This is a genomic window from Streptomyces sp. NPDC036822, from assembly GCF_055609145.1.
Window position 1 is genome coordinate 610,159 of sequence record NZ_JBVJPY010000002.1, and the last position, 57,671, is coordinate 667,829.

The 57,671-nt window shown below is 72.7% G+C and carries 43 protein-coding genes and 1 pseudogene (1 of these 44 running past the window's edge); 31 read left to right on the top strand and 13 right to left on the bottom strand.

Annotated elements, in window-relative coordinates:
• The first annotated feature begins 153 nt into the window (after positions 1-153).
• The 6 genes from ACZ68P_RS07150 to ACZ68P_RS07175 all read left to right on the top strand — a co-directional run bounded on the left by ACZ68P_RS07150 (position 154) and on the right by ACZ68P_RS07175 (position 7,364).
• On the top strand, positions 154-1,668 hold the full coding sequence (locus ACZ68P_RS07150; protein ID WP_471003736.1) for a gamma-aminobutyraldehyde dehydrogenase: 1,515 nt from the start codon (positions 154-156) through the stop codon (positions 1,666-1,668).
• A 75-nt stretch (positions 1,669-1,743) separates the two neighbouring features.
• Positions 1,744-2,991: an ABC transporter substrate-binding protein gene (locus tag ACZ68P_RS07155; RefSeq protein WP_471003738.1), complete on the top strand. Its 1,248-nt coding sequence runs from the start codon at positions 1,744-1,746 to the stop codon at positions 2,989-2,991.
• Between the two features lie 42 nt (positions 2,992-3,033).
• Entirely contained in the window at positions 3,034-4,185 is a 1,152-nt protein-coding gene (locus ACZ68P_RS07160; protein ID WP_471003741.1) for an ABC transporter ATP-binding protein, read from the top strand.
• Entirely contained in the window at positions 4,182-5,117 is a 936-nt protein-coding gene (locus ACZ68P_RS07165; protein WP_471003744.1) for an ABC transporter permease, read from the top strand. Before ACZ68P_RS07160 ends, ACZ68P_RS07165 begins: the two co-directional genes overlap by 4 nt.
• Entirely contained in the window at positions 5,117-5,911 is a 795-nt protein-coding gene (locus ACZ68P_RS07170) for an ABC transporter permease (protein ID WP_471003747.1), read from the top strand. The genes ACZ68P_RS07165 and ACZ68P_RS07170 overlap by 1 nt, the downstream gene beginning before the upstream one ends.
• Before the next feature lie 34 nt (positions 5,912-5,945).
• A complete protein-coding gene (locus ACZ68P_RS07175) occupies positions 5,946-7,364 on the top strand; it encodes an NAD(P)/FAD-dependent oxidoreductase (protein ID WP_471003750.1) in 1,419 nt (472 codons plus the stop codon).
• Positions 7,365-7,382: 18 nt separating this feature from the next.
• Here ACZ68P_RS07175 and ACZ68P_RS07180 read toward each other — a convergent pair.
• A pseudogene (locus ACZ68P_RS07180) lies at positions 7,383-9,813 on the bottom strand (MMPL family transporter).
• Positions 9,814-10,214: 401 nt separating this feature from the next.
• Between ACZ68P_RS07180 and ACZ68P_RS07185 the strand changes: the two are divergent.
• Both ACZ68P_RS07185 and ACZ68P_RS07190 read left to right on the top strand, forming a co-directional pair.
• Entirely contained in the window at positions 10,215-10,685 is a 471-nt protein-coding gene (locus ACZ68P_RS07185) for a hypothetical protein (RefSeq protein WP_471003753.1), read from the top strand.
• Positions 10,686-10,783: 98 nt separating this feature from the next.
• The gene (locus tag ACZ68P_RS07190; RefSeq protein ID WP_471003756.1) at positions 10,784-12,601 is read left to right on the top strand and encodes a chitinase; all 1,818 of its coding nucleotides are present in this window, start codon (positions 10,784-10,786) and stop codon (positions 12,599-12,601) included.
• A gap of 74 nt (positions 12,602-12,675) precedes the next feature.
• Here ACZ68P_RS07190 and ACZ68P_RS07195 read toward each other — a convergent pair whose 3' ends face one another.
• The gene (locus ACZ68P_RS07195) at positions 12,676-13,443 is read right to left on the bottom strand and encodes a phosphatase PAP2 family protein (RefSeq protein ID WP_471003758.1); all 768 of its coding nucleotides are present in this window, start codon (positions 13,441-13,443) and stop codon (positions 12,676-12,678) included.
• Positions 13,444-13,540: 97 nt separating this feature from the next.
• On the bottom strand, positions 13,541-14,875 hold the full coding sequence (gene gabT / locus ACZ68P_RS07200) for a 4-aminobutyrate--2-oxoglutarate transaminase (RefSeq protein WP_471003760.1): 1,335 nt from the start codon (positions 14,873-14,875) through the stop codon (positions 13,541-13,543).
• A gap of 301 nt (positions 14,876-15,176) precedes the next feature.
• On the opposite strand from gabT, the gene ACZ68P_RS07205 reads away from it, so the two are divergent.
• The 12 genes from ACZ68P_RS07205 to ACZ68P_RS07260 all read left to right on the top strand — a co-directional run bounded on the left by ACZ68P_RS07205 (position 15,177) and on the right by ACZ68P_RS07260 (position 33,084).
• The gene (locus tag ACZ68P_RS07205) at positions 15,177-17,504 is read left to right on the top strand and encodes a type IV secretory system conjugative DNA transfer family protein (RefSeq protein WP_471003762.1); all 2,328 of its coding nucleotides are present in this window, start codon (positions 15,177-15,179) and stop codon (positions 17,502-17,504) included.
• Between the two features lie 262 nt (positions 17,505-17,766).
• Positions 17,767-19,329 (top strand): PucR family transcriptional regulator, encoded by a 1,563-nt coding sequence (locus ACZ68P_RS07210; protein ID WP_471003764.1) that lies wholly within the window; start codon positions 17,767-17,769, stop codon positions 19,327-19,329.
• Between the two features lie 208 nt (positions 19,330-19,537).
• Complete coding sequence (locus ACZ68P_RS07215; protein WP_471003766.1) at positions 19,538-20,509, top strand: EamA family transporter; 972 nt, start codon at positions 19,538-19,540, stop codon at positions 20,507-20,509.
• A gap of 229 nt (positions 20,510-20,738) precedes the next feature.
• Positions 20,739-22,184, top strand: a complete 1,446-nt coding sequence (locus ACZ68P_RS07220) for an aldehyde dehydrogenase family protein (RefSeq protein WP_471003768.1) — start codon at positions 20,739-20,741, stop codon at positions 22,182-22,184.
• 155 nt (positions 22,185-22,339) lie between these two features.
• Positions 22,340-24,265 (top strand): acyl-CoA dehydrogenase family protein, encoded by a 1,926-nt coding sequence (locus ACZ68P_RS07225; protein WP_471003770.1) that lies wholly within the window; start codon positions 22,340-22,342, stop codon positions 24,263-24,265.
• A 240-nt stretch (positions 24,266-24,505) separates the two neighbouring features.
• Positions 24,506-25,753, top strand: a complete 1,248-nt coding sequence (gene aroA, locus ACZ68P_RS07230) for a 3-phosphoshikimate 1-carboxyvinyltransferase (RefSeq protein WP_471003772.1) — start codon at positions 24,506-24,508, stop codon at positions 25,751-25,753.
• Positions 25,754-25,787: 34 nt separating this feature from the next.
• Positions 25,788-27,038, top strand: coding sequence for a 1-deoxy-D-xylulose-5-phosphate reductoisomerase (gene dxr / locus ACZ68P_RS07235; protein ID WP_471003774.1), 1,251 nt, complete (start codon positions 25,788-25,790; stop codon positions 27,036-27,038).
• Positions 27,035-28,339 carry a M50 family metallopeptidase gene (locus ACZ68P_RS07240; protein WP_471003776.1) on the top strand — a complete coding sequence of 435 codons (1,305 nt, stop codon included), beginning with the start codon at positions 27,035-27,037 and terminating at the stop codon, positions 28,337-28,339. The genes dxr and ACZ68P_RS07240 overlap by 4 nt, the downstream gene beginning before the upstream one ends.
• A gap of 128 nt (positions 28,340-28,467) precedes the next feature.
• A complete protein-coding gene (gene ispG / locus ACZ68P_RS07245) occupies positions 28,468-29,625 on the top strand; it encodes a flavodoxin-dependent (E)-4-hydroxy-3-methylbut-2-enyl-diphosphate synthase (RefSeq protein ID WP_365722645.1) in 1,158 nt (385 codons plus the stop codon).
• A gap of 272 nt (positions 29,626-29,897) precedes the next feature.
• A complete protein-coding gene (locus ACZ68P_RS07250) occupies positions 29,898-30,743 on the top strand; it encodes a GNAT family N-acetyltransferase (RefSeq protein WP_471003778.1) in 846 nt (281 codons plus the stop codon).
• 20 nt (positions 30,744-30,763) lie between these two features.
• Positions 30,764-31,321, top strand: a complete 558-nt coding sequence (locus ACZ68P_RS07255; protein ID WP_471003780.1) for a GNAT family N-acetyltransferase — start codon at positions 30,764-30,766, stop codon at positions 31,319-31,321.
• 68 nt (positions 31,322-31,389) lie between these two features.
• Positions 31,390-33,084 (top strand): proline--tRNA ligase, encoded by a 1,695-nt coding sequence (locus tag ACZ68P_RS07260; RefSeq protein ID WP_471003782.1) that lies wholly within the window; start codon positions 31,390-31,392, stop codon positions 33,082-33,084.
• 115 nt (positions 33,085-33,199) lie between these two features.
• Here the strand turns inward: ACZ68P_RS07260 and ACZ68P_RS07265 are convergent, their stop codons facing one another.
• From ACZ68P_RS07265 to ACZ68P_RS07280, 4 genes are all read right to left on the bottom strand, one after another.
• Positions 33,200-34,165 carry a slipin family protein gene (locus tag ACZ68P_RS07265; protein ID WP_471003784.1) on the bottom strand — a complete coding sequence of 322 codons (966 nt, stop codon included), beginning with the start codon at positions 34,163-34,165 and terminating at the stop codon, positions 33,200-33,202.
• A 63-nt stretch (positions 34,166-34,228) separates the two neighbouring features.
• Positions 34,229-35,128: an aminoglycoside phosphotransferase family protein gene (locus ACZ68P_RS07270; RefSeq protein WP_471003786.1), complete on the bottom strand. Its 900-nt coding sequence runs from the start codon at positions 35,126-35,128 to the stop codon at positions 34,229-34,231.
• A gap of 34 nt (positions 35,129-35,162) precedes the next feature.
• Positions 35,163-35,591 carry a ferritin-like domain-containing protein gene (locus ACZ68P_RS07275; protein ID WP_471003788.1) on the bottom strand — a complete coding sequence of 143 codons (429 nt, stop codon included), beginning with the start codon at positions 35,589-35,591 and terminating at the stop codon, positions 35,163-35,165.
• On the bottom strand, positions 35,588-36,139 hold the full coding sequence (locus tag ACZ68P_RS07280) for a hypothetical protein (RefSeq protein ID WP_471003905.1): 552 nt from the start codon (positions 36,137-36,139) through the stop codon (positions 35,588-35,590). The genes ACZ68P_RS07275 and ACZ68P_RS07280 overlap by 4 nt, the downstream gene beginning before the upstream one ends.
• Positions 36,140-36,356: 217 nt before the next feature.
• Here ACZ68P_RS07280 and rimP point away from each other — a divergent pair, with 217 nt between their 5' ends.
• From rimP to ACZ68P_RS07325, 9 genes are all read left to right on the top strand, one after another.
• Positions 36,357-36,854: a ribosome maturation factor RimP gene (gene rimP / locus ACZ68P_RS07285; RefSeq protein ID WP_365722629.1), complete on the top strand. Its 498-nt coding sequence runs from the start codon at positions 36,357-36,359 to the stop codon at positions 36,852-36,854.
• 2 nt (positions 36,855-36,856) lie between these two features.
• Positions 36,857-37,864, top strand: coding sequence for a transcription termination factor NusA (gene nusA, locus ACZ68P_RS07290; protein ID WP_471003791.1), 1,008 nt, complete (start codon positions 36,857-36,859; stop codon positions 37,862-37,864).
• 143 nt (positions 37,865-38,007) lie between these two features.
• A complete protein-coding gene (locus ACZ68P_RS07295) occupies positions 38,008-38,286 on the top strand; it encodes a YlxR family protein (protein ID WP_365722625.1) in 279 nt (92 codons plus the stop codon).
• A 147-nt stretch (positions 38,287-38,433) separates the two neighbouring features.
• Complete coding sequence (gene infB / locus ACZ68P_RS07300; protein ID WP_471003793.1) at positions 38,434-41,526, top strand: translation initiation factor IF-2; 3,093 nt, start codon at positions 38,434-38,436, stop codon at positions 41,524-41,526.
• 140 nt (positions 41,527-41,666) lie between these two features.
• Positions 41,667-41,960 (top strand): DUF503 domain-containing protein, encoded by a 294-nt coding sequence (locus ACZ68P_RS07305; protein ID WP_365722621.1) that lies wholly within the window; start codon positions 41,667-41,669, stop codon positions 41,958-41,960.
• A gap of 29 nt (positions 41,961-41,989) precedes the next feature.
• Positions 41,990-42,439, top strand: a complete 450-nt coding sequence (gene rbfA / locus ACZ68P_RS07310) for a 30S ribosome-binding factor RbfA (RefSeq protein WP_471003796.1) — start codon at positions 41,990-41,992, stop codon at positions 42,437-42,439.
• On the top strand, positions 42,439-43,338 hold the full coding sequence (truB, locus tag ACZ68P_RS07315; RefSeq protein WP_471003798.1) for a tRNA pseudouridine(55) synthase TruB: 900 nt from the start codon (positions 42,439-42,441) through the stop codon (positions 43,336-43,338). Before rbfA ends, truB begins: the two co-directional genes overlap by 1 nt.
• 235 nt (positions 43,339-43,573) lie before the next feature.
• Entirely contained in the window at positions 43,574-47,629 is a 4,056-nt protein-coding gene (locus tag ACZ68P_RS07320; protein ID WP_471003800.1) for a trypsin-like peptidase domain-containing protein, read from the top strand.
• Positions 47,630-47,660: 31 nt separating this feature from the next.
• Positions 47,661-48,626, top strand: a complete 966-nt coding sequence (locus ACZ68P_RS07325) for a bifunctional riboflavin kinase/FAD synthetase (RefSeq protein ID WP_471003802.1) — start codon at positions 47,661-47,663, stop codon at positions 48,624-48,626.
• Between the two features lie 190 nt (positions 48,627-48,816).
• Here the strand turns inward: ACZ68P_RS07325 and ACZ68P_RS07330 are convergent, their stop codons facing one another.
• Positions 48,817-50,037 (bottom strand): cytochrome P450, encoded by a 1,221-nt coding sequence (locus ACZ68P_RS07330; RefSeq protein ID WP_471003804.1) that lies wholly within the window; start codon positions 50,035-50,037, stop codon positions 48,817-48,819.
• Between the two features lie 162 nt (positions 50,038-50,199).
• On the opposite strand from ACZ68P_RS07330, the gene ACZ68P_RS07335 reads away from it, so the two are divergent.
• Both ACZ68P_RS07335 and ACZ68P_RS07340 read left to right on the top strand, forming a co-directional pair.
• The gene (locus ACZ68P_RS07335) at positions 50,200-51,381 is read left to right on the top strand and encodes a type III polyketide synthase (RefSeq protein WP_471003806.1); all 1,182 of its coding nucleotides are present in this window, start codon (positions 50,200-50,202) and stop codon (positions 51,379-51,381) included.
• Between the two features lie 53 nt (positions 51,382-51,434).
• Positions 51,435-52,388, top strand: a complete 954-nt coding sequence (locus ACZ68P_RS07340) for a hypothetical protein (protein ID WP_471003808.1) — start codon at positions 51,435-51,437, stop codon at positions 52,386-52,388.
• A gap of 260 nt (positions 52,389-52,648) precedes the next feature.
• On the opposite strand, the gene ACZ68P_RS07345 is transcribed toward ACZ68P_RS07340, so the two are convergent.
• The 5 genes in view from ACZ68P_RS07345 to ACZ68P_RS07365 are tightly spaced (at most 26 nt apart) and all read right to left on the bottom strand, a layout consistent with a single transcriptional unit that may run on beyond the window.
• Entirely contained in the window at positions 52,649-53,758 is a 1,110-nt protein-coding gene (locus ACZ68P_RS07345) for an oligopeptide/dipeptide ABC transporter ATP-binding protein (protein WP_471003907.1), read from the bottom strand.
• Positions 53,759-53,784: 26 nt separating this feature from the next.
• Complete coding sequence (locus tag ACZ68P_RS07350; RefSeq protein WP_471003810.1) at positions 53,785-54,750, bottom strand: ABC transporter ATP-binding protein; 966 nt, start codon at positions 54,748-54,750, stop codon at positions 53,785-53,787.
• The gene (locus ACZ68P_RS07355) at positions 54,747-55,634 is read right to left on the bottom strand and encodes an ABC transporter permease (protein WP_471003812.1); all 888 of its coding nucleotides are present in this window, start codon (positions 55,632-55,634) and stop codon (positions 54,747-54,749) included. The genes ACZ68P_RS07350 and ACZ68P_RS07355 overlap by 4 nt, the downstream gene beginning before the upstream one ends.
• Positions 55,631-56,692, bottom strand: a complete 1,062-nt coding sequence (locus tag ACZ68P_RS07360) for an ABC transporter permease (protein WP_471003814.1) — start codon at positions 56,690-56,692, stop codon at positions 55,631-55,633. Before ACZ68P_RS07360 ends, ACZ68P_RS07355 begins: the two co-directional genes overlap by 4 nt.
• Positions 56,693-56,696: 4 nt before the next feature.
• A protein-coding gene (locus tag ACZ68P_RS07365; RefSeq protein ID WP_471003909.1) for an ABC transporter substrate-binding protein crosses the window boundary here: on the bottom strand, positions 56,697-57,671 show its 3' portion. 885 nt of this gene lie beyond the right edge of the window; the window shows 975 of its 1,860 coding nt (coding positions 886-1,860); the start codon falls outside the window, past its right edge; the stop codon is at positions 56,697-56,699.

Genomic DNA, 57,671 nt, shown 5'->3' on the forward strand with positions numbered 1-57,671 from the left:
ACGGACACTCCGTACGGGTATTTCCCGGGTCCCTCGACACATGGTCGACCGATTCCGTCGCGTAACCAAAAGGCAACAACGGAATCCCTTGTTGGGCAAGCGTGCCTCTGTCAGGATCGGCACTCAATTCGAGCTGGAACAACGGAGAGCGTCATGGGCAACCGCTTCCAGGTGACGGACCGCTTCGCGGCCGGCGCACAGTACATCGGCGGGCGGCTGCGGCCCGGAGACTCGGGTGAGGAGCACAGCGTCGTCGACCCGGCCACCGGCGAGAGCGTGTACACCTACGCCCTCGCCTCCACCGCCGACGTCGACGCCGCCGTCGCCGCGGCCCGGGACGCCTTCCCCGCATGGGCGGCCGCCACCCCGGGCGAGCGCTCCGACGCCCTGCACCGCTTCGCGGGCGTGCTCGCCGAGCGGGCCGAGGACTTCGCCCGGGTCGAGTCCCTCCAGTGCGGCAAGCCGATCAGGCTCTCCACCGAGTTCGACGTCCCCGGCACGATCGACAACACCGCCTTCTTCGCCGGCGCGGCCCGCCACCTCCAGGGCCAGTCCGCCGGCGAGTACAGCGGCGACCACACCTCGTACGTACGGCGCGAGCCCATCGGTGTCGTCGGCTCCATCGCCCCCTGGAACTACCCGCTCCAGATGGCCGCCTGGAAGGTCCTCCCGGCCATCGCCGCCGGCAACACCATCGTCCTCAAGCCGGCCGAACTCACCCCGCTCACCTCGCTGATGTTCGCCCAGGCGGCCACCGAGGCGGGCATCCCCGACGGCGTCGTCAACATCGTCACCGGGGCCGGGCGGACCGCCGGCGAACACCTCGTCGGCCACCCGGACGTGGCCATGACGTCCTTCACCGGATCCACCCCCGTCGGCAAGCGGGTCGCCGAGATCGCCACCTCCACCGTCAAGCGGCTCCACCTCGAACTCGGCGGCAAGGCGCCCTTCGTGGTCTTCGACGACGCCGACCTGGAGGCGGCCGCCCACGGCGCCGTCGCCGCATCCCTGATCAACACCGGCCAGGACTGCACCGCCGCCACCCGCGCGTACGTCCAGCGCCCGCTCTTCGACGCCTTCGTCGCGCGGGTCGCCGAACTCATGGAGAGCGTCCGCCTGGGCGACCCCTTCGACCCCTCCACCGACCTCGGACCGCTGATCAGCCACGCCCAGCGCGACCGGGTCGCGGGCTTCGTCGACCGTGCCCGCGGCTACGCCACCGTCGTCACCGGCGGCGAAGCCCCGGGAGGCGAGCTGAAGAACGGTGCGTACTATCGTCCGACCCTGATCACCGGCGCCGCGCAGGACAGCGAGGTCGTGCGCTCGGAGATCTTCGGACCGGTCCTGGTGGCCCTGCCCTTCGACGGCGACGACGAGGGCATCCGGCTCGCCAACGACACCCCCTACGGACTCGCCGCCTCCGCATGGAGCCGCGACGTCTACCGGGCGAACCGGGCCACCCGCGAGATCAAGGCGGGCTGCGTCTGGGTCAACGACCACATTCCGATCATCAGCGAGATGCCGCACGGCGGCTACAAGGCGTCGGGATTCGGAAAGGACATGTCGGCGTACTCCTTCGAGGAGTACACGCAGGTCAAGCATGTGATGTTCGACAACACGGCGGTCGCCGCGAAGGACTGGCACCGCACGATCTTCGGGGACCGATAACCATCCGAAATGCGGCTCACGCCGCGTGGCCTGCCGTCCGACCAGCGGCGAAACCATCCCGAAAGGGCACAGCGCATGGAGCAGTACGAGCCCGACCGCCTCTCGGCCGCCCAGCTCGCGGCGATGCGACGCAGTCTGACGAGCGGCCGCGGAGCCCTCAGCCGCCGTTCGATGCTGCGCGCCGGAGGCGTCGGCGCGCTCACGGTCGGCGGCCTCGCGTCCCTGAGCGCCTGCGGCATCCCGCCGGCCAAGCGGGAGGGCCAGGGGCCCGCGTCCACGGACTTCTCGGCCAAGGAGAAGCAGCTGAGCTTCTCCAACTGGACCGAGTACATGGACGTCAGCGAGGACGAGAAGTCCCGCCCCACCCTGGAGGCGTTCACGAAACGCACGGGGATCAAGGTCAAGTACACCGAGGACATCAACGACAACGTCGAGTTCTTCGGCAAGATCAAGCCGCAGCTAGCGGCCGGCCAGGACACCGGCCGTGACCTGATCTGCGTCACCGACTGGCTCGCCGCCCGCATCATCCGGCTGGGCTGGGCGCAGAAGCTCGACCCGTCGAACCTGCCCCACGCCTTCGCCAACCTCTCCGCGCAGTTCCGCCGCCCCGACTGGGACCCGGGCCGCGCCTACTCGTACCCGTGGACCGGTATCTCGACCGTCATCGCGTACAACGCCAAGGCGACCGGCGGCAAGAAGGTCGACTCGGTCACCCAGCTCCTGGACGACCCCTCCCTCAAGGGCCGGGTCGGCTTCCTCACCGAGATGCGCGACTCGGTCGGCATGACCCTCCTCGACATGGGCAAGGACCCGGGGGCCTTCACCGACGCCGACTACGACCAGGCGATCGGGCGGCTGCAGAAGGGCGTCGACAAGAAGCAGATCCGCCGCTTCACCGGCAACGACTACACCTCCGACCTGGACAAGGGCGACCTCGCGGCCTGCCTCGCCTGGGCCGGCGACGTCATCCAGCTGCAGGCCGACAACCCGGACATCAAGTTCGCCATCCCCTCGGCCGGCTACATCACCTCCAGCGACAACCTGCTGGTCCCGGCCAACTCCCGGCACAAGGCCAACGCAGAGAAGCTCATCGACCACTACTACGAGCTTCCGGTCGCCGCCCAGCTCGCCGCGTACATCAACTACGTCTGCCCGGTCGACGGGGTGAAGGACGAGCTCGCCAAGATCGATCCCGAGCTCGCGAACAACACGCTGATCCTTCCCGACAAGGCCATGGCCGCGAAGTCGCACGCCTTCCGCTCGTTGACGAGCCAGGAAGAGACGGCGTACGAGGAGAAGTTCGCCAAGCTCATCGGTGCGTGAGCAACCGTCGTCCACCTCTTACGAACACCGGGATCGCAACCCATGACTGACACGACCACCGGCGGCGACGTCCGTCTCACCGGCATCAGCAAGACGTACGGCTCCTTCACCGCCGTCCACCCGCTCGACCTGACCGTCCCGCAGGGCTCGTTCTTCGCCCTCCTCGGCGCCTCCGGCTGCGGGAAGACCACCACCCTGCGCATGATCGCCGGCCTGGAGGACCCCACCACCGGGTCGGTCTTCCTCGGCGACAAGGACGTCACCGACCTCCCGCCGTACAAGCGGCCGGTCAACACCGTCTTCCAGTCCTACGCGCTCTTCCCGCACCTGGACATCCACGAGAACATCGCCTTCGGTCTGCGCCGGCGCGGCATCAAGTCCGTGAAGAAGCAGGTCGGCGACATGCTCGACCTCGTCCAGCTCGGCGACAAGGCCAAGCACAAGCCGCACCAGCTCTCCGGCGGCCAGCAGCAGCGCGTCGCCGTGGCCCGCGCGCTCATCAACCACCCGCAGGTGCTGCTGCTCGACGAGCCGCTCGGCGCCCTCGACCTCAAGCTGCGCCGCCAGATGCAGCTGGAGCTCAAGCGGATACAGACCGAGGTCGGCATCACCTTCGTCCACGTCACCCACGACCAGGAGGAGGCCATGACCATGGCCGACCAGGTCGCGGTGATGAACGGCGGCCGGGTCGAGCAGCTCGGCGCGCCCGCGGACCTCTACGAGAACCCGCGCACGACGTTCGTCGCCAACTTCCTCGGCACCTCCAACCTCATCGAGGCCGACGTCGCCGAGACCGGCGCCACCGACCTGATCGTGACGGCCGGCGGCGGCAAGCTCCGGCTGCCCGCCGACCGCTGTACGGCGGCCGTCCGCGCCGGCGGCAAGGTCCTCGTCGGCGTCCGCCCCGAGAAGATCTCCCTCACGCACGCCGACGACGCGGGAAGCATCGCCGACGGCCGCAACAAGGTCACCGGCCGGATCGTCGACTCCTCCTTCATCGGCGTCTCCACGCAGTACGTGGTGAACAGCCCGGCGGGCGCGGAGCTCCAGGTGTACGAGCAGAACATCGAGCGGGACGGGCGCCTGACGCCCGGCGCCGAGGTCGTCCTGCACTGGAACCCGGCCCACACCTTCGGCCTCGACGCGGCCCAGGCCATCGACGCGGGCGTGGAGACGCTGGAGGACGCCTCATGAGCACCACCCTCGCCAAGGAGGCGCCGCCCACCCCGCCCGCGCCGGACCTCCCGGTCCGCAAGGCGGCCACCCGCAGGCGGCTCGTCCCGTACTGGCTGCTCCTGCCGGGCATCGTCTGGCTGCTCGTCTTCTTCGCGCTGCCGATGGTCTACCAGGCCTCGACCTCCGTGCAGACCGGCTCCCTGGAGAAGGGCTTCGAGGTCACCTGGCACTTCCGGACCTACTGGGACGCCTTCCAGGAGTACTGGCCCCAGTTCGTCCGCTCCCTGCTGTACGCCGGTACCGCCACCCTGCTGTGCCTGCTGCTCGGCTACCCGCTGGCCTATCTGATCGCCTTCAAGGCCGGCCGCTGGCGCAACCTCCTCCTCGTCCTGGTCATCGCGCCCTTCTTCACCAGCTTCCTCATCCGGACGCTGGCGTGGAAGACGATCCTGGCCGACGGCGGCCCGGTCGTGGACGTCCTCAACACCCTGCACGTCCTGGACGTGACCAGCTGGCTCGGCTGGACCGAGGGAGACCGGGTGCTGGCCACCCCCATGGCGGTGGTCTGCGGACTCACGTACAACTTCCTGCCGTTCATGATCCTGCCGCTCTACACCTCCCTGGAGCGCATCGACGGCCGGCTGCACGAGGCGGCCAGGGACCTCTACGCCTCGCCCGTCACCACCTTCCGGAAGGTGACCTTCCCGCTCTCCATGCCGGGCGTGGTCTCGGGCACCCTGCTCACCTTCATCCCCGCGAGCGGCGACTACGTCAACGCCGAACTCCTCGGCTCGACCGACACCAAGATGGTCGGCAACGTCATCCAGTCGCAGTTCCTCCGGGTGCTCGACTACCCGACGGCGGCCGCGCTGTCCTTCATCCTCATGGCGATCGTGCTGGCCATGGTCACCGTCTACATCCGCCGCGCCGGAACGGAGGACCTGGTCTGATGCGCTGGATTCGTCGCAACCTCGTCGTCATCGCGGGTCTGCTCACGCTCGCGTACATGATCGTGCCGAACGTCGTCGTGATGGTGTTCTCGTTCAACAAGCCGAACGGCCGCTTCAACTACGCCTGGCAGCGCTTCTCGCTGGACGCCTGGAAGGACCCCTGCGGCGTCGCCGACCTGTGCGGCTCGCTGACCCTCTCGCTCCAGATCGCCGCCTGGGCGACGCTGGGCGCCACGGTCCTCGGCACGATGATCGCCTTCGCGCTGGTCCGCTACCGCTTCCGCGCGCGGGGCGCGATCAACTCGCTGATCTTCCTGCCGATGGCGATGCCCGAGGTCGTCATGGCCGCCTCCCTGCTCACGCTCTTCCTGAACATGGGCGCCGAGCTGGGCTTCTGGACGGTCCTGATCGCCCACATCATGTTCTGCCTGTCCTTCGTCGTCACCGCCGTCAAGGCACGCGTGATGTCGATGGACCCGCGACTCGAGGAGGCCGCGCGCGACCTCTACGCGGGCCCGGTGCAGACCTTCGTACGGGTCACGCTGCCGATCGCCGCCCCCGGCATCGCCGCCGGAGCGCTGCTCGCCTTCGCCCTCTCGTTCGACGACTTCATCATCACCAACTTCAACGCGGGCTCGACCGTCACGTTCCCCATGTTCGTCTGGGGCTCGGCGCAGCGCGGTACGCCCGTCCAGATCAACGTCATCGGTACGGCGATGTTCGTCCTCGCCGTACTGGTGGTGGTGGCCGGACAGATCATCACGAACCGGCGCAGGAAAACAGCGGCAAGCTGAGTAGGAACAGAAACACCTGAAGGAGTTGGAAACCATGGCCCCCGTCGCCATGCGTCTCGCTGCACGATCTCTCTCCGACGCCCAGCCCGTCCCCTTCTGGCTGGAAGACCCCGGCAAGCCCGGCGCCCTGCCCGCCCTCACCGGCACCGAGAAGTGCGACCTTCTCGTCGTCGGCGGCGGCTACAGCGGACTGTGGACCGCGCTCCTCGCCAAGGAGCGCGACCCCTCCCGGGATGTCGTCCTGATCGAAGGCCGCGAGGTGGGCTGGGCCGCCTCGGGCCGCAACGGAGGCTTCTGCGCCGCCTCCCTCACCCACGGTTTCGGCAACGGGCTCGCCCGCTGGCCGGACGAGCTGCCGAAGCTGGAGGAGCTCGGCGAACGCAACCTCGACGCCATCGAGGCGGCGGTCGCCCGCTACGCCCTGGACTGCGACTTCGAGCGCACCGGCGAGATCGACGTCGCCACCGAGCCGCACCAGCTCGACGAGCTGCACGAGGTGTACGGCGAGATCGAGCGGCTCGGTCTCGCCGACGGCCTCGAACTCCTCGACGGCGACGCGGTCCGCGCGCAGGTCGACTCCCCGACCTTCCTCGGCGGCCTCTGGGACCGGCGCGGGGTCGCCATGCTCAACCCGGCCAAGCTGGCCTGGGGCCTCAAGCGCGCCTGCCGGGACCTGGGCGTACGGATCTACGAGAACACCCCCGGCCTCGACCTGGTCTCCGTCGGCGCCGGCATGGGCGTCCGCACCCCGTACGGCCGCGTCCTCGCCCGCCGGGTCGCGCTCGGCACCAACGTCTTCCCGTCGCTGGTCAAGCGCGTCCGGCACTACACCGTCCCGGTCTACGACTACGCCCTGACGACCGAGCCGCTCTCGGCCGAGCAGCTCGCCGCCGTCGGCTGGAAGAACCGCCAGGGCCTGGGCGACAGCGCCAACCAGTTCCACTACTTCCGGATCACCGCCGACCACCGCATCCTGTGGGGCGGCTACGACGCGATCTACCGCTTCGGCGGCAAGGTCGCCGCCGAGATGGACCACCGCCCGGAGACGTACCTCAAGCTCGCCGAGCACTTCTTCCGCTGCTTCCCGCAGCTGGAGGGGCTCCGCTTCAGCCACGCCTGGGGCGGCGCGATCGACACCTGCTCGCGCTTCTCGGCCTTCTTCGGCACGGCGTACCAGGGGAAGGTCGCGTACGCGGCCGGCTTCACCGGTCTCGGCGTGGGCGCCACCCGCTTCGGCGGCGACGTGATGCTCGACCTGCTGGCGGGGGAGCGCACCGAACGGACGGAGCTGGAGATGGTCCGCTCCAAGCCGCTGCCGTTCCCGCCGGAGCCGATCGCCTGGGCCGGCATCGGCCTCACCAAGTGGTCCCTCGCCCGCGCCGACGAGAACGGCGGCCGGCGCAACCTGTGGCTGAAGGCCATGGACCGCGTCGGCCTGGGCTTCGACAGCTAGGGCGCCGACCCGGCGGGGTCACGGAGTCTTCCGGGACCCCGCCGGGTTCCCCCGCGCCTGCGCCGTCTCGCCCTCGCCCTCGGTGTCGACGTGCGGCAGGATCCGGTCCAGCCAGCCGCGGGGTCCACCACGCCCACTTTCCGAGCAGGGTCATCACGGCGGGCACCAGCAGCAGCCGCGCGACCGTCGCGTCGATGAGGACGCTCGCGGCCAGGCCGAGCCCCATCATCTTCACCACGATGCTGTCGTTGAGGATGAAGGCCGCGAAGACGCTCACCATGATGAGCGCCGCGCAGGTGATGACACGGGCCGTGATCTCCAGGGCGTGCGCCACGCTCGCCTTCGCGTCGCCGGTGCGCAGCCACGCCTCGTGGACCCGGGACAACAGGAAGATCTCGTAGTCCATGCTCAGGCCGAAGACGATGGCGAACATCATCATCGGCACGTAGCTCTCGATGGGCACCTCGCCGGAGACACCGAGCGCCGGGCCGCCCCAGCCCCACTGGAAGACGGCGACGACGACGCCGTACGAGGCGGCGATGGACAGCAGGTTGAGCACCGCCGCCTTGGCGGCGACCAGAGGGCCGCGGAAGACGACCAGGATGACGAGGAACGCCAGGGCGACGACCACCGCGATGATGAGCAGCAGCCGGCTGGAGACGATGTCGAGGAAGTCCACCTGGCTGGCGGTGGTGCCGGTGACGTACGTGGTCGCGGTGGTGCCGGCGACCGCCCGCGGGAGGACGTCGTCGGCCAGGTGATTGGTCAGCGTCGTGGTCCGCTCGTCCTGCGGGGCGGCGGCCGAGTAGGCCGTGGCGATCAGGACGTCCCCGTCCGAGGTGGGCGTGAGCGGCGTGATCAGGACGGCGTCGGGCACCCCGGTGAGCGCCTTCTGTGCCTGGCTCGCCAGGGCGGAGCGGTCGGCCGCCGGGACCGACGTCTGGTCGATCACCAACGTCAGCGGTCCGTTGGAACCGGGCCCGAAGGCCGTGGACATCAGGTCGAACGCACGCCGGTCGGTGAAGGACTTCGGGTCCGCGCCGTCGCCGATGTGCCCGAGCTGGATGGAGAACAGGGGGATGGCGAGCACGACGAGGACGACGACGCCGGAGGTCAGGAACCACCAGGGGCGGCGCTCCACGCGCAGGGCGTAGCGGTGCCAGGTGCCGTGGGCCTCGCCGGGTGTCCCGGGGGCCGTTCTTCCGGTCGTCGCCCCGTTCGTTCCGGCGTACGTCCCGCCCTTCGTCGCTCCGCTCGCTCCGTCGTCCGTCCCGTCGGTCTCGGCGACGGGGGTGCGCAGATGCAGCCGGTCGATGTGGCGCCCGATGAGCCCGAGCATCGCCGGGACGAGCGTGAGGGCTCCGGCGACGGCCGTGACCACGGTGGAGGTCGCGGCGAGCCCGAGCAGGCCGATGAAACTCAGTCCGGAGACCCACAGGCCGCCGAGGGCGATGACCACCGTGCAGCCGGAGACGAGGACGGCCCGCCCGCTGGTCGCGGTGGCGATCCCGGCCGCCGTGACGGGATCCCGGCCGTTCATCAGCAACTGTCGGTGCCGGGTGATGAGGAAGAGGGCGTAGTCGATGCCGACGCCGATGCCGATCATCGTGGCGAGGGTGGGGGAGACGGTCGCGAAGTTCCACACCGCGGCGAGGAGGCCGAGGATCGCGAGGCCGCAGACGGCCGCCACCAGGGCGGTGACCAGGGGCAGCACGGCGGCGATCAGACTGCCGAAGCCGATGATCAGGACGATGACGGCGACGCCGAACCCGATCGCCTCGCTCAGCCTGTCGTCCGCCTCCGGCCGGGCCAGCTCACCCAGCGCGCCACCGTACTCGACCTGCACCCCGGCCGCGCGCAGGGGTTCCACGGCGCTGTCGACCCCGGTCAGGTAGTCGTCGCCGAGGGTGCCGGGCTGGACGTCGAAGCGGACGGTGATGTAGCCGGTCTTCCCGTCGGTGGACAGCGGGCCGACGTCGGGCGTGCCCGACGGCGGGGGAGTCGGCTGCGCGCCGGGCGCGGGCAGCGGGCTCGTAGCGTTCAGGACGTGCGGAAGCTTCTTCAGCGAGTCCACGGCGGACGAGACCTGGTCGCCGACGTCGGTGAGGGGCTTGGCACTGTCGTACAGCACCACCTGGGCACTGTAGCCGCCGGCGGCGGGCTCGTGCGCGCGCAGCACGTCGAGCCCTTCCTGCGACTGGGTGCCCGGCAGCGAGTAGTTGTCGGAGTACTCGCCGCCGTACGCGTGGTTCAGTCCCACCAGGGCGCCCAGGGCGACGATCCAGGCGACGAGCACGATGACGCGGTGGCGGGCCGACCACTCGCCGAGGCGGCGCAGGGCGCCCTTGCCGGAGGGGGGCTCCGGAGCAGGAGACGAGGGAGGCCTCTTCCCGCCCGGAGCGGGGCCGGGACCACCCAGCGGGGGCTCCGACGACTGCGGAAACGGCATGGGTCCTCCCGGTGCGGGGCGGCGCGCCGAGACGCCGAGGGGGACGCGACGGCGCGGGCATCACGGACATCGCGGACTATCCGCGTGGACGCCCATCCGAACACGCCGGGCACGGGCGGCGGCGCGGCTCCCGGGGAGGCCGACCCCCGTCCACCCGATCGGGCGCGTGCCGGGGGCCGGTGGCGGGCGGGGCCGTTGTCGTACGCCGTAGTCGGGGCCGTTGTCGTACGCCGGAGCCCCGCGCGCCGGGTGGGCGCCGGGGGCGTGCACCTCTTGATCGGCATGTGACCCGGATCACCACCCTCCCGGAGGGCGAACCCGCGTAATGATCGTCGCCCGCCCCGCTCTCTGTGGGTGGGCGCGCGTCCGCGGGCCCGCGTAGGGAAGGGAGGCCGTTGGTCATGAGTGGTTCGGGGGCCAGGACCGCAGTGGAGTGGCTGGCGTCGGTGGCGCCGGATCCCGACGCCTGCCGATGGGAGTGGCAGCGCAACCCCCTCGGCGTCGCGCTGCTGCCCGCGGGCCGGCAGTGGGACGTGCTGATCCTGCCCGGGGAGCTCGGATACCCCACGCTCGACGTGCTGGGGCGGCTGGTGGACCGGCCGGGGCCGGTCCTCGCCGACTTCGGGGATGCCCGGACCGGCTTCTTCGTGCCGCCGGGCACGGCCGCCCGGTGGCTCGGGACGGGAGTGCGGGGCGCCGGCCGCGGTACCTGGATCGTGGTGCCCTACCCGGGCCGGGCGACCGGTGGGGTGCGCTGGCTGGTGCCGCCGGACGGGGCGGGGACGCTCACCGACGCCGCGCTCCTGGAGCTGGCGATGCACGAGGCGGCGGGGCGGCTCGCCAAGGGGGAGAGGGGCGCGGGCGGGAGGTAGCCCCGGGCGCACGGCCGGACAGAGGTCTTGACCACTTGATTGGTCTGGACCATGCTGTGGCGCGCTCCACCTCGATTCCCCCACCCCCGGAGGCAGTTGTGGACCGCACCTCCCCACGCACCAGACCGCTCACGCTTCTGCTGGCGGGCGTGCTCGCCGCCGGCGGACTCGTCGCCCTCACCCCCGCGGCCCAGGCCGCCGACACCGACCTCGCGCGCAACGGCGGCTTCGAGTCCGGCCTGGACGGCTGGAGTTGCACGGCGGGCAGCGGCGCCGTCGTCACCTCGCCCGTGCACGGCGGCACCAAGGCGCTGCGCGCGACCCCGGCCGGCAGCGACAACGCCCGCTGCTCCCAGACCGTCACGGTGAAGCCGAATTCCGACTACACGCTGAGCGGTTGGGTCCGCGGCGGATACGTCTACCTCGGCGCGTCCGGCACCGGTACGACCGACGTCTCCACGTGGACCCCGTCCGCCACCGACTGGCAGCGTCTGACGACCACCTTCAGGACCGGCGCGTCCACCACCGCGGTGACCGTCTACACCCACGGCTGGTACGGCACCGCCGCGTACCACGCCGACGACCTGAGTCTCGTCGGCCCCGGCGGAGCACCCGTGGAACTCCCGGCCGCCCCCGCCGGTCTCACGGCGGGCAGCCCCACCTCGTCGAGCGTCCCGCTGACCTGGTCGGCGGTCCCGGGCGCCACGTCCTACCACGTCTACCGCGGCGGCACGCGGATCCTGACCGTCTCCGGCACCACCGCCACGGCGACCGGCCTGACGCCCGCCACCTCGTACAGCTTCCAGGTCTCGGCCGTGAACAGCGCCGGCGAGTCCCCGAGGTCGGCGGCGGTGACGGCGACCACGACCACCGGCGGAGGCGGGAACCCGGGCGGGCAGCTGCCCGCGCACGCCCTCGTCGGCTACCTCCACGCCAGCTTCGCCAACGGCTCCGGCTACACCCGGATGGCCGACGTCCCCGACTCCTGGGACGTCGTCAACCTCGCCTTCGGCGAACCCACCTCGGTGACCTCGGGCGACATCCGCTTCAGCCTGTGCCCGGCGACGGAATGCCCCGGCGTCGAGACACCGGCCGAGTTCAAGGCGGCGATCAAGGCCAAGCAGGCGGCGGGCAAGAAGGTCCTCATCTCCATCGGCGGCCAGAACGGCCAGGTCCAGCTCTCCACGACCGCCGCCCGTGACACCTTCGTCTCCTCCGTCTCGAAGATCATCGACGAGTACGGACTCGACGGCCTGGACATCGACTTCGAGGGCCACTCGCTGTCCCTCCAGACCGGCGACACCGACTTCCGCAACCCGACCAGCCCGGTGATCGTCAACCTCATCCAGGCGGTCAGGACCCTCAAGGCGAAGTACGGCGCCGGCTTCGTCCTGACGATGGCTCCGGAGACCTTCTTCGTCCAGCTCGGCTACCAGTACTACGGCTCCGGCCCCTGGGGCGGACAGGACCCGCGCGCCGGCGCCTACCTGCCGGTCATCCACGCCCTGCGCGACGACCTCACCCTGCTCCACGTGCAGGACTACAACTCGGGCTCGATCATGGGCCTGGACAACCAGTACCACTCCATGGGCGGCGCGGACTTCCACATCGCCATGACCGACATGCTCCTCACCGGCTTCCCGGTCGCCGGCAACACCGACCGCGTCTTCCCCGCCCTCCGCCCCGACCAGGTCGCCATCGGCCTCCCGGCCTCGACCCAGGCGGGCAACGGCCACACCACGCCCGCCGAGGTGAACAAGGCCCTGAACTGCCTGACCCGGAAGACCGACTGCGGCTCGTACCAGACCCACGGCACCTGGCCCGCCCTGCGCGGCCTGATGACCTGGTCCATCAACTGGGACCGGTTCAACGCCTGGGAGTTCAGCCGCAACTTCGACGCCTACACCTGGAGCTGACGGCCGGCCCGCCACCTCGTCGAACAGCCGGGCCGGAGCCGACACGGGCTCCGGCCCGGCCGTGCGTGCGCCGGTCACGCGGGCGGGCGGCCGTACCGTTCGGCCACCGCGGGCCAGCGGAGCAGGGGGAGGCACAGGGCGAGCGAGGCGATGACGTCCAGGGGCCAGTGGTAGCCCCGCAGGATCAGGGCGGTTCCCGTCAGTGCCGTCAGGACGGCGGCGACGGGGATCAGACGGTTCGAGACCAGGAAGGCGGCGCCGAAGTAGGCGACCATCGCCGTCGCGGTGTGGCCCGAGGGGTAGTAGCCGGCGGCCCAGGGCTCCAGCGGGCCCGGGCGGGCCGTCCATTCCTTCAGGGGGACGACCAGGGCCGGGACGAGCGCCATGGCGAGGCCCGCGGACAGCGCCCGGGCGCGGTGGCCGCGCCACCACGCGTACGCCATGGCGCAGGCGAGGACCGGCAGGGCGACGACCAGGTCGCCGAGGGCGGAGCCGAGTTCGGAGAGGCCGCGCGGGACGGTGTCCACCAGGGCGCGGGAGAGGCGTTCGTCCAGCCGGGCGGCCGGGCCGTCGACGAGGACCTGCCAGGTGACGAGGGCGAGGGCGACGAGCGCCGAGAAGACAGCCGGCCTCCCCGGAACAGGGGGGGTGGTTCCGGGGAGGCCGGCTTGACCGGGCTGCCGCTCGCCCCGGGGGGTGTGGGGCGGGCGGCCATCCGATCGGTGAGGAGTTCCGGAGCCCGAGGCTCCAGCGGTGTGCGCGAGGGCACGGTCAAGGCGGGGCTGGGGAGGCTCCGCCCTGGTGTCGCCCGCAGTCTCCTGCGAGCGGGGTGTTTCTCTCATCTGCAGAAACCGTACGCCACGGAAGAGGGGGCCGACAGCCGGATCTCCATCCCGCCATCGGCCCCCCACAGCTTCTTCACACCAGGTGTCGAACGCCTCAGATTCCGGCGAACGCGTTCTCGATGATGTCGAGTCCCTCGTTCAGCAGGTCCTCGCCGATCACCAGCGGAGGCAGGAAGCGCAGCACGTTGCCGTAGGTGCCACAGGTGAGGACCAGCAGGCCCTCGGCGTGGCAGGCCTTCGCCAGCGCGCCCGCCGCCTCGGGGTGCGGCTCCTTGGTCGCCCGGTCCTTGACCAGCTCGATGGCGATCATGGCGCCACGGCCGCGGATGTCACCGATGGCGTCGAACTTCTCGGCCATCGCCGACAGGCGGGCCTTCATGATCGACTCGATGTTCTTCGCCTTGGCGTTGAGGTCGAGCTCCTTCATCGTCTCGATGGAGCCGAGAGCACCGGCGCAGGCCACCGGGTTGCCGCCGTAGGTGCCGCCCAGACCGCCGCCGTGCACGGAGTCCATGATCTCGGCACGGCCGGTGACGGCGGCGAGCGGCAGGCCGCCCGCGATGCCCTTGGCGGTGGTGATCAGGTCCGGGACGATCCCCTCGTCCTCGCACGCGAACCACTGGCCGGTCCGGCAGAAGCCGGACTGGATCTCGTCGGCGACGAAGACGATGCCGTTGTCGTTGGCGAACTTCACGAGCGCCGGCAGGAAGCCCTTGGCCGGCTCGATGAAGCCGCCCTCGCCGAGGACCGGCTCGATGATGATCGCGGCGACGTTCTCGGCGCCGATCTGCTTGCTGATCTGGTCGATCGCCTGGGCGGCGGCCTCGGGGCCGCAGTTCTCGGCGCCGGTGGGCCAGCGGTAGCCGTAGGCGACCGGGACGCGGTAGACCTCGGGGGCGAACGGACCGAAGCCCTGCTTGTACGGCATGTTCTTCGCCGTCAGCGCCATCGTGAGGTTGGTACGGCCGTGGTAGCCGTGGTCGAAGACGACGACGGCCTGGCGCTTGGTGTACGAACGGGCGATCTTGACCGCGTTCTCGACGGCCTCGGCGCCCGAGTTGAAGAGCGCGGACTTCTTGGCGTGGTCGCCCGGGGTCAGCTCCGCCAGCGCCTCGCAGACCTCGACGTACCCCTCGTACGGCGTGACCATGAAACAGGTGTGCGTGAAGTCGGCGAGCTGCGCGGCGGCGCGGCGGACCACGGCCTCGGCGGAGGCGCCGACGGAGGTCACGGCGATGCCGGAACCGAAGTCGATCAGACGGTTGCCGTCGACGTCCTCGATGATGCCGCCGCCGGCCTTGGCCGTGAAGACGGGCAGCACGGAGCCCACGCCGCCGGCCACGGTGTCGAGGCGGCGGGCCTGCAGCTCCTGCGACTTCGGACCGGGAATGGCGGTGACGACGCGCCGCTCCTGCGGGACAGCGTTCATGCGGGGCTCCTGGGATGTTCTGGACGCACTTGTGGTTTCTTCGCAGGCTAGGCGTGGTGGAGGGGGGTGGGCATGCGCCGATAGGGAGTGTTGCGGGGTGTGTCGTTGTCCGCGGCGGACATAGGCACCCGCGCACGACACCGGCGCGAGTCGCTGAACTCACTCCCGTGGGGGCACTAGATTGACCGTGCACAGGCGGGCCTGGCTGGTCAGGGGGCAGCGGTTCATGGATTCCGAAGGCACATTCGACGCACGGGGCACACGGGCCAATCCCGTGCCACGCCCGGCGACGCCCCCGCGGATGCCGGCCGCCCCGCCGCCGGCCGGAGCCGGGGCGGACGCGGACGCGGCGCCCGTGTACGGATCCCACGCCCCGCCCGCGGACGGCGCGTCCGCGCCGCGGCCCCCGCACACGCTCGGCACGCCGCCCGCCGGTTCGCCCGCGATGCCCCGGCACGCTCCGGTCACCCGGCCCGCCGTCGCCGACTGGCTGCGTGTGCCCCGGCCCGCGGCCGCCCCCGGCGTCTGGCGGTTCGGCCACCGCGAGCGGCCCGAGGAGGAGCCGGACCTCGTGCCCGGCCGCCAGCTCCTCACCGGTGCCTTCGTCGCCTACCTCTGCGGCTGGCTGCTCTGGTCGCTGCTGTTCAACGGCTATCTGGAGGGCTGGTGGATCTTCGTCGACGACTGGTGGCTGCTGCCGATGACCCTCCTCGTCCCCGACTCCTGGCAGTCGCAGCACAGCCCCCACATCCAGTGGTTCATCGCCGCCACCTACCTGTGGGACGCCGTCGTCCTCGCCCTGCTCGCCGTCGGCTTCGGGCGGATCGGCAACTGGCGCGAGGTCTGGCTGCGCTACGGCGTCCCCCTGTGGCCGCTGTTCGTCCTCGTCCAGGGCGTCTGGAACGACATGCCCCGCGGCATCGAGACCTGGCTCACCTGGGCCTCCAACCTCTATTACGTGCTGCTCGCCGCAGCCGTCGCCGCGGCCGTCACCCGCGTCGGCACCTGGCCCGCCGTCCGCCGCCGCCTCGGCACGGCCGACCCGGTCGCCGAGACGCCGCCCCCGCCCGCCGCCGACCCCGCCGAATGGCCGGAGCTCCGCGAGGCCGGACTCACCGATGCCGCGGGCACCCTCGCCGACGCCACGCGCCGGGGCACCCTCGGCGACGTCGACTACGCCCGCATCCGCCGGGCCTGGCAGGGCGTGCGCACTCGTCCCGAGCGGCTCGCCGCCTTCGACGACGCGGTGCGCACCCGGGGCGCCGCCGCCTGCGCCCACCCCTCCGGGGTGCGCGACCTGCCCGTCCGTACCGCCACGCACGACCTCGCCACCGCGCAGGTCCTCATCGGCACCGCCGCCGACCACCCCCGCAACCCCTACGCCCGTCGCACCACCGGCGTCGCCCTGGAACCCGGCCTGCTCGGCACCTCCCTGCTCGCCGTCGGCCCCGCCGGTTCGGGAAAGACCGTGCGCCTCGTGCGGCCGGTCGTCGAGTCCCTCTGCCTGCAGGCCCTCGCCAACCGGGCGGCCGTCATCGCCGTCACCGCCCACGGCACCGCCGTCGGACCCGACGACTCCTTCGACGTCGTCGTCTCCGTCGGACGCCCCGACTCCACCCACGACCTCGACCTGTACGGCGGCGCCGACGACCCCGACGAGGCCGCCCGGATCCTCGGCGAGGCACTCGTCGGGGACCTGGCCGCCGACAGCCGCCGGGCCGCCACCGCGCTCGCCCAGCTCCTGGGCCCGTTCCACAGCGCGTACCACCGCTTCCCCGCCGTCCCCGAGCTGCGCGAACTGCTGGCCGGAGCGCCGGCGGCGATCGGCGCGCTGCGCGAGGCCGTCGCGGGCGACCCCGCCCAGCTGCGCGAACTCGACGCCCGCGCCCGCCAGGCCCAACGCGGCGACGACATCGGCGTCCTGCTCGCCGAGCGGATCGCCTTCCTCGACCGGCCCGCGTTCGCCCGCTTCTTCCGTACGGAGGGCCAGGAGCGGCAGTTCTCCCTCCGGACCGTCGAGCACCCCCTCCGGGTCCGCGTCGACCTGCCCGAACGCGGCCACGCCGAAGCCTCCCGGATCGTCTCCCGGCTGCTGCTCGCGCAGTTCGCCGAGGCCGCCCTCGCCCGCCGCGACCGGTCGCTCTTCGCCTGCCTGGTCCTGGACGACGCCTCGTACACCGTCACCGGCGAATCGGTCCGCGCGGTGCAGCGGCTGCGCTCGGCGAACGCCGGAGTCGTCCTCGCCCTGCGCAGCCTGGAGGAGGTCCCCGAGACGCTGCGCGGTGCGCTGCTCGGCGCGGTGGGCTGCCGGATGGCGTTCGCCGGGATCGCCCCCTGGGACGGCGGGCGCTTCGCGGAGACGTGGGGCACCGAATGGGTGCAGACCAGGGACGTCACCAACCGGCAGATCATCTCCGACGAGCCCCTCACCAAGGCCCTGCACTTCATGCGCCGGGTGGTGACCGGCAAGGCGGCGACGGCCGAGGCCGTGACCGTACGCGAGGTCGAGCGGGAGCGCTGGTCGGCCTCCGACCTGGCCCACGCGGTCCCGGCCGGGCACGCCGTGCTGTCCCTCGCGCATGTACGGGGCGAACACACGCCACCGCTCCTGGTGGACCTGCGGAGCTGAGGCGGGGAGTGGGGCGGTCGCCCGCGCTGGCTGGGCCGGGCGGCGGCGGGAACGGCCGCCGGGCCGAGGCGGTGGGGGAAGGGCGGGGCGCGGTGGTACGGGGCGCGGGCCCTGGCCGGGGCGCGGGGTCGTAGAGGCGCGGGGCCGGGCCGGTGTCGTCGGGGCGGTGACGAGCCCACGCGCGAGCCGGTGGGCCCTGGCACAATCGGGGGCGCCGCTCGGCTGAGCGGCGCCCCCTCGCTCAAAGGTCCGACGGTCTCCAATGCCGCCCACCCTCGCCTCCCTCGTCCACCACTCGGCGCTCAAGCTCACCGTCCGGGCCGGTGAGGACCGGCTCGACACCCCCGTGCGCTGGGCCCACGTCAGCGAGCTCGCCGACCCCGTCCCGTACATGGAGGGCGGCGAACTGCTGCTCACCACCGCGCTCACCCTCGACGCCGAGGACTCCGAGGCGATGCACCGCTACGTGCGGCGGTTGCTCGCCGCCGGGGTGGTCGGGCTCGGTTTCGCCATCGGCGTCAACTACGAGGACATCCCCGGGGCGCTCCTCGACGCGGCCCGGGCGGAGGGCCTGCCCCTCCTGGAGGTGCCGCGGCGGACCCCGTTCCTGGCGATCAGCAAGGCGGTGTCGGCGGCGATCGCGGCGGACCAGTACCGGGCCGTCACCGCCGGCTTCGAGGCGCAGCGCGAACTTACCCGGGCCGCGCTCGCCGAAGGCCCGGACGCGGTCGTGGCGCGGCTGGCGGCGCACGTGAACGGATGGGCGGCGCTGTACGACACCTCAGGAACCGTCATCGCCGCGTCCCCCGAGTGGGCGGCGCGCCGGGCCGCCCGGCTGACGCCCGACGTCGAGAGGCTGCGGGACCGGCCGGCGCCTGCGAGCGCGGTGGTCGGGGGCACCGACGACCGGGTCGAGCTGCAGTCCCTGGGCACCGGGCGGCGGGTCCGGGGCGCGCTGGCGGTCGGCACGGCGGCGCCTCTCGGGACGGCCGAACGCTACGCCGTGCACTCCGCCATCGCCCTGCTGACGCTGACGACGGAGCGGTCGCGCTCCCTCCAGGCGGCGGAGGGGCGGCTCGGCGCGGCGGTGCTGCGGATGATGCTGTCGGGGCAGCCGGACCACGCGCGGGCCGTGGCGGGAGACCTGTACGGCGGGCTGCTCGACGCGCCCTTCCGGCTGCTGATCGCGGAGCCCTCACCCGGGGAGCCGGAGGGCGAGCCGCCGCTTCCGGCGCTCGCCGAGGCGCTGGAGTCGGCGGCGGCCCGGGCGGGCGAGACGGTCCTCGCCGTGCCCGAGGGCGAGGACCGGCTGGTGGTCCTCGCGGGAGACGGCGGAGCGGTCGTGACGGTGTGCGAGGCGTACGCGGAACGTGAGGCGGAGGAGGCCGGTGTGGTCGTCGGGCTCTCGGCGCCGACGGGTCCGATCGCGGCGGCCGCCGCGTACAAGCAGGCCGAGCAGGCGCTGTCGGTGGCGCGGCGACGGGGCAGGGCGCTGGTCGAGCACGAGGACCTGGCGGCGGGCTCGGTCCTGCCGCTGCTCGCCGACGACGCGGTCCGCGCCTTCGCCGACGGCATGCTCCGTGCCCTCTACGAGCACGACGCCACGGGCCGCGGCGATCTGGTCGCGTCGCTGCGGGCCTGGCTCTCCCGCCACGGCCAGTGGGACGCGGCGGCCGCGGACATGGGCGTGCACCGCCACACCCTGCGCTACCGCATGCGCCGCGTGGAGGAGATCCTGGGCCGCTCCCTGGACGACCCGGACGTCCGGATGGAGCTGTGGCTGGCCTTGAAGGCGACGGGCGCCGACGCGTCGGGGGAGCACTGACGGTGCGGGTGCGGGGGCCCGTGCTCGTAGCGGTGCGTGTGCCCGTGCCGGTGGCGGTGCGGATGCCGGTGCGGGTGTCGGTGCCCGTGCTCGTACCCGCCGTGCCGGTGCCTGCGTCCTCTCTCCGATGCGCCTCCACCCCCCAGTTCCTGCCCGATGGCGGGCAGATTCCTGGCCTTCGAGTCGCGGATTGCCTAGTCTCCTGCTCATGACAAGCCCCGCCGTCGATCCGGCCTCCGAGGTCCAGACGTCCGCCTCCGGTACCCCCGGGGCCCCCACCCCCCGCGCTCCCCGCCGGATCTCCGGCGCCGTGTGGGCCGCGCTCGGCATCGTCTACGTCGTCTGGGGCTCCACGTACCTCGGCATCCGGATCGTCGTCGAGACCATGCCGCCGTTCCTCTCCGCCGGCGCCCGGTTCGTCACCGCCGGACTCCTCCTCGCCGGGCTCATCGCCTGGCGGCAGGGGCCCGCCGCCCTCAAGATCACGCGCAGGGAACTCGCCTCGGTGGTCGTCGTCGGCCTGCTGCTGATCCTCGGCGGCAACGGCCTCGTCGTGCTCGCCGAGACCTCCATCCCGTCCGGCCTCGCCGCGCTGCTCATCGCCGTCGTGCCCGCCTGGGTCGTCGTCCTGCGGGCCGCGTTCGGCGAGCGGCCCGGCGGCGGCGCCGTCACCGGCGTGCTCCTCGGCCTCGCCGGCCTCGCCGTCCTCACCCTCCCCGGCCTCAGCGGCGACGTGCGGATCGGCGGCGTCCTCCTGGTCATCCTCGCCACGGTCATGTGGTCCGTGGGGTCGTTCTCCTCCGCCCGGATCCCGATGCCCGCGAACCCGTTCACCGCCAGCGCGTACGAGATGATGGCCGGCGGTCTCGGCGGCCTCGCCCTCGGCCTGGTCCGCGGTGAGCAGCACGGCCTCGATCTCGCCGCCGTCTCCACCCGCTCCTGGGCCGCGCTCGCCTACCTGATCGTCTTCGGGTCGCTGATCGCGTTCACGGCGTACGCCTGGCTCCTGCAGTCCGCCCCCCTCTCGCTCGTCGCCACCTACGCGTACGTCAACCCCGTCGTCGCCGTCCTCCTCGGCGCCCTCGTCCTCGACGAGGCCCTGACCTGGCCGATCGCCCTGGGCGGCGCCATCGTCGTCGCGGGCGTCTGCCTCATCGTCACCACCGAGCGACGGTCCTGAGCGCGGCCCGAAAGGACTCGCACGGGGCGGGGCGCCCCGCCGCCACGCTCCCCCGCCGGGGCGACCGCGCCGCGCCCGTCCCGCGCCTTCCTCCAAACCGTCCGAAGGCCCACCCCCCACCACTCCACCACGGATAAACGACGCCTCGCCCCCTCGGCCCTAACGTGGCACGCAGACACGTCAGCGACACCCACTGACGGACCAACCGATACGAAAGGGCCGGGACGCAATGACTGCCACCCACGCCTTCTGGCTCGCCGGCCGCGAGGCCACCGGCGAGGCCACCTTCGACGTCACCTCCCCCTGGGACGGCCGTCTCGTCGGCACGGTGAGCGTTCCCACCGAGGCCCAGGTCGAGGAGGCCGTCGCCGCCGCGCACGCCGTCGTCGACGAGTTCGCCGCCACCCCGGCGCACGTGCGGGCCGCCGCCCTCGACCACGTATCGAAGCGTCTCGTCGAGCGCACCGAGGAGATCGCCCGGCTGATCTCCGCCGAGAACGGCAAGCCCATCAAGTGGGCCCGCGGCGAGGTCGGCCGTGCCGTCTCCGTCTTCCGCTTCGCCGCCGAGGAGGCCCGCCGCTTCAACGGCGGCGAGGCCCAACGCCTCGACACCGACGCCGGTGGCGTCGGCCGTCTCGCGATCACCCGCAGGATGCCCAAGGGAGTCGTCCTCGGCATCGCGCCGTTCAACTTCCCGCTGAACCTCAGCGCCCACAAGGTCGCCCCGGCCATCGCCGTCGGCGCCCCCATCATCCTCAAGCCGGCCCCGGCCACCCCTCTCTCGTCGCTCGTCCTGGGCGAGCTGCTGGCCGAGACCGACCTCCCGGCCGGCTCCTGGTCCGTCCTGACCGTGCCGAACGACCGGATGCCCGCCCTCGTCCAGGACGAGCGCCTCCCCGTCATCTCCTTCACCGGCTCCGACAAGGTCGGCTACGCCATCCAGGAGTCCGTGCCCCACAAGCACTGCACCCTGGAGCTCGGCGGCAACGCCGCGGCCGTCGTCCTCGGCGACTGGGCCTCCGAGGCCGACCTGGACTGGGCGGCGACCCGTATCGCCACCTTCTCCAACTACCAGGGCGGCCAGTCCTGCATCTCCGTGCAGCGCGTCATCGCCGACGCGTCGGTCTACGACCGGCTCGTCCCGAAGATCGTCGCCGCCGTCGAGGCGCAGGGCACCGGCGACCCGTCGGACGACACCACCGACGTCGGCCCGCTCGTCAGCGAGGACGCGGCCAAGCGCGTCGAGGCCTGGGTCGAGGAGGCCGTGAAGGACGGCGCGACCCTCCTCACCGGCGGCAAGCGCGACGGCGCGACCTACGCCCCGACGGTGCTCGCCGACCTGCCGGCCGGCACCACCCTGGCCTGCGAGGAGGTCTTCGGACCGGTCCTCACCCTCAAGAAGGTCGACGGCGAGGCCGAGGCCTTCGCCGAGGTCAACGACTCGAAGTTCGGCCTCCAGGCCGGCGTCTTCACCCACGACCTGCAGACCGCCTTCCGCGCCCACCGCGCCCTGGAGGTCGGCGGCGTGATCGTCGGCGACGTCCCGTCCTACCGCGCCGACCAGATGCCGTACGGCGGCGTCAAGCAGTCGGGCGTGGGCCGCGAGGGCGTCCGGTACGCCATGGACGACTACACCTACGAGCGGGTCCTGGTCCTCACCGGCCTGGCGCTCTAGTCCGTACACCTGTACGGCCCCCTACCGGCGGCCGGAGCCCACTGTGCGGGGGCTCCGGCCGTCCTCTCGTGTTTCCTCACGCTGCGAAATCGGGTACTACGGACGGGTAGCCACAAGCCCCACGAACCCCCGATGAGCGGCGAGGTGAGCTCCGCATGTCCGCACCCACCCAGCGGCCCAAGGTCACGGAACGAGAAGCGCGTCAGGTCGCCGAGGCCGCGCGCGAGCAGGACTGGCGCAAGCCCAGCTTCGCCAAGGAACTCTTCCTCGGCCGCTTCCGACTGGACCTCATCCACCCCCACCCCCTGCCCGCCCAGGAGGACGTCCGGCGCGGTGAGGCCTTCCTCGCCAAGCTGCGGGACTTCTGCGAGACCCGGATCGACGGCAGGCTGATCGAACGCGAGGCCCGCATCCCCGACGAGGTCGTCACGGGCCTCAAGGAGCTCGGCGCGCTCGGCATGAAGATCGACCCGAAGTACGGCGGGCTCGGCCTCACCCAGGTGTACTACAACCGCGCCCTCGCTCTCGTCGGCTCCGCGAGCCCCGCGATCGGAGCCCTGCTCTCCGCTCATCAGTCGATCGGCGTACCGCAGCCCCTGAAGATCTTCGGCACCCAGGAGCAGAAGGACACCTTCCTCCCGCGCCTCGCCCGCACCGACATCTCGGCCTTCCTGCTGACCGAGCCCGACGTCGGCTCCGACCCCGCGCGGCTCGCCACCACGGCGGTGCCGGACGGTGACGACGCCTACGTCCTGGACGGGGTGAAGCTCTGGACCACCAACGGCGTCGTCGCCGACCTCCTGGTCGTCATGGCCCGCGTCCCGAAGTCCGAGGGCCACAAGGGCGGCATCACCGCCTTCGTCGTCGAGGCCGACTCGCCCGGCGTCACCGTCGAGCACCGCAACGCCTTCATGGGCCTGCGCGGCCTGGAGAACGGCGTCACCCGCTTCCACGGTGTGCGGGTGCCGGCCGCGAACCGCATCGGCCCCGAGGGCGCCGGCCTCAAGATCGCCCTGACGACCCTGAACACCGGGCGCCTCTCGCTCCCCGCGATGTGCGTCGGCGCGGGGAAGTGGTCGCTGAAGATCGCCCGCGAGTGGGCGTCCGTACGGGAGCAGTGGGGGAAGCCCGTCGCCCGCCACGAGGCCGTGGGCACGAAGATCTCGTTCATCGCGGCGACCACGTTCGCCCTGGAGGCGGTCGTCGACCTCGCCTCGCAGATGGCCGACGAGGACCGCAACGACATCCGCATCGAGGCGGCGCTCGCCAAGCTGTACGGCTCCGAGATGGGCTGTCTGATGGCCGACGAGCTGGTCCAGATCCGGGGAGGACGCGGCTACGAGACGGCGGACTCGCTGGCGGCGCGCGGAGAGCGGGCCGTCCCGGCCGAACAGCTCCTGCGCGACCTGCGGATCAACCGGATCTTCGAGGGCTCGACCGAGATCATGCACCTGCTCATCGCCCGCGAGGCGGTGGACGCCCACCTCGCCGTCGCCGGCGACATCATCGACCCGGAGAAATCCCTCTCCGACAAGGCGCGGGCGGGCGCGCGGGCGGGCGGCTTCTACGCCCGCTGGCTGCCGAAGCTCGTCACCGGGCAGGGCCAGGTGCCCGGCGCCTACCGGGAGTTCGGCGAGCTGGCCACCCACCTGCGGTACGTCGAGCGGACCTCCCGCAAACTGGCCAGGTCGACGTTCTACGCGATGTCGCGGTGGCAGGGCCGGATGGAGCTGAAGCAGGCGTTCCTCGGCCGGATCGTCGACATCGGCGCGGAACTCTTCGCCATGAGCGCGGCGTGCGTACGGGCCGAGTCGCTGCGGGCGACGGGGGACCACGGCCGCGAGGCGCACCAGCTCGCCGACGTGTTCTGCCGGCAGTCGCGCCTGAGGGTGGAGGAGCTGTTCGGCCGCCTGTGGTCCAACACGGACGACGTGGACCGCAAGGTGGTGGAGAGCGTCCTGGCGGGCGCGTACGCATGGCTGGAGGACGGGATCGTCGACCCCAGCGGCGACGCCCCGTGGATCGCGGACACGCCGCCGGGCCCGTCGACGAAGGAGAACGTCCACCGCAAGATCCGCTGAGGTCTTCCCAGGGCTCCGAGGTCTTCCGGACCTCGGGAGACCCGTGGCGACCCGCTGACGTCCGGCCGCCATGGTGGCCGGACGTCCCGCCGTCCGGAACACCCCCGGCCCCCGGCGGGCACGCGGCCGGAGCCGGCCGGACGTGCCGGGCCCACGGCGGGCAGGCGGCGGAGCCGGCCGGACGTCCCGCCATGCGGAACGACCGCCCACCATCCGGCAACCGCCCGGCACCATGACCCCGTGACCGTCATCGACATCCCCGGCTCCAAGTCCGTCACCGCGCGGGCCCTCTTCCTCGCCGCCGCCGCGCGCGGGACGACCACCCTGCTCAGGCCGCTCGTCTCCGACGACACCGAGGGCTTCGCCGAAGGGCTGAAGGCCCTCGGCTACGAGGTGCGGCAGGAGCCCGGGGCCTGGCACATCGAGGGACGGCCCGAGGGCCCGGCCCGGCGGAGCGCCGAGGTGTACTGCCGCGACGGCGCCACCACCGCCCGCTTCCTGCCCACCCTCGCCGCCGCCGGCCACGGCACCTTCCGCTTCGACGCCTCCCCCCAGATGCGCCGCCGCCCGCTCGGCCCCCTCAGCACCGCCCTGCGCGCCCTCGGTGTCGACCTGCGGCACGAGGAGAACGAGGGCCACCACCCGCTCACCGTCACCGCCCGCGGCATCAGGGGCGGGGCGCTCACCCTCGACGCCGGCCAGTCCTCCCAGTACCTCACCGCGCTGCTGATGCTCGGCCCGCTCACCGCCGAGGGCCTCACCGTCACCGTCACCGACCTGGTCTCGGAGCCGTACGTCGAGATCACCCTCGCGATGATGCGCGCGTTCGGGGCGCGGGTCACCCGGGAGGGCCGTACCTACACCGTCGCCCCCACCGGCTACACGTGCGCGCCCTACCCCGTCGAGCCCGACGCCTCCACCGCGAGCTACTTCTTCGCCGCCGCCGCCCTCGAACCCGGCCGGATCGTCACCGTGCCCGGTCTCGGCACCGGAGCCCTCCAGGGCGACCTCGCCTTCGTCGACGTCCTGCGCCGGATGGGCGCCGACGTGGAGATCACCGAGGCCGCCACCACCGTCCGCGGCACCGGCACCCTGCGCGGCCTCACCGTCAACATGCGGGACATCTCCGACACCATGCCGACCCTCGCCGCGCTGGCCCCCTTCGCCGACGGGCCGGTCCGCATCGAGGACGTCGCCAACACCCGGGTCAAGGAGTGCGACCGGCTCGACGCCTGCGCCGAGAACCTCCGCCGCCTCGGCATCGCCGTCACCACCGGGCCCGACTGGATCGAGATCCGGCCCGGCACCCCGGCCGGCAGCGGCGTGGAGATCGCCACCCACGGCGACCACCGCATCGTCATGTCCTTCGCCGTCACCGGCCTGCGGACCCCCGGCATCACCTTCGACGACCCCGGCTGCGTGCGGAAGACGTTCCCCGACTTCCACCGCGCCTTCCGCGTCTTCGACGCGTTCCACCCCACCCCGTGAAGTCCGGCCGTTCTTTGCGGCAAGAATGGGGGGCATGAGCGACCGCCCCTCTCCTCTCGCCGATCCGCACATCGCCTTCGATCCAGCCGGGGGCCGCCGGGACATCGTCGTCCTCGGCTCCACCGGATCCATCGGCACCCAGGCCATCGACCTGGTCCTGCGCAATCCCGAACGCTTCCGGGTGACCGCCCTCGCCGCGTCCGGCGGCCGGGTCGGGCTGCTCGCGGAGCAGGCGTACCGGCTGCAGGCCGCGACGGTAGCCGTCGCCCGCGAGGACGTGGTCCCCGAGCTCCGGGACGCGCTGAAGCAGTGGTACGGCTCCGAGCCCCTGCCCCTGATCCTCGCGGGCCCGGACGCCGCCACCACGCTGGCCGCCTCCCCCTGCCACACCGTGCTCAACGGCATCACCGGCTCCATCGGCCTGGCGCCCACGCTCGCCGCCCTCGAAGCCGGCCGCACCCTCGCCCTGGCCAACAAGGAATCGCTGATCGTCGGCGGCCCGCTGGTCAAGGAGCGCGCGAAGCCCGGCCAGATCATCCCGGTCGACTCCGAGCACGCGGCCCTCTTCCAGGCGCTGGCCGCCGGCACTCGCGCCGACGTCCGCAAGCTGGTCGTCACCGCCTCGGGCGGCCCCTTCCGCGGCCGTACGCGCGAGGAACTGGCCCACGTCACCCGCGAGGACGCGCTCGCCCACCCCACCTGGGCCATGGGCCCGGTGATCACGGTGAACAGCGCCACCCTGGTGAACAAGGGCCTGGAGGTCATCGAGGCGCACCTCCTCTACGACATCCCCTTCGACCGCATCGAGGTCGTCGTCCACCCCCAGTCCTACGTCCACTCGATGGTCGAGTTCTCCGACGGCTCCACCCTCGCCCAGGCCACTCCGCCGGACATGCGCGGTCCGATCGCCATCGGCATCGGCTGGCCCGAGCGGGTCCCGGACGCCGCCCCCGCCTTCGACTGGTCCACGGCCTCCACCTGGGAGTTCTTCCCGCTCGACACCGTGGCCTTCCCGTCCGTCGGCCTCGCCCGGCACGTCGGCGAACTCGGCGGCACCGCCCCCGCCGTCTTCAACGCCGCGAACGAGGAGTGTGTCGAGGCTTTCCTCGCCGGAAGGCTGCCGTTCAACGGAATCATGGATACGGTCACCGCAGTCGTCACCGAACACGGGACCCCCGCCCGGGGAACCTCCCTCACGGTGCCGGACGTCCTGGAAGCGGAGGCCTGGGCCCGCGCCCGGGCCCGGGAACTGGCGGCGAAGGCAATCGCGGAGGCACGCGCATGACCGCTCTTCTGTACGTCCTCGGGATCGTGCTGTTCGCGTTGGGGCTGCTCGTCTCCATCGCCTGGCACGAGCTCGGGCACCTCTCCACGGCCAAGATGTTCGGCATCCGGGTGCCCCAGTACATGGTCGGCTTCGGGCCTACCCTCTGGTCGAGGCGGAAGGGCGAGACCGAGTACGGCATCAAGGCCATCCCGGCCGGCGGCTACATCCGCATGATCGGCATGTTTCCGCCTGGCAAGGACGGCCGCATCGAGGCCCGCTCCACCTCACCGTGGCGGTCCATGATCGAGGACGCCCGCGAGGCGTCCTTCGAGGAGCTCCAGCCCGGCGACGAGGACCGGCTCTTCTACACGCGCAGGCCGTGGAAGCGCGTGATCGTGATGTTCGCCGGACCGTTCATGAACCTCGTCCTGGCCGTCGTGCTCTTCTTCGGCAGCATGATGGTGCTCGGCATCGAGGGCCAGACCACCAAGGTCGCCGGCGTCCAGAAGTGCGTCATCGAGCAGAGCGAGAAGCGCGACACCTGCGGCGCGGGCGACCCGGAGTCCCCGGCCCACGCGGCCGGCCTCCAGGAGGGCGACAAGATCATCGCCTTCAACGGCGAGCCCGTCGGCGACTGGAACACCCTCTCCGACCACATCCGCGACACCATCGGCCCCGCCACCCTCACCGTCGAGCGCGCCGGTCAGCGCCTCGACCTGCACCCCACGCTGGTCGCCAACGAGGTGCTGAAGAAGGACGAGGACGGCCGGGTCGTCAACCCGCCCGCCTACGTCAAGGCCGGATACCTCGGCTTCGCCTCGAAGTCCGAGGTCATGCCGCTCTCCTTCGGCGAGACCACCGACCGGATGAGCGAGCTGCTGCAGAACGGCGCCGAGTCGGTGATTGCCCTGCCGAGCAAGATCCCCGCCCTGTGGGACGCCACCTTCGGCGACGGCGAGCGCGCCGCCGACTCCCCGGTCGGCGTCGTCGGCGCCGCCCGGCTCACCGGCGAACTCATGACCGTCGAGGCCCCGCCCGAGCGGATCCTCGTGATGTTCATGAACGTCCTGGTGATGTTCAACGTCTCGCTGTTCCTGTTCAACATGCTGCCGCTGCTTCCGCTCGACGGCGGGCACATCGCGGGCGCCCTCTGGGAGTCCGTACGCCGCCACACGGCGCGGATCTTCAAGCGGCCCGACCCGGGCCCGTTCGACGTGGCCAAGCTCATGCCGGCCGCCTACGTGGTCGCGGGCGTCTTCGTCTGCTTCACGCTGCTCGTCCTCGCCGCCGACATCGTCAACCCGGTGAAGCTGACGTGACGCACGGGTGGCCGGACCCCCGGGGTGTCCGGCCGCCCGCCGCCGGGGCGGTAACCTCGAAGACCTGAGCCCGCCGACGTACGGGATCTCGATCCGCATCTTGGCCACACCTTGGGGTTGCACAGCTGATGACCGCGATTTCTCTCGGTATCCCGTCCGTTCCGACCAGGCTCGCCGAGCGGCGCAAGAGCCGCCAGATCCAGGTCGGTTCCGTGGCCGTCGGCGGCGACGCGCCCGTCTCGGTGCAGTCGATGACGACGACCCGCACCTCCGACATCGGCGCCACGCTGCAGCAGATCGCCGAGCTGACCGCCTCCGGCTGTCAGATCGTGCGGGTGGCCTGCCCCACGCAGGACGACGCCGACGCCCTCGCCGTCATCGCGAAGAAGTCGCAGATCCCGGTCATCGCCGACATCCACTTCCAGCCGAAGTACGTCTTCGCGGCCATCGACGCCGGCTGCGCCGCCGTCCGCGTCAACCCCGGCAACATCAAGCAGTTCGACGACAAGGTCAAGGAGATCGCGCACGCCGCCAAGGCCGCGGGCACCCCGATCCGGATCGGCGTCAACGCCGGGTCGCTCGACGCCCGCCTCCTGAAGAAGTACGGCAAGGCCACCCCCGAGGCGCTGGTCGAGTCCGCGCTGTGGGAGGCCTCCCTCTTCGAGGAGCACGGCTTCGGCGACATCAAGATCTCGGTCAAGCACAACGACCCGGTCGTGATGGTCAACGCCTACCGTCAGCTGGCCGCCGCCTGTGACTACCCGCTGCACCTGGGCGTCACCGAGGCCGGCCCCGCCTTCCAGGGCACCATCAAGTCCGCCGTCGCCTTCGGCGCGCTGCTCTCCGAGGGCATCGGCGACACCATCCGCGTCTCGCTCTCCGCGCCGCCGGTCGAGGAGGTCAAGGTCGGCAACCAGATCCTGGAGTCGCTGAACCTCAAGCCCCGCCGCCTGGAGATCGTCTCCTGCCCGTCCTGCGGGCGTGCCCAGGTGGACGTCTACAAGCTGGCCGAGGAGGTCACCGCGGGCCTGGAGGGGATGGAGGTCCCGCTGCGCGTCGCCGTCATGGGCTGCGTCGTCAACGGCCCCGGCGAGGCCCGCGAGGCCGACCTCGGCGTCGCCTCCGGCAACGGCAAGGGCCAGATCTTCGTCAAGGGCGAGGTCATCAAGACCGTCCCCGAGTCGAAGATCGTCGAGACCCTCATCGAGGAGGCGATGAAGATCGCCGAGCAGATGGAGAAGGACGGCGTGACCTCGGGCGAGCCGACGGTCGCCATCGGCGTCTGACGGCCCGCACGGAAGACCGGCCGGCGCGTCGGACACCGCGCCCGCGCGTCGGACACCGCGCCCGCGCGTCGGACACCGCGCCCGCCCGTCGCCCGCCCGTCGCCGGGCCGGCAGCGCCCGAAGCCGCCCAAACGGCTCCCGCACACGTCGCCAAGCCCCGCCGCACCCCCTGCGGCGGGGCTTCGTCGCACCCGTCCGTCCGCTCACCCGACACCTCCCCGACGCGCCAGGTACAGTGCGGAGATCAGCAGACCGCATGGTGAGGCCCCCTCGTGTTGACGCAGACCACCACCCGGGTCCTCGAACCCGCCGACCTCGGCGCCGCGCTCGCCGTCCTGGAGAGCGCCCCTGTCGAGAACGCCTTCGTCACCGCCCGCGTCCAGGCGGCCGGACTCGACCCCTGGCGCCTCGGAGGCGAGATGTGGGGCTGGTACACGGACGGACGGCTGCGCTCCCTGTGCTACTCCGGCGCCAACCTCGTCCCCATCTGCGCCACCCCCGAGGCCGTCCGCGCCTTCGCCGACCGCGCCCGCAGGGCAGGACGCCGCTGCTCCTCGATCGTCGGCCCCGCCGAACCCACCGCGCAGCTCTGGCGGCTGCTCCAGCCCGGCTGGGGCCCCGCCCGCGACGTCCGCTCGCACCAGCCCCTGATGGTCACCGACCAGCCCTCCACGACCGTCCGGCCGGACCCCCTCGTGCGCCGCGTCCGCAAGGACGAGATGGAGGTGATCATGCCCGCGTGCGTGGCCATGTTCACCGAGGAGGTCGGCATCTCGCCCGTGGCCGGCGACGGCGGACTGCTCTACCAGGCCCGCGTCGCCGAACTCGTCGGCTCCGGACGCTCCTTCGCCCGCGTCGAGGACGGCAAGGTCGTCTTCAAGGCGGAGATCGGCGCCGCCACCCCCCAGGCCTGCCAGATCCAGGGCGTCTGGGTCGCCCCGGAGCACCGCGGCAAGGGCCTCTCCGAGACCGGCATGGCCGCCGTCCTGCGCTACGCCCTCGCCGACGTCGCCCCGGTCGCCAGCCTCTACGTCAACGACTACAACACCCCCGCCAGGGCCGCCTACCGACGGGTCGGCTTCCGCGAGGTCGGGGCCTTCATGAGCGTGCTGTTCTAGATTGTTTGTAGGGTGCGCGCATGGATGACGCCCCCGTCACGATCGGACCGGTCGACCTCGCCGCGCGCGTGGACGACGCCCTCGCCGTACAGGCGCTCGCCTTCGGGCTGAGCGAGGACGAGATCGTCGTACGACGCCATATCGTCCTGCGCCATCTGCTCAACCCCGGCGCCCGCGCCTACGGCGCCACCACCCCCGAAGGCCGCCTCGTCGGCTTCGTGTACGGGATGCCCAACGACCGCACCCACTGGTGGTCGAGCGTCGTGGAGCCGTACCTGCGCGCCACCGGCACCGTGGAGTGGCTCGACGACTCCTTCGTCATCACCGAACTCCACGTCCACCCGGCCCACCAGGGGCGCGGCGTGGGCCGGACGCTGATCACCACCATCACCGACCAGGCCGAGCAGCCCCGCTCGATCCTTTCCGCCATCGACACCGAGAGCCCGGCCCGCGCCCTGTACCGGGCCCTCGGCTACACCGACCTGGCCCGGCAGGTCCACTTCCCCAGCGCCCCCCGCCCGTACGCCGTGATGGGCGCCCCGCTGCCCCTGCTGCGGAAGGGTGCCGGGCGGAACTGATTTCCGCCCGCGAGGGCCACGGGGCTAACCTCCTAGCCATCACACTTTTCACCGCAGGAGAGTTCCTCATGGCCCAGGTCCAGCGCATGTCCCGGTTGATGGTCAAGACACTGCGCGACGACCCGGCGGACGCCGAGACGCTCAGCCACAAACTGCTCGTCCGCGCCGGTTACGTCCGCCGCAACGCCGCGGGCATCTGGTCCTGGCTGCCGCTCGGCATGAAGGTCCTGGAGAACGTCTCCCGCGTGGTGCGCGAGGAGATGGACGGGATCGGCGCGCAGGAGGTCCTGCTGCCCGCGCTGCTGCCCAAGGAGCCCTACGAGGCCTCGGGCCGCTGGGAGGAGTACGGCGCCGAGCTGTTCCGCCTCCAGGACCGCAAGGGCGGCGACTACCTCCTCGGCCCGACGCACGAGGAGATCTTCACCCAGCTGGTCAAGGACCAGTGCACGTCCTACAAGGACCTGCCGGTGATCCTCTACCAGATCCAGACGAAGTACCGCGACGAGGCGCGTCCCCGCTCGGGCATCCTGCGCGGCCGTGAGTTCCAGATGAAGGACTCGTACTCCTTCGACACCACGGACGAGGGCCTGGCCGAGTCGTACGCGCTGCACCGCGCCGCGTACATCCGGATCTTCGACCGCCTCGGCCTGAACCACAAGATCGTCTCGGCGATCTCCGGCGCGATGGGCGGATCGGCCTCGGAGGAGTTCCTGGCCCCGGCCGCGGCGGGCGAGGACACCTTCGTCTACTGCCCGAACTGCGCGTACGCCGCCAACACCGAGGCCGTCACCTTCCGCACCGAGCCCGGCGACGCGAGCGCGCACGGCCCGGCCGAGGAGATCGACACCCCCGACACCCCGACCATCGAGTCCCTCGCCGCGCACCTGGACGTTCCGGCCTCCACCACGCTGAAGAACCTCCTGGTCAAGGTCGACGGCGAGATCGTCGGCGTCGGCGTCCCGGGTGACCGCGAGGTCGACCTCGGCAAGCTGGAGGACCACCTGGCCCCGGCCGTCGTCGAGCTGGTCACGGCCGAGGACTTCGAGGGCCGCCCCGACCTGGTCAAGGGCTACGTCGGCCCGCAGGGCCTGGAGAAGGTCCGCTTCATCGCCGACCCGCGCATCGCCCCCGGCACCGCCTGGATCACCGGCGCGAACAAGCCCGGCACGCACGCGAGGAACGTCGTCGCGGGTCGTGACTTCCAGGTCGACGACTACCTCGACGTGGTCGTCGTCCAGGACGGCGACCCGTGCCCCAACTGCGGCACCGGCCTGAAGATGGACCGGGCGATCGAGATCGGCCACATCTTCCAGCTCGGCCGCAAGTACGCCGACGCCTTCCAGCTCGACGTCCTCGGTCAGAACGGCAAGCCGGTCCGCGTCACCATGGGCTCCTACGGCATCGGCGTCTCCCGCGCGGTCGCGGCCCTCGCCGAGCAGCACGCCGACGACAAGGGCCTGTGCTGGCCGGCCGAGGTCGCCCCGGCCGACGTCCACGTCGTCGCCGCAGGCAAGGCGCTCCAGACCGAGCTGGCGCTCGAGGTCTCCGAGAAGCTCAAGGACGCCGGCCTGCGGGTCCTCGTCGACGACCGCGCGGGCGTCTCCCCGGGCGTGAAGTTCACCGACGCCGAGCTGATCGGCGTCCCGAAGATCCTGGTCGCGGGCCGTCGCTCGGCCGAGGGCGTCCTGGAGCTGAAGGACCGCCGCACGGGCGAGCGCGAGGAGCTGACCGTCGACGAGGCGATCGCCCGCCTCGGCGCCTGACACCACCGGCCGGGCCCGTCCCGGCACCGACGTCCGCCACGACCGCCCGCCCCCCCGCGGGACGGCCGTGGCGGACGTCGTCCGTTCCGGGGTCGCGGGCGGCGCGGGAGGGGGCTCAGGCCGCCGTCCCGTCCCGGGGCTCCGGGTCGGCCGGGGGACCGGTCAGGGTCTCGTCCACGACGTCCGGCAGCAGGGGATCCGGGGACATCAGGGAACCCGGTTCGCCCGGCAGCCCGGGCAGCGGGTCCTCGAAGCTCTCGGTCGGAGCCACGGGCGGAGCCGGAGGCGGGGCGGGCTCGCCCGCCGGCGCTCCGGGCTGGTTCTGGGACGCCCGCTCCAGGAACCTCAGCAGCTCCACCGGGAACGGCAGCACCAGCGTCGAGTTCTTCTCCGCCGCCACCGCCACCACCGTCTGCAACAGCCGCAGCTGCAGGGCGGCCGGCTGGCCGGACATCACCCCGGCCGCCTCGGCCAGCTTCTTCGACGCCTGGAGCTCCGCGTCCGCGTTGATCACCCGCGCCCGCCGCTCGCGGTCCGCCTCCGCCTGCCGGGCCATCGACCGCTTCATCGTCTCGGGCAGCGACACGTCCTTGATCTCGACCCGGTCGATCTGCACCCCCCAGCCGATCGCGGGGGAGTCCAGCATCAGCTCGAGGCCCTGGTTGAGCTTCTCCCGGTTCGACAGCAGATCGTCGAGATCGCTCTTGCCGATGATCGACCGCAGCGAGGTCTGCGCCATCTGCGAGACGGCGAAGCGGTAGTCCTCCACCCGCACCAGCGCCTCGGCCGCGTCGATCACCTTGAAGTACACGACCGCGTCCACCCGCACGGTCACGTTGTCCCGGGTGATGCCCTCCTGGGCCGGCACCGGCATCGTCACGATCTGCAGGTTCACCTTGTGCAGCCGGTCGACCACCGGAACGATCATCGTGAACCCGGGCCCCCGCACCCCTTCGCGGAGCCGCCCGAAGCGGAAGACCACTCCCCGCTCGTACTGCTTCACCACGCGCGCGGCGGCCGCGCTGTAGACGGCGACGGCCACACCCACTCCGGCGGCCGCCGAGAGCAGCTCTTCGATCATGACGGCCCCCTGCGGTTCGAGCCGGTCAAAACACTACGAAAAGGGTATTCCCCGCGGGGGTGCCTACAACCAGTCCGCGAACTCGAGCAGCAGCTCCGCGTCCTGCCGCCGACCCGCCGCCAGCGCGCGCGTGCCCGACTCCACGGCGCGGAACAGCGTCCAGCCCCGCAGCCGCTCCCGGTCGACGTCCAGGGAGTCGGCCAGCTTGTTGACCCGCCGGCGGGCCGTCGAGGCCCCCGCGGAGGAGGCGACCAGGTCCTCGACGCGGTCCCTGACCAGCCGCGCCAGGTCGTAGGCGCGCTCGCCGACCAGGGGCTCGGGGCCCACGGCCAGCCACGGCGACCGGTCACCACCGAGGACCTTGCCCTGGCGGAAGCAGCCGTGCAGCAGCAGCGTCTCCGCCGGGTCCGCGACCAGCCCCTCACGGGCGTCCAGCGCCGCCGCGGTCAGCTCGCCCGCCAGCGCGTCGCTCCGGTAGGGGGCCATGGCGGCGGCCTGCCGGGCGCTGCGCTCGGCGACGGATTCGAAGCCGTGCCCCACGGAGGGCTCGACCCAGAGCCGCCGCACCGTTCCGGCCGCCTCGAGCAGCGCCTTCGCCTCCGGCAGGGAGCGCAGCGACACCTCGGGGTGGAGCCGCTCCAGGAGCAGCCCGCCGCCCCCGGTCTCCCCGAGCAGCCGCACCGCGCCCCAGCCGTTCCAGTGCGCCAGAGCGTCCCGCTCCAGGTCGGGGCGGGCGGCCTCGGGGGCGATCTTCAGCGCCGCGGGGGAGCCGTCCGGCTGTCGTACGAGGGCGACGAGGCTGCTCCGTCCGCCCGGCGCCATCACGCGTTCGGCGTCCAGGGACGCCTGGTCCAGCGCGTCGCGGGTCAGCCCGGGGAGCCGGTCGAGCCACTCGGCCGCGACCGCGTCCCCGTACGTCTCGCCGAGCGCCCGCACCAGTCGCTGCGGCGGTTCGAAACCCATGCGTGCGTTGTTCCTTCTGCAGTTCGGAGCCTCGTCAGGGCCGGGCGGGTGCCAGCTCGGCGAGCCCAGGAAAGGTTACGTCGCCGCCGCGCCAGCGGACGGCCCGTACCGCCGCCTCGCGCAACGCGGCGGCGGCGTCCCGGCGCAGCGGCCCCCGGGCGGCGCGCACGAGGTCGGAGTACACCCCGGCCACCCGGTCCTCCAGGACGGTCGCCAGCCGCACGGCCGCCGCGGTGTCCGGCACCGGGAAGGGCAGCTCGTACGCGGCCGCGGCGGCGGCCGGTTCGCCGCCCAGGTCCCGTACGGCCCGGCGCAGCACGTCACGGCGCGCCCGGTGCCCGTCGTACGCCGCCGCTGCCTCCGCGCGCCGCTCGGCGCCGATCCGGCCGCCGACGACGCCGTAGCCGTACACCGCCGCGTGCTCGGCGGCGAGGGCGGCCTGGGCCGCGTCGAGGGCGCTCATCCGCGGGCTCCTTCGGTCAGCAGGTACGCGTGCGCCGCACCGGCCGCGGCCACCGAGGCGAGCAGCCGGGCGTACTCGGGCGGCGCGTCGAGCAGCGCTGCCGTGTGGGCGTCGGCGGTGGTGCGGACCGCCGAGGTCAGCTCCCGCAGCGCGGCGGCCGGGTCGGCCGGTACGGGGGCGGTGGCCGATGCCGAGGGCCGGACGCCGGCGGAGCCGCTCGGCGCGGTGGCCCCGGGGCTCGCGGCGGGACCGTGGGGCCCGTCGGCGGCGGCGGTGGTCCCGTCACCCGGGGGAGCGGAGGCGGCCGGGTCGCCCGTCCCTCCCTCGCCCAGCGCCTTCGTGTGCGCCGCCACCGAGGCCCGCAGCGGCGCCAGCCGGGTCCCCAGCGACGGGTGCGCGGCGAGGACCGCGTCGTACCGTGCCAGCAGCGACGCGCTCGCCGCCACCGACCTGCGGCGCAGCGCCGCCTCGGCGCGGGCGGCCAGGTCGGCGGCCGACGGCCCGCGAGGGCCGCCGCCGGTGCCGGAGGTGCAGCCGGCCGACGTCATCACGCCGGCCCCCGCCGCCAGGAGCGCGCGCCTGCCGACCGTCCCCGTGCGCCCCACGTTCGCTCCCTCTGCCTCGATCCACGCTCTCGAAGATCACCGCAGGCGAGCGTACCCGCGGCCCGGCCCCGTGGACGGCAACACCCCTTGGGACCGGATACCCTTTGGTCTGACACGCGACGAAACCCACAACAGCACACGCGGCCGAGGAGTCACCCGGATGAGCACCACCCAGAGCGACAGGCTGCGCGGACTCCTGGAGCCGCTCGTCCACGCGAAGGACCTGGATCTCGAGGAGATCGAGGTGTCCCGGGCCGGCCGCCGCGGACTGCTGAGGATCATCGTCGACTCGGACGAGGGCGTCGAACTGGACGCCTGCGCCGAGCTGAGCCGCGCCATCTCCGAGAAGCTCGACGAGACGGACGCGATGGGCGAGGGCGAGTACGTCCTCGAGGTCAGCTCGCCCGGCGCCGACCGTCCGCTGACCCAGCACCGGCACTACGCCCGTGCCACCGGCCGTCTGGTCAAGCTGCAGCTGCGCGAGGGCGACGACGTGATCGCCCGGATCCTCACCGTGGACGACGACGGCCTCGACCTCGAAGTGCCGGGCGTGAAGGGGCGCAAGCCCACCGCCCGCCGGGTCGAATTCGCCGACATCGTCAAGGCGCGTGTCGAGATCGAGTTCAACCGCAAGGACAAGAAGGAAGAGGAGGCGTAGCCGTGGACATCGACGTGAAGCTCCTGAAGGGCTTGGCACAAGAGAAGGAGATCTCCTTCGACCTGTTGGTCGAGGCGATCGAGTCGGCCCTCCTCATCGCGTACCACCGCACTCCGTCGGCCCGCCGCCACGCGCGCGTGGAGCTGAACCGGCAGACCGGTCACGTGACGGTGTGGGCGAAGGAGGACCCCTCCGAGCTGGAGGAGGGCCAGGAGCCCAAGGACTTCGACGACACCCCGTCCGACTTCGGCCGGATCGCGGCGAGCACCGCCCGCCAGGTCATCCAGCAGCGGCTGCGCGACGCCGAGAACGACATCACCTTCGGCGAGTACGCCCGCCGCGAGGGCGACATCGTCGCCGGCCAGGTGCAGCAGGGCAAGGACCCGAAGAACGTCCTCGTCAAGCTGGACGACAAGCTGGAAGCCATCCTTCCGGTGCAGGAGCAGGTGCCGGGCGAGAACTACACCCACGGTCTGCGGCTGCGTACGTACGTCGTCCGGGTGGCCAAGGGTGTCCGCGGCCCGTCCGTCACCCTTTCCCGCACCCATCCCAATCTGGTGAAGAAGCTCTTCGCCCTGGAGGTGCCCGAGATCGCGGACGGTTCCGTCGAGATCTCGGCGATCGCCCGTGAGGCCGGTCACCGCACCAAGATCGCCGTGCGCTCCACCCGATCGGGCCTGAACGCCAAGGGCGCCTGCATCGGCCCGATGGGCAGCCGCGTGCGCAATGTCATGGCGGAGCTGCTCGGCGAGAAGATCGACATCGTGGACTGGTCCGACGACCCGGCCGAGATGGTCGCCAGCGCCCTGTCCCCGGCCCGGGTCTCCAAGGTCGAGATCGTCGACCTGGCCGCCCGCTCCGCCCGGGTGACCGTGCCGGACTACCAGCTCTCCCTGGCCATCGGCAAGGAAGGGCAGAACGCCCGGCTCGCCGCCCGTCTCACCGGCTGGCGCATCGACATCCGCCCGGACACCGAGCAGCCGGAGGGCGACGAGCGCGACCGGCACTGAGCCGTTCGGGCCGCACGCCGTACAGGCCGCACGAAGGAATAGATCACGCCGTGGTGACGTTCTGCTACGACGAGATCACGACAAACGACCGTTCGACCGCTGCCCTGAACGGGTGAGGTCGCTACGGGGAGGTAGACTTAAGCGTGTCTGGCCGGACGCATGCCCGCGTATGCCCTGAGCGAACCTGTGTGGGATGCCGGGAGCGAGCGGCCAAGAGCGATCTGCTGCGCATCGTGGCGGTCGAGGGCGCATGCGTCCCCGATCATCGCGGTACGCTGCCCGGCCGGGGTGCGTATCTGCACCCCGCCTCGGTCTGTCTCGACCTGGCGGTCCGCCGCAGGGCGTTCCCGAGGGCCTTCAAGGTCCAGGGACCGCTCGAAGCGGCTTCGGTCCGCCGGTTCGTCGAGCAGGCAGCACCGTAAGAAGAAGTACGGCACGGATAACCGTGCGGTCAGGTACCTCGCGAGTTGGAAGTAGGTCGAGATTGCGATGAGCACTCGATGAGTACGCGATGAGTACGCCCATGAAGTAGCGACGGTCCGGCGGTAACCGGACCTAAAAGGAGCGAAGTGGCTAAGGTCCGGGTATACGAACTCGCCAAGGAGTTCGGTGTGGAGAGCAAGGTCGTCATGGCCAAGCTCCAAGAACTCGGTGAGTTCGTGCGTTCTGCGTCCTCGACGATCGAGGCGCCGGTCGTGCGCAAGTTGACTGATGCACTGCAGGGGCCCGGCGGCAACGCCGGCAAGTCCGCTGCCAAGCCGGGCGCGCCTCGCAAGGCCGCCCCCTCGAAGCCCGCGGCGCCGTCTCCGGCCGCCGCGGCGCGTCCCGCTGCCCCCAAGCCCGGCGCACCGGCTCCCAAGCCGGCCCCCGCCGCGCCCGCGGCGCCGGTCACTCCGGCCGCGCCCACCAGCAGCACCCCTTCTCCGGCTCCGGCCGCCTCGGGCCCCCGCCCGGGCCCGAAGCCCGCGCCCAAGCCGGTCACCCCGGCTCCGGCGGCCCCCGAGTTCACCGCGCCCCCGGCGGCCCCCGCGGCCGGTCCGCGTGCCGGTGGCGGTGCCCCGGGTCCGCGTCCCGCCGGCGAGCGTCCCGCCCGTCCGGGTCAGGGCGCGCCGCGTCCGCAGGGCCAGGGTGCCCCGCGTCCCCAGGGCCAGGGCGCCCCGCGCCCCGGCGGCGCTCGTCCGGCCGGTCCCCGTCCGGGCAACAACCCCTTCACCTCGGGTGGCTCCACCGGAATGGCGCGCCCGCAGGCGCCCCGTCCCGGTGGCGGCGCTCCCCGTCCCGGCGGCCCCGGGGCCGTTCCGGGTGCCCCGCGTCCGCAGGGCGGCCCCGGCGGCGCCCCGCGCCCGCAGGGTCAGGGCGGTGCCCGTCCCACTCCCGGTGGCATGCCTCGTCCGCAGGCCCCCCGTCCGGGCGGCGCGCCCGGCGGTAACCGTCCCAACCCGGGCATGATGCCGCAGCGTCCCGCTGCCGGCCCGCGCCCCGGTGGCGGTCCCGGCGGCCGTGGCCCCGGTGGCCCCGGTGGCCGTCCCGCCGGTGGCGGTGGCGGTCGTCCCGGCGGCGGCGGCTTCGCCGGCCGTCCGGCCGGTCCCGGCGGTGGCGGCGGCGGCTTCGCCGGCCGTCCCGGTGGTCCCGGTGGCGGCGGCGGTCGTCCGGGTGGTCCCGGCGGTGGCGGCGGCTTCGGCGGTCGTCCCGGCGGCTTCGGTGGACGTCCCGGGGGCCCCGGTGCCCGTGGTGGCACGCAGGGCGCCTTCGGTCGCCCCGGCGGTCCCGCGCGTCGTGGTCGCAAGTCGAAGCGTCAGAGGCGCCAGGAGTACGAGGCCATGCAGGCCCCGTCGGTCGGCGGCGTGATGCTGCCCCGTGGCGGCGGCGAGACCATTCGCCTGTCGCGCGGTGCCTCCCTCACTGACTTCGCCGAGAAGATCGGCGCCAACCCGGCGTCGCTCGTCGCGGTGATGATGAACCTCGGTGAGATGGTCACGGCCACGCAGTCCGTCTCCGACGACACGCTGACGATGCTCGGCGAGGAGATGAACTACACGGTTCAGATCGTCTCCCCGGAGGAGGAGGACCGCGAGCTCCTCGAGTCCTTCGACATCGAGTTCGGTGAGGACGAGGGCGGCGAAGAGGCTCTGGTCTCCCGTCCGCCGGTCGTCACCGTCATGGGTCACGTCGACCACGGTAAGACCCGACTCCTCGACGCGATCCGCAAGACGAACGTCGTCGCGGGCGAGGCCGGTGGCATCACCCAGCACATCGGTGCCTACCAGGTGGGTACCGAGGTCAACGGCGAAGAGCGTCGCATCACCTTCATCGACACCCCGGGTCACGAGGCGTTCACCGCCATGCGTGCCCGTGGTGCGAAGTCGACCGACATCGCGATCCTCGTGGTCGCGGCCAACGACGGCGTCATGCCGCAGACGATCGAGGCGCTCAACCACGCCAAGGCCGCCGGCGTCCCGATCGTCGTCGCGGTCAACAAGATCGACGTCGAGGGTGCCGACCCGACCAAGGTCCGCGGTCAGCTGACCGAGTTCGGTCTGGTGGCCGAGGAGTACGGCGGCGACACGATGTTCGTCGACATCTCCGCCAAGCAGGGTCTGCACATCGACTCCCTGCTGGAGGCCGTCGTCCTCACCGCCGACGCCTCGCTCGACCTGCGGGCCAACCCGAACCAGGACGCGCAGGGTATTGCGATCGAGTCCCACCTCGACCGCGGTCGCGGTGCCGTCTCGACCGTCCTGGTCCAGCGCGGAACGCTGCGCATCGGCGACACCGTGGTGGTCGGCGACGCGTACGGCCGCGTCCGGGCGATGCTCGACGACAAGGGCAACAACGTCGAGGAGGCGACCCCGTCGACTCCCGTCCTGGTGCTCGGTCTCACCAACGTGCCGGGTGCCGGCGACAACCTCCTGGTCGTCGACGAGGACCGTACGGCCCGTCAGATCGCCGAGAAGCGCGCCGCGCGTGAGCGCAACGCCGCCTTCGCCAAGCGTGTCCGCCGGGTGTCCCTCGAGGACCTCGACAAGGTGCTCAAGGCCGGTCTGGTCCAGGAACTCAACCTCATCATCAAGGGCGACGCGTCCGGTGCGGTCGAGGCTCTCGAGTCCTCGCTGCTCCAGCTCGACGTCGGTGAAGAGGTCGACATCCGGGTCCTGCACCGCGGTGTGGGTGCGGTCACCGAGTCCGACATCGACCTGGCGATGGGCTCCGACGCCATCGTCATCGGCTACAACGTCCGTGCGGCCGGCCGTGCCGCGCAGATGGCGGAGCGCGAGGGCGTCGACGTCCGGTACTACTCGGTGATCTACCAGGCCATCGAGGAGATCGAGGCGGCCCTGAAGGGTCTCCTCAAGCCGGAGTACGAAGAGGTCGAGCTCGGCACGGCGGAGATCCGCGAGGTCTTCCGCTCGTCCAAGCTGGGCAACATCGCCGGTGTCCTCATCCGCTCCGGCGAGGTCAAGCGCAACACCAAGGCGCGTCTGGTCCGCGACGGCAAGGTCATCGCCGAGGACCTCACGATCCACGGTCTGCGCCGCTTCAAGGACGACGTCACCGAGATCCGCGAAGGCTTCGAGGGTGGTATCAACCTCGGAAACTTCAACGACATCAAGGTCGACGACGTCATCGCGACGTACGAGATGCGCGAGAAGCCGCGCGCCTGAGCGCAGCGGTAGGTCGGGGCCGGTCGGCGGGAGTTATTCCGTCGATCGGCCCCGGCCGTTGCGTGTACGGTTCTGGTGTTCCTGCCAAGCGACGGCGTGGCGGGCCACCGAACCCGAACCGGCGGGACATCCGGCACTACATGTACGTGGGGACTCTGTCCTTCGATCTGCTCCTCGGCGACGTTCATTCGTTGAAGGAGAAACGCTCCGTCGTCCGGCCCATCGTCGCCGAGCTCCAGCGCAAGTTCTCCGTGAGCGCGGCCGAGGTGGGCGACCAGGACCTCCATCGCAGGGCCCGGCTGGGCGTCGCGCTGGTGTCCGGGGACCCGGGGTTCCTGTCGGACGTACTGGACCGCTGCGAGCGGCTGGTGGCGGCCCGGCCCGAGGTGGAGCTGCTGTCGGTGCGACGACGGCTCCACACTGATGAAGACTGAACGAGCAAGGCAAAGAAGGAGAAGGACCAGTGGCCGACAACGCGCGGGCGAAGAAGCTGGCGGACCTCATCCGGGAGGTGGTCGCCGAGAAGCTGCAGCGCGGCATCAAGGACCCGCGCCTGGGTACGCACGTGACCATCACGGACACCCGCGTCACCGGTGACCTGCGGGAGGCCACGGTCTTCTACACGGTCTACGGCGACGACGAGGACCGGGCCAGCGCGGCGGCCGGCCTGGAGAGCGCCAAGGGCGTGCTGCGTTCCGCGGTGGGCCGGGCGGCGGGGACGAAGTTCACGCCCACCCTGACCTTCGTCGCGGACGCCCTCCCGGAGACCGCCAAGACGATCGAGGACCTCCTCGACAAGGCGCGCGCCTCCGACGCGCAGGTCCGCGAGGTCTCCTCCGGCGCGCAGTACGCCGGCGAGGCCGACCCGTACCGCAAGCCCGAGGACGAGGACGAAGAGGGCACCACCGCCTGATGAGCAACGCAGGGAAGACGCCCGACGGGCTTGTCATCGTCGACAAGCCGTCGGGCTTCACTTCGCACGACGTCGTGGCCAAGATGCGCGGGATCGCCCGGACCCGCCGGGTCGGTCACGCGGGAACGCTCGACCCGATGGCGACGGGCGTCCTCGTCCTCGGCGTGGAGCGGGCGACCAAGCTCCTCGGGCACCTGGCCCTGACCGAGAAGGAGTACCTCGGCACCATCCGCCTCGGCCAGACGACGGTCACCGACGACGCCGAGGGCGAGATCACGGCGTCCGTGGACGCGTCGAAGGTGACGCGCGAGGCGGTCGACGCGGGCGTGGCGGAGCTGACCGGCGCCATCATGCAGGTGCCGTCGAAGGTCTCCGCCATCAAGATCGACGGCAAGCGGTCGTACGCGCGGGTGCGCGGCGGCGAGGAGTTCGAGATCCCGGCCCGTCCGGTGACGGTCTCGTCCTTCCAGGTGTACGACATGCGGGACGCCGTCGCCGAGGACGGCACGCCCGTCGTCGACCTGGTCGTCTCGGTCGTCTGCTCCTCCGGTACGTACATCCGCGCCCTCGCCCGTGACCTGGGCGCCGGACTCGGCGTCGGCGGCCACCTGACCGCGCTGCGCCGGACCCGGGTCGGGCCGTACAAGCTGGACGCCGCCCGGACCCTGGACCAGCTCCAGGAGGAGCTGACGGTCATGCCGGTCGCCGACGCCGCCTCGGCGGCGTTCCCCCGCTGGGACGTCGACGAGAGGCGGGGCCGGCTGCTGCTGAACGGTGTCCGCCTGGAGATGCCGACGTACCCGCCCGGGCCGGTCGCCGTCTTCGGGCCGGAGGGCGGGCTGCTCGCCCTGGTGGAGGAGCAGAAGGGCAAGGCCAAGAGCCTGGCCGTCTTCGGCTGACGGACGACGCGGGCGGCGGAGCGTGACGACCCGGCGCCGCGTCCGCGGGGATTCCATCGTGGAGCGGGCACGCGCGCGTGCCCGCTCCACGATCCCCCTCCGGAGGGTTTCTCTCCACGCCAGGCCGCGTATTCACTCCTTCGGACGGGCGCTCGGAGTGAAACAGGGGTGCACGAGGGGGCGCGTTCGGCCTGTGTGCTTCTCGGGATGATCACCGCCGACCTACCGTCGTCCCATGGGACGCGGGGACCTGGCGACGCTGGTACGGATCTGTGATCCGGCGGGCCGTCCGAGCGGGACCGGCTTCGTCGCCGATGACCGGGGCACGGTGGTCACCAGCCACGAAGCCGTCGACGGAGTCGCACGACTCGTCCTGCGCGCCGCGCAGGGCGACCGCGCGTGCCGGGTGGACGGCGACGCCGTCACCGCCCTCCCCGAGTCCGGTCTCGCGCTCGTACGGACCGAGGGACTCGGCGTGCGCCCCCTGCCGATCAGCGCCCGCCGGGAGATCGAGGCGGGCACCTACGTACGGATCGCCGCCCACGGCTGGCGCGAGGCACGGGTGCTCGCCCCCGCCCGCGTCACCTACACCGCCACGGACCGCTTCCGCGTCCTCGGCGACGCCGTGGAGCTGGCCATCGGCACCGAGGGCGCCGAGGCCCTCCGCCGCGGCGGTCACGCCGCAGGCGGCCCCGTCCTCGACCCCGTCACCGGAGCCGTCCTCGCCGTCCTCGGCACCGCCCTCCACGGCGACCACCGAGCCGCCGGGTACGCCCTGCCGCTCGCGTCCGCCGGTCCGCTGGCCGACCTGCTGCGGCGCAACGCCGCCACCGTCCCCTGCTACGGCCACGATCTCAACCTCGCCGGAGTCCTGGAGCTGACCGCCACCTCCACCGGCTCCGCCGGCACCCCCACGGCCTGGTCCGCCGCGCCCGAGCCCGTCGAGCGCACCGCGTGCTTCCGGGAGTTCGCCGCCTTCACCGCCGGCGAGGCACAGGTCCTCGCGCTCGTCGGCGTCCCCGGCACGGGACGCACCACGGCGCTCGCCGCCCACTGCGCGCGCCGCGCCCGGGGAGCGGAACCCGCCCCCACCCTGTGGCTGCGCGGCGCCGACCTGCGCGCCGACGACACCTCCGTCGCCGACGCCGTCGGCCGGGCCCTGCGCCAGGCCGGCCGTATCGTCGCCACGTCCGGCGCCCGCGGCGACGCCACCACCGCAACCCCGGAACGGGCGGCCGCCCTCGCCCGGGCGGCGGGCCGCCCCCTGCTCCTTGTCCTCGACGGCCCGGAGGAGATGCCCCCGGCCCTCGCCCACCGCCTGGCCGCCTGGAGCAGGGGAACGGAGAGCTGGCTCCGCGCGCACGGTGCCCGCCTCCTGCTCGGCTGCCGCCCGGAGCACTGGGAACAGGCGGGCGGGCTCTACACACCCGCCGCCCTCCACCGCCCGGCTCCCACGGCGCGGGGCGGTCGCGGGGGGCCGGGCGGGGGAGGATACGCCGGTCCCGGCACGGAGCCGTCGACGGGTGCCGGTGCCCGGACCGGTGCCGTCGCGGACCCTCCGGCGCCGGCCGGATCCGCGGCGGTGTCCCTCCGGCCGGATCCGTACGCCGCGCCGCACCTGCCCGGCGCCGTCGTGATCGGGGACCTCGGGGAGGACGAGGCGCGGACCGCGCGGCGGCGCTACGGGCTCGCCGACGCCGATCTGGCCGGGGAGGACGCACGGCATCCGCTGGTGCTGCGACTGCTCGCCGAGGTACGGGAGGCGCTGCCCGGAGACGTCCCGGGCCGGCCGGGCCGGGAGGACGTCTTCTCGGCCCACCTGGATCTGATGTGCCTGCGCGTCGCGGTACGGATCGCCGCCGGATCCCGCCCCCTCGTCCGGGGCACCGCCGTGCGCCGGCTGGCGGCCCGGGTGGCGGGGCGGGTCCACGCGGCCGCCCGGCGATGTCTGGGCCCCGGCCAGGGCGAACTGGACCGGTTCTCCTTCGAGGAGATGTTCCCGTGGCGGACGGGCTGGGCCTCCGCCGTCCTGACCGAGGGCCTCCTCGTCCCGGCCGGCTCGGGCTACCGCTTCGGACACGAGGAGCTCGCGGACTGGCTGCAGGGCGCCCACCTGGACGTCGACGGGGCCCTGGACGCCCTGGTCCACCGCCCGCACGAGGAGGCCCCCGCCCGACTCTCCTCCGCCCGGGCCTCCTCCGATGTCCCCCCCTCGCCGCCCACCCCGCACGCCTCCGACGAGGAAGCGCCGCTGCCGGTGGGCGCGCCGCCGGGGTCATGCGGCTCGGCCGGTGAGCCGCCGCTTCCCTCGCCCGTCCCGTACGACTCCGGCGACACGACACCGGCCGGCGGACCGGCGGTACCCCTTTCGTATGGATCGGGGGGTGGCGAGGTGCCGGTTCCCGGGGCGGTACGGCCTCTCTCGTACGGATCGGGCGACGCTGAGGTACCGATTGCTCCGGGCGCATCGCCCGAGACGTGGCACGTCGGAGAGGGGGCGCCGGTGAACGAGGCCGCGCTACCCGCCTCGTACGGCCTCGCGGCCGCGCCGCCCGGCCCCGGGGGCCCGGCGCCGTCCTCCGTGCCCGCGCCGCGCCTCCCGGAAGGGGCGCGGGGGAGTGGCCCGTGCCCGCTGCCCGTACCGCGCCACCGCATCGGGCCCGTTCTCGAGGCGCTGCTTCTCGTGGAGCGGGAGCGGGGGTCCGCCGCGCTCGCCGCGCGGCTGGTGGGTCTGGTCGACGCGCTCGACCGGTTCTCGCGTGCCGGTCTCGATGCCACGGACGGTGCCTGGTGGGGCGGCCGCCTTCTCGCCGACTCCCTGCGGCGGGTGCCCGACCCGAGGCCGTACCTCCCCGTACTGCGCCACCTCGCCGACCGCGTCGGAGCCCGCCCGCCCGGCGGATCCCACGGGCCGGCCGGCGCCTTCGCGCCGTTCGGCCCGGCGTTCTGGGACACCCTGCGCGTGGGGGAGGACGAGCGCATGGACCTGCTGCGGCGGCTGGTGACCGCCGACGGCCCGCCCGGCCCGGGCGGGCCGCCCCGCCACCTCGACGCCGTCGCCGCCCGGCTGGCCGCCGACCCCCGGGGGGTGCAGCCGCTGCTCTGCCGATGGTTCGGCGACCCGCGAGCGCTGCCCGCCGCCCCGCACGCGACCGTCGGCACCGCGGCGCAGGCCCTGCTCCACACACACCGCCGCCGGGCCGTCGACGACCTGTGCGAGGCGCTCGTCGCGACCGCGCACCCGCTCGCCGACGGCCTCCTGACCGCGCTCGCCGAGGACGAGCCGGCCGCCCTGTGCCGGGCCGTCGACCGATGGGCACACGACGACGGACGGCCCGAGCGGAGGGCGGCGGCCGCGACGTACGGAAACCTGGTCGCCGGGCACGTCACGACCGGCGCCGACCGCGAACTCCTGCGGTACGCCGCCCTCGCCCTCCTCGCCCGCCCCCGCGACCCCGCCCTGCACGGGCCCGCCCTCGGCATCCTGATCCGCGACCCGCACACCCGCGCCCGCCACCTCCCCCGGGCGCTCACCGAGCCCGGCGTACCCGCCGCGGCCCTCACCGCGGCGCTCCCCGCCGACCCCGAGCCGGTCCTCGCCGCCCTCCAGGCCCGCCTCGACGGCCCCGAGGCCGCGGCCGGCGAGGTGACGGACGCCCTCGCGGAGATCACCACGCCCGCCCTCGCCCGCCGCGCCGCCGCCCTCGTCCGCGCGTACGTCGACCGCCACCCCGGCCCCGGGCCGGCCCGCCACGCCGCCGCCTACGCCGACCGCAGGCTGGAGCACGGCCCGGCCGCGCGGGCCGTCCTCTTCCCGCTGGTGACCGGGCTGCTCCGGGACCACCCCGCCCACGTCCGCACGGCCCTGGCCCCCGTCCTCGCCGCGCCCGGCACCGGCGCCTCGCGCCTCCTGCGGACCGAACTCCTCGACGTCCTGCTGAGATACGAGGAGGAGGAACCGGGGAGCCCGGCCGTCCTCGACGCCCTGCTGCGCGCCGCCGCCCTCGGCTGCGACCGGCGCCCCGAGGTACGCACCCGCGACCTCGTCCACCGCGTCGGACTGCTCCTCGTCCGCACCCGCGAGGGCGCCGACCGCTTCGACCGAAGGATCGCGGAGCTCGCCCGGGAGGTACCGGCCTTCGCCGCCGGGCTGGCCGGCGGACCGGCCGACGACCCCGCCGCCTGGGCCGCGCTCGTCGGCGCGGACACCCGCAGGACGGTCGAGAGCCTCGGCAGTTCCATGCCGATGCGAACCGAAGGCCGTGGACATGGCAGTCTTAGACCTGCGTAATCGGCGAACAGGCGGACGAGGAGCGGTCACAGTGCAACGCTGGCGTGGCTTGGAGGACATTCCCCAGGACTGGGGACGCAGCGTCGTCACCATCGGCTCCTACGACGGTGTGCACCGCGGGCACCAGCTGATCATCGGGCGGGCGGTGGACCGCGCGCGTGAGCTCGGCGTTCCCTCGGTCGTCGTCACCTTCGACCCGCACCCCTCCGAAGTCGTGCGGCCCGGCAGTCACCCGCCGCTGCTCGCCCCACACCACCGGCGCGCGGAGCTGATGGCGGAGCTGGGCGTCGACGCGGTGCTGATCCTGCCCTTCACGGCCGAGTTCTCGCAGCTGTCCCCGGCGGACTTCATCGTGAAGGTCCTCGTGGACAAGCTGCGTGCGAAGGCCGTCATCGAGGGCCCGAACTTCCGCTTCGGTCACCGCGCGGCCGGCAACGTCGCGTTCCTGGCCGAGCTCGGCGCCACCTACGACTACGACGTCGAGGTCGTCGACCTCTTCGTCAGCGGTACGGCCGGCGGCGGCGACCCCTTCTCCTCCACGCTCACCCGCCGTCTGGTCGCCGAGGGCGACATGGAGGGCGCCGCCGAGATTCTCGGCCGCCCGCACCGCGTCGAGGGCGTCGTCGTGCGCGGTGCCCAGCGCGGCCGCGAGCTCGGCTTCCCGACGGCCAACGTCGAGACCCTGCCGCACACCGCGATCCCGGCCGACGGCGTGTACGCGGGCTGGCTGACGGCCGCCGGCGAGCGCATGCCGGCGGCGATCTCGGTGGGCACGAACCCGCAGTTCGACGGCACGGAGCGGACCGTCGAGGCGTACGCGATCGACCGCGAGGGCCTCGACCTGTACGGCCTGCACGTGGCCGTCGACTTCCTGGCGTACGTCCGCGGCATGCTCAAGTTCGACACGCTGGACGACCTGCTCGACGCGATGGCCGGGGACGTCAAGCGCTGCCGCGAGCTGACCGAGGCGTACGACCGGGACCGCCCCACCACCTGACGCGCGACGCCGACGCGTGGGGCCCGCGCTCCCGGGGCGCTGTCGCCGGGCCTTGCCCCCGATTCGCTGTCGCCGGGCCCGCACGCACGTCCGGCCCGCGCCGGGCCCCCGCCCGCGGCCGACCCGTAGGGGCCGGACCCCGGCGTGAGCCCGAGGCGGGCCGTGGCCGTCCGGTGGCGCCGCGCCGCGGTCACCAGGTGACGATCAGCTCCTTCGGGCCGCGGATCAGGCCCTTCGACTGGAACACCGTGTCCTCGGGCGCCCCCGCCAGACGCAGGTCCGGATAGCGCCTCAGCAGCGTCGAGAGCATCACCTCCGACTCCATCCGCGTGAGCATCGCGCCCATGCAGTGGTGCGGCCCGTGCCCGAAGGACACGTGCCCCGTACCCGTCCGGTCGAAGTCGACCTCGTGCGGGTCCTCGAAGACCTCCGGGTCCCGGTTGGCGGCGAGGTAGGACGCGTACACCGCCTCACCCGCCCGGATGAGCACCCCTCCGACCTCCACGTCCTCGGTGGCGATCCGCGGCAGCCCCACGCCGTTGCGGTGCGGGATCCAGCGCAGCAGCTCGTCCACCGCCTGCGGGAGCAGCTCCGGCTCCGCCCGCAGACGCGCCATCAGGTCCGGACGGGTGAGCAGCAGGTACACCATGTTGGCGCTGTTGTTGCGGACCGCGTGGGCACCGCTGATGAGGATCGCCATGGCCAGCGACACGGCCTCGTCATTGCTGATCCGGCCCTCTTCGAGGGATTCCGCGAGCACCCCGGCCAGGTCGTCACGCGGCTCCGCCCGGCGCTGTTCGAGCAGCCGGGTGATGTAGCCGTGGATCTGGGCCTTGGCCGCCTTGCTGCTCGCCGGCCCGGGGCCCGAGGACAGGATCAGGTCGGGCCAGGACGCCAGCTCCGCGCGGTCCTCGTCGGGGATGCCCAGCAGATCGCAGACCACGGCCATCGGCAGGGGCCCGTGCAGATGCCGCATCAGATCGGCGGGACGGCCCGACTCCTCCATCCCGTCGAGCAGCCGGTCCGCGGTCGCCTGTGCGAGGGGGCGCAGCCGTTTGGTGCTCTGTCCGGTGAACGCTTTGGTCACGGCCTTGCGCAGCTGGGTGTGGTACGGCGGATCGGCGTAGTTCAGGGCCGCCTTCGAGGCCACCATGTGGCCGGTCATGCCGGTCACCATGCGGTCGAGCAGGGCCGTCCGGCTGAACCGCGGATCGGACGTCACCATGCGGACGTCCTCGTACCGCGTGACGAGCCAGGCCTCGTTCTCGGCGGCGAACGGCAGTCGGATGCGCGCCACCGGCTCCTCGGCGAGGAGCTCGGTCAGCAGGGGGTCGAAGTCCAGCGCGGGCAGGTCGTCGACCGCCCAGGTGCGTGCCGGCCGCGCCGCGGCCGTCGATTCGGAGGTGGTCATGGGGTGGCTGTTCCCGGCCGGAGGAGCCGCCGACACGCCCGGCGGCCACAGCCCCCTGAACGGAGGACGGGGCCGTGGGCCGGGTGCCGACACGGCCGGTCGGGTGACGCTCCGTGAGCTTTTCGTGACTCTCGCGGTTGCGGGGTCGCGAGCCCCGGGTGAATGTGGCGGCAGTTCACGGCGTACCTGAACGAAGGAGCGAGTCTCGTGGTGACTCTGTGCAAACCCGCGGTGGCCGTACCCGAGTACGTGATCACAAGGGAGGAGACGCTCGATCTCGCCCGCTCGCGTCATGCCGATCACCCCCAACTGCCGCTGGCCCTCCGGCTGATCGAGAACACCGGCGTGGCCCAGCGGCACATCGTCCAGCCCATCGAGGAGACCCTGAAACACCCGGGCTTCGAGGAACGCAACGTGCGTTACGAAGCCGAGGCGAAGGCCCGGGTGCCGCGTGTGATCGAGGAGGCCCTGCGCAACGCCGATCTCCGCCCCGCGGACATCGACATGATCGTCTACGTGTCGTGCACGGGGTTCATGATGCCCTCGCTCACGGCCTGGCTGATCAACACCATGGGCTTCCCCAGTCACACCCGGCAGCTGCCCATCGCCCAGCTCGGCTGCGCGGCGGGCGGCGCCGCCATCAACCGGGCGCACGACTTCTGCGTGGCGTACCCGGACGCCAACGTCCTCATCGTGGCCTGCGAGTTCTGCTCGCTGTGCTACCAGCCCACCGACCTCGGTGTCGGTTCGCTGCTCTCCAACGGCCTGTTCGGCGACGCGGTCGCCTCCGCGGTCGTACGGGGGCGCGGCGGCACCGGGATCGCCCTGGAACGCAACAACTCCCATCTCGTCCCCGACACCGAGGACTGGATCGCGTACAGCGTCCGGGCCACCGGATTCCACTTCCTGCTCGACAAGCGGGTGCCGACCACCATGGAGCCGCTGGCTCCGGCGCTCCGCGAGATCGCGGGATCCCACGGCTGGGACGCCGGCGATCTGGACTTCTACATCATCCACGCGGGCGGGCCCCGGATCCTGGACGACCTGAGCCACTTCCTCGAAGTGCCGCCCGAGGCCTTCCGGTTCAGCCGGGCCACCCTCACGGAGTACGGCAACATCGCCAGCGCCGTCGTCCTGGACGCGGTGCGCCGGCTCTTCGACGAAGGCGGCCTGTCCGAGGGCGCCCGCGGCATCGTGGCCGGCTTCGGCCCCGGCATCACCGCGGAGATGTGCCTCGGACGGTGGACCAAGGCCGCCGTTCCCTCCCTGGAGGCCGACCTCAACACCCGCCGGATCGTCGGCTACTCGCCCGCGGCGCACCCCGCGCGCACCACGACCGCCTGACCGTTCGTCCCCCTGGCGCCTATCTCGCCATTTCCGCAAAGGAGACCCACGCAATGTCAGACACCACCTCGTCGTCCCTCCGCAAGGCCGTGCGCGGCCCGGCCGCGATGACCGCGCTGCTCGCCGGCGTGGCCGTCGTGTCCGTGGCCGGAGCGCCCGCCCAGGCGTCGGCCCCGCACAAGGGCCGGGTCCCCATGCACCAGTGCTGGGTCAACGACGTCCCCGCCCCGCCCGGGAACCAGGTCAACGGCACCCCGAAGGACGACCACATCTTCTGCGACAGCGACCTGGAAGGCGTCACCGTCTCGGGTGGCAACGGCAACGACATCATCGAGATCAGGGGCCTGGTCATCGACTCGGCGGTGTCGGGCGGCGAGGGCAACGACGTCATCCGCGCCAAGCACCTGGTCCCCCAGACCACCTTCAGCATGGTCCGGGGCAACCGGGGCAACGACGTCATCAAGGTGGCGACCGTCCGGGGCGACGGGGCGAAGCTCGGGGCCGTCGTCCACGGCGACGACGGCGACGACAAGATCACCACCGGCTCGGTGTCCGGCGCGCCCGGGCAGTTCAACCGCGGCGGCGGGATCGTCACCGGCAACGACGGCGCCGACACCATCCGCACGGGCGTCATCGACTTCTCGGGCCGGGTCCTCGGTGGCAGCGAGAACGACACCATCGAGGCCGAGGCCCTGGGCCCGGAGTCCGGTGGGCTCATCCAGTCCGGCCCGGGCGACGACAAGATCAGCGGACCGCGCGGCGCGACGCTGGTCGTCGGCGAGCACTGGGGGACGGTGGACGCCGGTGTCGGCAAGGACACCTGCCTGGTGAAGTCGGTCTCCACCCGGACGTCGATCAGCTCCTGCGAGTCGATGCCGGCGGCGCAGGAGGGCGCGGCCAAGCCCGGCGGGCCGACGGAGCAGCAGCCGACGGGTCCGGCGGCGGGCGACCCGTCCCAGCCGGGCGGCCCCACCGACCAGGAGCCGGCGGAGCCGGTCGAGCCGTAGTCCCGACGTGCGTCCGGCCGGCCGGCTCGGTCACCGAACCGAGCCCGGCCGACCGGTCGCGTCACCTCCCCGCCTCACCCGAGCCGGTCGTGTCACCTCCCCGGTTCACCCGAGCCGGTGACGTCATCTCCCCGGCTCACCCGAGCCGGTCGGGCCGTGTTCGGAGCCCGGCCGGCCCGGTCGTGCCACATTCCCCGGCCCGGCCCATCGGCCGCGGCCCCATTCCCCGGCCCGGCCGGTCCGACCCGGTCAGGTTTCCGTCACCCGTGTGCCGCCACCCAGTGGCACGCCACCTCCCGCGCACCGCTGCCGCCGCCGAGGACCGCCAGGTCCTCGCCGCGGCAGCGGTCCGCGACCGCGGCCGCCTCGCCGGAGGCGAGGACCTGGCAGCGGGCGTGGAAGCGGCAACCGGAGGGGATCCGGGACGGGTCCGGGGGCTCGCCGGTCAGCACCACCGGCTCGCCCCCGGAGTCCGGAAGCACCGACAGCAGCGCCCGGGTGTACGGATGCCGGGGCGAGGTCAGTACGGACTCCACGGATCCGGTCTCCACGATCCGCCCCAGGTACATCACCGCCACCCGGTCCGCGATGTTCCACGCGAGACCCAAGTCGTGGGTCACGACCAGCGCCGACAGACCCAGATCGTCGCGCAGGCGCAGCAGCAGGGCCAGGATCTCCCCGCGTACCGACGCGTCCAGGGAGGCCACCGGCTCGTCCGCCACGATGAGTTCCGGTTCGAGGACCAGGGCCCCGGCGATGACGACCCGCTGGCGCTGCCCGCCGGACAGCTCGTGCGGATAGCGCAGGAAGAACCGCTCGGGCGGCCGCAGCCCGGCCCGCGCGAGCGCGGCGGCGACGGCGGCCCGTTCGTCCCCGCCGTACGCGTGGATTCGCAGCCCCTCCGCCACCGCGTCGTACACCGTGTGCCGCGGGTTCAGCGAGCCGCTCGGGTCCTGGAGGACCAGCTGGGCCCGCTTCCGGTACGCCTTCAAAGCGCGGGAACCGTAGGACAGCGGCTCGCCGGCGAAGCTGATCGTCCCCGACGTGGGCGGCACCAGGCCGAGCAGCGACCGGGCCAGTGTCGTCTTGCCGCACCCCGACTCGCCCACCAGCGCCACGATCTCGCCCGCGCCGATGTCGAGGTCGACCCCGTCCACCGCGCGCGCGGCCGGAGCGCCACGCCGCCCCGGGAAGACGATCCGCAGCCCCCTCGCGGACAGCAACGGACGCGCCCCCGGGGCCTCCGCGCGCACGGGTTCCGATGAGGTCGCGGTTCCCGGAGCCGCCACGTCCGACGCCACCTCGTCCGACGCCGCCGCCGGCGAAAGCGGCGAGGGTCCGCACGGTGCCCCCGGCGGTGCGGCCTCCATCGGCGAGGCGTCCGGCTTCAGCGGTTTCATGAGCCACTCCCGACGTGTACGCAGGCCGCCCGGCGCCCCGCGCCCGCCTCCCGCAGTTCCTGGTCCCGCTCCCCGCACACCTCCACCGCCACCGGACAGCGCGGATGGAACGCGCAGCCGCCCGGCAGGTCCGCCGGATCCGGAGGATCGCCCGGCAGCCCGCGCGGCGCCAGGCGCGACGCCGGGTCGCCGATCCTCGGGAACGCCGAGGACAGCGCCCGCCCGTACGGGTGCTCGGCGGCGTCGTACACCGTCCGCGCGGGCCCCTCCTCGACCACCCGGCCGGCGTACATCACCGCGAGCCGGTCGCAGGTGTCGGCGAGGACGGCCAGATCGTGGCTGATCATCAGCAGGCTGATGTCCTCGTCGGCGACCAGCCGCCCGATCAGCCGCAGGATCTGCGCCTGGATCATCACGTCGAGCGCGGTCGTCGGCTCGTCCGCCACGATCAGCCGGGGGTCGCAGGCGAGCGCCATCGCGATCATCACCCGCTGGCGCTGCCCGCCGGACAGCTCGTGCGGGTACGCCGCCGCCCGCGCCGCCGGAAGCCCCACCTGCTCCAGCAGCTCACCGACCCGCCCGCGCGCGGCCGCCGGGGTGGCCCGCCCGTGCACCAGAAGCGGTTCGGCGATCTGGTCGCCGATCCGGTGCACCGCGTTCAACGAGTGCATCGCCCCCTGGAAGACGATCGACGCCCCCGCCCACCGCACCGCCCGCAGCCGGCCCCACCGCATGGTCAGGACGTCCTCGCCGTCGAGCAGGATCTCGCCCGTCAGCCGGGCCGACGGCGGAAGGAGCCGCAGCAGCGCCAGCGCCATCGTCGACTTCCCGCAGCCGGACTCGCCCGCCACCCCCAGCTTCCGCCCGGCGTCCAGCGTGAGGTCGACCCCCCGGACGGCGGGGACCGCGGCCGCGCCCGACCCGTACGTCACCCTCAGGTCGCGGATCTCCAGGAGGCTCAACGCCCCACCCCCAGCTTCGGGTTGAGTACGGACTCGATCGCCCGGCCGCACAGCGTGAAGGCCAGCGCGACCACCGCGATCGCGATCCCGGGCGGGGCGAGGTACCACCAGTGACCGGACGAGACCGCGCCCGCCTCCCGGGCGTCCTGCAGCATGCCGCCCCACGAGACGACGGTCGGATCGCCGAGGCCGAGGAACGCCAGCGTCGCCTCGGTGAGGATCGCGGTCGAGATGCCGAGCGTCGTCTGCGCGAGCACCAGCGGCATCACGTTGGGCAGCACATGCCGGCTCATGACGTGCCCGTGCCCGCCGCCCAGCGCCGTGGCCCGCTCGATGTACGGGCGGGACTCCACGGCGATCGTCTGGGCGCGCACCAGCCGGGCCGTCGTCGGCCAGCTCGTGACACCGATCGCCAGGATCACCGTCCACATCGACCGGGACATCACCGTGGCCAGCACGATCGCCAGGACGAGCGTCGGCATCACCAGGAACCAGTCGGTGATCCGCATGACGACCGTCGAGAACCAACCGCCGTAATGGCCCGCGACGATACCGACCACCGTCCCGATGGCGACCGAGAGGGCCGCCGCCAGCAGCCCGACGAGGAGCGAGATCCGCGCGCCCCAGATCAGCAGTCCGAGCAGCGAGCGCCCGAACTGGTCCGTCCCGAGCGGGAACGCGGCGCTCGGCGGCTCCATGGCCGTCCCGGGCGCGTTCGTCACCGACTGCACGTCGGCGCCGACGGTCAGCGGCGCGAGCAGGGCGGTCAGCGCGATCAGCGTGAGCGCGGCCAGGCCGTAGAGCCCGGCGCGGTGCGTGCGGTACTGCTGCCAGAAGCGGGACACGGCGTTCCGCCGCCGCGCCCAGGTCAGAGAGGTCGTCATCGGCCCACCCGGGGGTCGAGCAGCGGATAGAGCAGGTCGGCGACGAGGTTCGCCACGATCATCGCTCCGGCGAAGACCACGAAGAGGCCCTGCACGAGCGGCAGGTCGGGCACGCTGAGCGCCTGGTAGAACAGCCCGCCGAGCCCCGGCCAGGAGAAGACCGTCTCGACCAGGATCGAGCCCGCCACCACATGGCCCAGGTTGATGAAGACCATGGTGACGGTCGGCAGCAGGGCGTTCGGTACGGCGTGCCGACGGCGCACGGCATCGTCGCGCAGCCCCTTCGCCCTCGCCGTCGTCAGGTAGTCGCCGCCCATCTCGTCCAGCAGCGAGGAGCGCATGACGAGCAGGGTCTGTGCGTACCCGACGGCGACCAGGGTGAGGACCGGCAGCACCATGTGGTGGGCGACGTCGAGGACGTACGCGAAGCCGGTCTCGCCGGTGCCCGACTCCATGCCGCCCGTCGGGAAGAGCCCGGGGACCGGGCCGATGCCGACGGAGAACACGATGATCAGCAGCAGGCCGAGCCAGAACGACGGCACGGACCAGAGGGTCAGCGCCAGTCCGGTGTTGACCTTGTCGCCGAGACGGCCGTGGTTCCAGGCGGAGCGGGTGCCGAGCCAGAGCCCGAGCGCGGAGTAGAGCGTGACGGCGACGCCGGTCAGCAGCAGTGTCGCGGGGAGCTTCTGGGCGATGAGCTCGCCGACCGGGGCGTGGAACTGGTACGAGGTGCCGAGGTCGCCGCTCAGCGCCTTGGCGCAGTACTCGGTGAACTGCTGCCAGAGCGGCAGGTCCAGGCCGAACTGCCGTCTTAGCGTGGCCAGTTGTTCGGCCGACGTCGGTACGCCGTGCGTCATCGCCTTGACCGGGTCACCGGGGATGATCCGGAAGAGGAAGAAGCTGGTGACGAGCACGGCCAGCAGCGAGACGGCCGCGCCGCCCAGCTTGCCCGCCGCGTGGCGGAGGTAGCCGAGGGCGGTGCCGGTGCGGGAGGCGCCGTCCGTGGCGCGGACCGGTGCGGTCCGCGCCACGTCGGCGGGGGTGCCTGCCGTCGTCACGCCGCTACTCGCGGTCGTCGGCGGTGGAGCGGCGCCGGACGGCGGTCCAGACGCCGACGGCGACCAGGACGAGCGCGAGGGGGCCGAGCACCAGCCAGAGCGTGGCCGAGGAGCCGGAGTCCCCGCCGTCGGCGGAGCCGGCCGCGGGCACGGCGGACCACCAGCTCCAGTAGCCGTCCTGGCCCCAGAGGTTGCCGGCGGCCTCCGGCATGGTGGTGATGGACGCGATCTGGTCGGTGCGGTACGCCTCGAGGGCGTTCGGGTACGCCATGATGTTCATGTACCCGGTGTCGTACAGCCGGGACTGCATCCGCTTGACCAGATCCGCCCGCTTGGCGGCGTCGTACTCCACCGATTGCCGCGCGTACAGCCCGTCGAAGGCCGGGTCGCAGATGAAGTTGTCGGTGGCGCCGGTGTCCTTCGGCGTCGCGGGCAGCGTGCCGCAGGTGTGGATCGACAGGACGTAGTCCGGGTCCGGGTTCACCGACCAGCCGTCGAAGGCGAGGTCGTAGTCGCCCTTCGTCCACGGGTCGCCGACGTTGTCGAGACACTCCACCTTCAGCCCGATGCCGAGCTCGCCCCACCACTCCTGGAGGTACTTGCCGACCGCCTTGTCGTTCGGGTCGGTGGCGTGGCACAGGATCCGGAAGTCCAGCGGCCGGCCGTCCTTCCCGACCCGCTTGCCGGCGCCGTTCTTCCGGTACCCGGCCTGGTCGAGCAGGAGCGCGGCCTTGGCCGGGTCGTAGCCCAGCTTCTGTCCGGCGGCGGGCTGCCAGAAGTACTGTCCGAAGCGCGGCGGGATGTAGCCCTCGCCCTCCACGGCGTGGCCCTGGAAGACCTTGTCGACGATCGTCGTCCGGTCCACGGCCAGGAAGAGCGCCTTGCGGACGGCGGGGTCGAGCAGAGCCTTGTGACCGTTGCCGAAGGTCTTGCCGTCCTTGGACCGGGCGCCCGGGTTGGTCGCCAGCGCGAAGAAGCG

What these genes read in the sequence shown, in the direction of transcription:
- ACZ68P_RS07150 (WP_471003736.1), top strand. Translation starts at nt 154, where the DNA reads ATGGGCAACCGCTTCCAGGTGACGGACCGCTTCGCGGCCGGCGCACAG.
- ACZ68P_RS07155 (WP_471003738.1), top strand. Translation starts at nt 1,744, where the DNA reads ATGGAGCAGTACGAGCCCGACCGCCTCTCGGCCGCCCAGCTCGCGGCG.
- ACZ68P_RS07160 (WP_471003741.1), top strand. Translation starts at nt 3,034, where the DNA reads ATGACTGACACGACCACCGGCGGCGACGTCCGTCTCACCGGCATCAGC.
- ACZ68P_RS07165 (WP_471003744.1), top strand. Translation starts at nt 4,182, where the DNA reads ATGAGCACCACCCTCGCCAAGGAGGCGCCGCCCACCCCGCCCGCGCCG.
- ACZ68P_RS07170 (WP_471003747.1), top strand. Translation starts at nt 5,117, where the DNA reads ATGCGCTGGATTCGTCGCAACCTCGTCGTCATCGCGGGTCTGCTCACG.
- ACZ68P_RS07175 (WP_471003750.1), top strand. Translation starts at nt 5,946, where the DNA reads ATGGCCCCCGTCGCCATGCGTCTCGCTGCACGATCTCTCTCCGACGCC.
- ACZ68P_RS07185 (WP_471003753.1), top strand. Translation starts at nt 10,215, where the DNA reads ATGAGTGGTTCGGGGGCCAGGACCGCAGTGGAGTGGCTGGCGTCGGTG.
- ACZ68P_RS07195 (WP_471003758.1), bottom strand. Translation starts at nt 13,443, where the DNA reads ATGAGAGAAACACCCCGCTCGCAGGAGACTGCGGGCGACACCAGGGCG.
- gabT (WP_471003760.1), bottom strand. Translation starts at nt 14,875, where the DNA reads ATGAACGCTGTCCCGCAGGAGCGGCGCGTCGTCACCGCCATTCCCGGT.
- ACZ68P_RS07205 (WP_471003762.1), top strand. Translation starts at nt 15,177, where the DNA reads ATGCCGGCCGCCCCGCCGCCGGCCGGAGCCGGGGCGGACGCGGACGCG.
- ACZ68P_RS07210 (WP_471003764.1), top strand. Translation starts at nt 17,767, where the DNA reads ATGCCGCCCACCCTCGCCTCCCTCGTCCACCACTCGGCGCTCAAGCTC.
- ACZ68P_RS07215 (WP_471003766.1), top strand. Translation starts at nt 19,538, where the DNA reads ATGACAAGCCCCGCCGTCGATCCGGCCTCCGAGGTCCAGACGTCCGCC.
- ACZ68P_RS07220 (WP_471003768.1), top strand. Translation starts at nt 20,739, where the DNA reads ATGACTGCCACCCACGCCTTCTGGCTCGCCGGCCGCGAGGCCACCGGC.
- ACZ68P_RS07225 (WP_471003770.1), top strand. Translation starts at nt 22,340, where the DNA reads ATGTCCGCACCCACCCAGCGGCCCAAGGTCACGGAACGAGAAGCGCGT.
- dxr (WP_471003774.1), top strand. Translation starts at nt 25,788, where the DNA reads ATGAGCGACCGCCCCTCTCCTCTCGCCGATCCGCACATCGCCTTCGAT.
- ACZ68P_RS07240 (WP_471003776.1), top strand. Translation starts at nt 27,035, where the DNA reads ATGACCGCTCTTCTGTACGTCCTCGGGATCGTGCTGTTCGCGTTGGGG.
- ispG (WP_365722645.1), top strand. Translation starts at nt 28,468, where the DNA reads ATGACCGCGATTTCTCTCGGTATCCCGTCCGTTCCGACCAGGCTCGCC.
- ACZ68P_RS07255 (WP_471003780.1), top strand. Translation starts at nt 30,764, where the DNA reads ATGGATGACGCCCCCGTCACGATCGGACCGGTCGACCTCGCCGCGCGC.
- ACZ68P_RS07260 (WP_471003782.1), top strand. Translation starts at nt 31,390, where the DNA reads ATGGCCCAGGTCCAGCGCATGTCCCGGTTGATGGTCAAGACACTGCGC.
- ACZ68P_RS07265 (WP_471003784.1), bottom strand. Translation starts at nt 34,165, where the DNA reads ATGATCGAAGAGCTGCTCTCGGCGGCCGCCGGAGTGGGTGTGGCCGTC.
- ACZ68P_RS07270 (WP_471003786.1), bottom strand. Translation starts at nt 35,128, where the DNA reads ATGGGTTTCGAACCGCCGCAGCGACTGGTGCGGGCGCTCGGCGAGACG.
- ACZ68P_RS07275 (WP_471003788.1), bottom strand. Translation starts at nt 35,591, where the DNA reads ATGAGCGCCCTCGACGCGGCCCAGGCCGCCCTCGCCGCCGAGCACGCG.
- ACZ68P_RS07280 (WP_471003905.1), bottom strand. Translation starts at nt 36,139, where the DNA reads ATGACGTCGGCCGGCTGCACCTCCGGCACCGGCGGCGGCCCTCGCGGG.
- rimP (WP_365722629.1), top strand. Translation starts at nt 36,357, where the DNA reads ATGAGCACCACCCAGAGCGACAGGCTGCGCGGACTCCTGGAGCCGCTC.
- ACZ68P_RS07305 (WP_365722621.1), top strand. Translation starts at nt 41,667, where the DNA reads ATGTACGTGGGGACTCTGTCCTTCGATCTGCTCCTCGGCGACGTTCAT.
- truB (WP_471003798.1), top strand. Translation starts at nt 42,439, where the DNA reads ATGAGCAACGCAGGGAAGACGCCCGACGGGCTTGTCATCGTCGACAAG.
- ACZ68P_RS07320 (WP_471003800.1), top strand. Translation starts at nt 43,574, where the DNA reads ATGGGACGCGGGGACCTGGCGACGCTGGTACGGATCTGTGATCCGGCG.
- ACZ68P_RS07330 (WP_471003804.1), bottom strand. Translation starts at nt 50,037, where the DNA reads ATGACCACCTCCGAATCGACGGCCGCGGCGCGGCCGGCACGCACCTGG.
- ACZ68P_RS07335 (WP_471003806.1), top strand. Translation starts at nt 50,200, where the DNA reads ATGTGGCGGCAGTTCACGGCGTACCTGAACGAAGGAGCGAGTCTCGTG.
- ACZ68P_RS07340 (WP_471003808.1), top strand. Translation starts at nt 51,435, where the DNA reads ATGTCAGACACCACCTCGTCGTCCCTCCGCAAGGCCGTGCGCGGCCCG.
- ACZ68P_RS07345 (WP_471003907.1), bottom strand. Translation starts at nt 53,758, where the DNA reads ATGGAGGCCGCACCGCCGGGGGCACCGTGCGGACCCTCGCCGCTTTCG.
- ACZ68P_RS07355 (WP_471003812.1), bottom strand. Translation starts at nt 55,634, where the DNA reads ATGACGACCTCTCTGACCTGGGCGCGGCGGCGGAACGCCGTGTCCCGC.